General features: G+C 62.6%; 37 protein-coding genes (2 of these 37 only partly in view). 17 read left to right on the forward strand and 20 right to left on the reverse strand.

What is annotated here, in order from left to right; genetic code table 11:
* Positions 1-1,314 carry the 3' portion of a TonB-dependent receptor gene (locus IRI77_RS09550; protein ID WP_194451842.1) on the forward strand. 1,917 nt of this gene lie to the left of the window's left edge, so 1,314 of the gene's 3,231 nt are visible here — the last part of the coding sequence; its start codon lies beyond the left edge, outside the window; its stop codon occupies positions 1,312-1,314.
* A 2,083-nt stretch (positions 1,315-3,397) separates the two neighbouring features.
* Here IRI77_RS09550 and IRI77_RS09555 read toward each other — a convergent pair.
* From IRI77_RS09555 to IRI77_RS09580, 6 genes are read right to left on the reverse strand one after another with little or no spacing between them, the layout of a single operon-like run.
* The gene (locus IRI77_RS09555) at positions 3,398-4,114 is read right to left on the reverse strand and encodes a M48 family metallopeptidase (RefSeq protein WP_194451843.1); all 717 of its coding nucleotides are present in this window, start codon (positions 4,112-4,114) and stop codon (positions 3,398-3,400) included.
* Positions 4,111-7,326: a type I restriction endonuclease subunit R gene (locus IRI77_RS09560; RefSeq protein ID WP_194451844.1), complete on the reverse strand. Its 3,216-nt coding sequence runs from the start codon at positions 7,324-7,326 to the stop codon at positions 4,111-4,113. The genes IRI77_RS09555 and IRI77_RS09560 overlap by 4 nt, the downstream gene beginning before the upstream one ends.
* Entirely contained in the window at positions 7,323-8,564 is a 1,242-nt protein-coding gene (locus tag IRI77_RS09565; protein WP_194451845.1) for a restriction endonuclease subunit S, read from the reverse strand. The genes IRI77_RS09560 and IRI77_RS09565 overlap by 4 nt, the downstream gene beginning before the upstream one ends.
* Complete coding sequence (locus IRI77_RS09570; RefSeq protein WP_194451846.1) at positions 8,557-9,567, reverse strand: virulence RhuM family protein; 1,011 nt, start codon at positions 9,565-9,567, stop codon at positions 8,557-8,559. The genes IRI77_RS09565 and IRI77_RS09570 overlap by 8 nt, the downstream gene beginning before the upstream one ends.
* Positions 9,554-11,077: a type I restriction-modification system subunit M gene (locus tag IRI77_RS09575; RefSeq protein ID WP_194451847.1), complete on the reverse strand. Its 1,524-nt coding sequence runs from the start codon at positions 11,075-11,077 to the stop codon at positions 9,554-9,556. The genes IRI77_RS09570 and IRI77_RS09575 overlap by 14 nt, the downstream gene beginning before the upstream one ends.
* A complete protein-coding gene (locus tag IRI77_RS09580; RefSeq protein WP_194451848.1) occupies positions 11,074-11,679 on the reverse strand; it encodes a restriction endonuclease subunit S in 606 nt (201 codons plus the stop codon). Before IRI77_RS09580 ends, IRI77_RS09575 begins: the two co-directional genes overlap by 4 nt.
* Before the next feature lie 522 nt (positions 11,680-12,201).
* Between IRI77_RS09580 and IRI77_RS09585 the strand changes: the two genes are divergently transcribed.
* Positions 12,202-12,681 (forward strand): hypothetical protein, encoded by a 480-nt coding sequence (locus IRI77_RS09585; protein ID WP_194451849.1) that lies wholly within the window; start codon positions 12,202-12,204, stop codon positions 12,679-12,681.
* On the opposite strand, the gene IRI77_RS09590 is transcribed toward IRI77_RS09585, so the two are convergent.
* Entirely contained in the window at positions 12,649-13,266 is a 618-nt protein-coding gene (locus IRI77_RS09590) for a hypothetical protein (protein WP_194451850.1), read from the reverse strand. The genes IRI77_RS09585 and IRI77_RS09590 overlap by 33 nt on opposite strands.
* A gap of 247 nt (positions 13,267-13,513) precedes the next feature.
* Between IRI77_RS09590 and aqpZ the strand changes: the two genes are divergently transcribed.
* The 4 genes from aqpZ to IRI77_RS09610 all read left to right on the forward strand — a co-directional run bounded on the left by aqpZ (position 13,514) and on the right by IRI77_RS09610 (position 18,390).
* On the forward strand, positions 13,514-14,212 hold the full coding sequence (gene aqpZ, locus IRI77_RS09595) for an aquaporin Z (RefSeq protein WP_194451851.1): 699 nt from the start codon (positions 13,514-13,516) through the stop codon (positions 14,210-14,212).
* A gap of 146 nt (positions 14,213-14,358) precedes the next feature.
* Entirely contained in the window at positions 14,359-15,630 is a 1,272-nt protein-coding gene (locus IRI77_RS09600; protein WP_194451852.1) for a serine hydrolase domain-containing protein, read from the forward strand.
* 16 nt (positions 15,631-15,646) lie between these two features.
* Positions 15,647-16,639 (forward strand): WD40/YVTN/BNR-like repeat-containing protein, encoded by a 993-nt coding sequence (locus IRI77_RS09605; protein WP_194451853.1) that lies wholly within the window; start codon positions 15,647-15,649, stop codon positions 16,637-16,639.
* Positions 16,636-18,390 carry a hypothetical protein gene (locus tag IRI77_RS09610; RefSeq protein WP_194451854.1) on the forward strand — a complete coding sequence of 585 codons (1,755 nt, stop codon included), beginning with the start codon at positions 16,636-16,638 and terminating at the stop codon, positions 18,388-18,390. Before IRI77_RS09605 ends, IRI77_RS09610 begins: the two co-directional genes overlap by 4 nt.
* Before the next feature lie 9 nt (positions 18,391-18,399).
* Here IRI77_RS09610 and IRI77_RS09615 read toward each other — a convergent pair whose 3' ends face one another.
* From IRI77_RS09615 to IRI77_RS09635, 5 genes are all read right to left on the reverse strand, one after another.
* On the reverse strand, positions 18,400-18,723 hold the full coding sequence (locus tag IRI77_RS09615) for an L-rhamnose mutarotase (protein ID WP_194451855.1): 324 nt from the start codon (positions 18,721-18,723) through the stop codon (positions 18,400-18,402).
* Positions 18,724-18,736: 13 nt separating this feature from the next.
* A complete protein-coding gene (locus tag IRI77_RS09620; protein ID WP_194451856.1) occupies positions 18,737-19,906 on the reverse strand; it encodes a uroporphyrinogen decarboxylase family protein in 1,170 nt (389 codons plus the stop codon).
* A gap of 9 nt (positions 19,907-19,915) precedes the next feature.
* On the reverse strand, positions 19,916-21,238 hold the full coding sequence (locus IRI77_RS09625; RefSeq protein ID WP_194451857.1) for an alpha-L-fucosidase: 1,323 nt from the start codon (positions 21,236-21,238) through the stop codon (positions 19,916-19,918).
* Positions 21,239-21,349: 111 nt separating this feature from the next.
* Positions 21,350-24,616, reverse strand: coding sequence for a TonB-dependent receptor (locus tag IRI77_RS09630; RefSeq protein ID WP_194451858.1), 3,267 nt, complete (start codon positions 24,614-24,616; stop codon positions 21,350-21,352).
* Positions 24,617-24,759: 143 nt separating this feature from the next.
* Positions 24,760-26,064 carry a Gfo/Idh/MocA family protein gene (locus IRI77_RS09635; RefSeq protein ID WP_194451859.1) on the reverse strand — a complete coding sequence of 435 codons (1,305 nt, stop codon included), beginning with the start codon at positions 26,062-26,064 and terminating at the stop codon, positions 24,760-24,762.
* A 218-nt stretch (positions 26,065-26,282) separates the two neighbouring features.
* Here IRI77_RS09635 and IRI77_RS09640 point away from each other — a divergent pair, with 218 nt between their 5' ends.
* The 3 genes from IRI77_RS09640 to IRI77_RS09650 all read left to right on the forward strand — a co-directional run bounded on the left by IRI77_RS09640 (position 26,283) and on the right by IRI77_RS09650 (position 32,024).
* On the forward strand, positions 26,283-26,933 hold the full coding sequence (locus IRI77_RS09640; RefSeq protein ID WP_194451860.1) for a carbohydrate-binding family 9-like protein: 651 nt from the start codon (positions 26,283-26,285) through the stop codon (positions 26,931-26,933).
* Positions 26,934-27,015: 82 nt separating this feature from the next.
* Positions 27,016-29,040, forward strand: coding sequence for an alpha/beta hydrolase family protein (locus IRI77_RS09645; protein WP_194451861.1), 2,025 nt, complete (start codon positions 27,016-27,018; stop codon positions 29,038-29,040).
* Positions 29,037-32,024 carry a beta-galactosidase gene (locus IRI77_RS09650; protein WP_194451862.1) on the forward strand — a complete coding sequence of 996 codons (2,988 nt, stop codon included), beginning with the start codon at positions 29,037-29,039 and terminating at the stop codon, positions 32,022-32,024. Before IRI77_RS09645 ends, IRI77_RS09650 begins: the two co-directional genes overlap by 4 nt.
* A gap of 62 nt (positions 32,025-32,086) precedes the next feature.
* On the opposite strand, the gene IRI77_RS09655 is transcribed toward IRI77_RS09650, so the two are convergent.
* Genes IRI77_RS09655 through IRI77_RS09670 form a run of 4 tightly spaced genes read right to left on the reverse strand, consistent with a single transcriptional unit; the run spans position 32,087 to position 37,827 of the window.
* The gene (locus IRI77_RS09655; protein WP_194451863.1) at positions 32,087-33,325 is read right to left on the reverse strand and encodes an ROK family transcriptional regulator; all 1,239 of its coding nucleotides are present in this window, start codon (positions 33,323-33,325) and stop codon (positions 32,087-32,089) included.
* Between the two features lie 38 nt (positions 33,326-33,363).
* On the reverse strand, positions 33,364-34,713 hold the full coding sequence (locus IRI77_RS09660) for an APC family permease (RefSeq protein ID WP_194451864.1): 1,350 nt from the start codon (positions 34,711-34,713) through the stop codon (positions 33,364-33,366).
* Entirely contained in the window at positions 34,710-36,050 is a 1,341-nt protein-coding gene (locus IRI77_RS09665) for a M20/M25/M40 family metallo-hydrolase (RefSeq protein ID WP_194451865.1), read from the reverse strand. Before IRI77_RS09665 ends, IRI77_RS09660 begins: the two co-directional genes overlap by 4 nt.
* Before the next feature lie 37 nt (positions 36,051-36,087).
* The gene (locus IRI77_RS09670) at positions 36,088-37,827 is read right to left on the reverse strand and encodes a DUF4091 domain-containing protein (RefSeq protein WP_194451866.1); all 1,740 of its coding nucleotides are present in this window, start codon (positions 37,825-37,827) and stop codon (positions 36,088-36,090) included.
* A 136-nt stretch (positions 37,828-37,963) separates the two neighbouring features.
* On the opposite strand from IRI77_RS09670, the gene IRI77_RS09675 reads away from it, so the two are divergent.
* Positions 37,964-39,010 (forward strand): LacI family DNA-binding transcriptional regulator, encoded by a 1,047-nt coding sequence (locus IRI77_RS09675; RefSeq protein ID WP_194451867.1) that lies wholly within the window; start codon positions 37,964-37,966, stop codon positions 39,008-39,010.
* A 43-nt stretch (positions 39,011-39,053) separates the two neighbouring features.
* Here IRI77_RS09675 and IRI77_RS09680 read toward each other — a convergent pair whose 3' ends face one another.
* Positions 39,054-40,601, reverse strand: coding sequence for a malectin domain-containing carbohydrate-binding protein (locus IRI77_RS09680; RefSeq protein WP_194451868.1), 1,548 nt, complete (start codon positions 40,599-40,601; stop codon positions 39,054-39,056).
* Between the two features lie 299 nt (positions 40,602-40,900).
* On the opposite strand from IRI77_RS09680, the gene IRI77_RS09685 reads away from it, so the two are divergent.
* Genes IRI77_RS09685 through IRI77_RS09710 form a run of 6 tightly spaced genes read left to right on the forward strand, consistent with a single transcriptional unit; the run spans position 40,901 to position 50,845 of the window.
* Positions 40,901-42,136, forward strand: coding sequence for an alpha/beta hydrolase-fold protein (locus tag IRI77_RS09685; protein WP_194451869.1), 1,236 nt, complete (start codon positions 40,901-40,903; stop codon positions 42,134-42,136).
* Between the two features lie 30 nt (positions 42,137-42,166).
* Entirely contained in the window at positions 42,167-43,354 is a 1,188-nt protein-coding gene (locus IRI77_RS09690; protein ID WP_194451870.1) for an alpha/beta hydrolase, read from the forward strand.
* 16 nt (positions 43,355-43,370) lie between these two features.
* Positions 43,371-44,954, forward strand: a complete 1,584-nt coding sequence (locus IRI77_RS09695; protein ID WP_194451871.1) for a carboxylesterase/lipase family protein — start codon at positions 43,371-43,373, stop codon at positions 44,952-44,954.
* Between the two features lie 42 nt (positions 44,955-44,996).
* Positions 44,997-47,537: a glycoside hydrolase family 9 protein gene (locus IRI77_RS09700; RefSeq protein WP_228486663.1), complete on the forward strand. Its 2,541-nt coding sequence runs from the start codon at positions 44,997-44,999 to the stop codon at positions 47,535-47,537.
* A 45-nt stretch (positions 47,538-47,582) separates the two neighbouring features.
* Positions 47,583-48,650: an alpha/beta hydrolase gene (locus IRI77_RS09705; protein ID WP_194451872.1), complete on the forward strand. Its 1,068-nt coding sequence runs from the start codon at positions 47,583-47,585 to the stop codon at positions 48,648-48,650.
* Between the two features lie 47 nt (positions 48,651-48,697).
* On the forward strand, positions 48,698-50,845 hold the full coding sequence (locus tag IRI77_RS09710; protein WP_194451873.1) for an alpha-N-arabinofuranosidase: 2,148 nt from the start codon (positions 48,698-48,700) through the stop codon (positions 50,843-50,845).
* A gap of 118 nt (positions 50,846-50,963) precedes the next feature.
* Here the strand turns inward: IRI77_RS09710 and IRI77_RS09715 are convergent, their stop codons facing one another.
* A complete protein-coding gene (locus IRI77_RS09715; protein WP_194451874.1) occupies positions 50,964-54,266 on the reverse strand; it encodes a TonB-dependent receptor in 3,303 nt (1,100 codons plus the stop codon).
* A gap of 192 nt (positions 54,267-54,458) precedes the next feature.
* Here IRI77_RS09715 and IRI77_RS09720 point away from each other — a divergent pair, with 192 nt between their 5' ends.
* Positions 54,459-55,694, forward strand: a complete 1,236-nt coding sequence (locus IRI77_RS09720; RefSeq protein WP_194451875.1) for a hypothetical protein — start codon at positions 54,459-54,461, stop codon at positions 55,692-55,694.
* Positions 55,695-55,779: 85 nt separating this feature from the next.
* Here the strand turns inward: IRI77_RS09720 and bla are convergent, their stop codons facing one another.
* Positions 55,780-56,634, reverse strand: a complete 855-nt coding sequence (bla, locus tag IRI77_RS09725) for a subclass B3 metallo-beta-lactamase (RefSeq protein WP_194451876.1) — start codon at positions 56,632-56,634, stop codon at positions 55,780-55,782.
* Between the two features lie 10 nt (positions 56,635-56,644).
* On the reverse strand, positions 56,645-57,671 hold the 3' end of the coding sequence (locus IRI77_RS09730; protein WP_194451877.1) for a TonB-dependent receptor. The gene runs 2,339 nt beyond the window's last position; 1,027 of the gene's 3,366 nt are visible here — the last part of the coding sequence; its start codon lies off the right edge, out of view; the stop codon is at positions 56,645-56,647.

A 57,671-nucleotide genomic window follows, 5' to 3' on the forward strand; every position in this document is an offset into this window, starting at 1 on the left:
TATCCCGGCGATCCCGGAGTGCCGGCCACCATCGCCCCCACCTTCCGCAAGGGCCTGATGCCGCGCCTCGGCCTCGCCTGGGACGTCACCGGCCGCGGCTCCACCCTCCTGCGCGCCGGCTACGCCATCTTTTACGATGCCCTCGTCAACGGCGTCGGCGGCCCGCTCCGCGTCGCCACCCAATCCCTCCCCTGGGTCACCGTCCGCCAGGTCACCGGCAGCGTCAACTTCCAGCAGCCCCTCGGCCCCGGCCCCTTCACCTCCGGAGTCTTCGCCCTGCCCATGAGCCTCTTCACCATCGCCGGGGACCTCCGCCCGCCCTACGCGCAGGACTGGAACTTTGCCCTCCAGCAAACCCTCGGCAACCAGGTGATCGACCTCCGCTATGTCGGCACCAAGGGCACGCGCCTGCCGCGCTTCATCGACGGCAACCCGGCCGTCAACACCCCCTCAGCCACCGCCGCCAACGCCAACCGCCGCCGCCAGTACGCCGGCTGCACCAGCCTCACCCAGCCCTGCACCCTCGGCTATGCCGCCCTCGTCACCGGAGGCGAAAACTCCACTTACCACTCGGCCCAGGCCGGCATCACGCGCCGCCTGCAAAGCGGTGTCGCCTTCGCGGCGTCCTACACCTTCTCCAAAACCCTGGACGGCGTCTCCAGCCTCCACATCGCCGGCCCGGCCCCCATCCTTGTTTCAGGCGAAATGGACCTCGCCCAGAATCCCTTCAACCTCAGCGCCGAGCACGGCCCCTCCCTCTTCGACGCCCGGCACCGCCTCGTCATGCACGGCACCTACGAGGTCCCCACCCTCCACGCCGCGAATCGCCTGGTTCAGTCACTCCTCCGCAACTGGCAGCTCAACGGCATTTCCACGCTCGCCAGCGGCACGCCCTTCACGGTCTACGACTCGCGCAACGTCTCCCTGCAGGCGCCCATCCCGCCGGTAGCCGGCACCTTCGCCAGCCGGCCCGATCTGATAGCGAACCCCAACGCCGGCCCCCACACCATCCAGCAATGGGTATCGCCTGCGGCGTTCCGCCGCCTGAACGCCGTCACCGAGGCCGGCCAATTCGGCAACGAAGGCCGCAATGTCGTCAGAGGCCCGGGCCTCGCCAACCTGGATCTCTCGTTGATGCGAACCTTCAAAGCCACGGAACGCCTCGACCTCCAGTTCCGGGCCGAATCCTTCAACGCCCTGAACCACCCCAACTTCGGCCTCCCGGTCAACGACCTGGTCTCCCCCAACTTCGGCCGCATCGTCGAATCCGGCCCCCCGCGCCTCCTCCAGTTCGCCCTGAAGTTGCTCTTCTGAGAGGCGCAGCATCAGCCGGAAGCGCCACCGGAAGCGGCGGCACGCCGCAAGCAGAGGATCACGGTGCGTCCCCCATGGCCCCAAGGGCCGCCAAAGCGGAGGAAGCCGCGAACGGAGCCGCGAATGTAAATGAGCGGATAGCCACCGAAATGCCGCACACCGGCAGTCTCACGACCCTTCGCCAGCGCGCCTTCAACGGAGAGGGCCACGGACGCCAGCGCGCCTGCAATCGAGCTCCGCCCCCCGCGACACCCCAAACCAGTCCGAGCCGCCCGCCCGTCCCCCGCTGTCCCCCAGTCTCTGAGGAGGAAAGCTCCGCTGGACCGGAACAAGTAGGACGGCGGACCCCCTGGTCGGCGGGCGACCCCCTGGTCGACCACTCGGACGCGCATCGCCACCCATCCGCCTGACTTTCAACGGAGTTCCGCATGGCCCTCCGGTCCGCCAAATCGCACGACGCCCCAACGAACCCCGACCGTAAGGGACGAGTCCCCACCCCGTTGCGAACCGCGACTGGCAAGGAGCGGGCCACGGACACCTGCGCGTCTTCAATGGAGCTCCGCCCCCCGCGACACCCCAAAACCAGTCCGAGCCGCCCGCCCGTCCCCCACCATCCGCCACTCCCGGAACGCAAGTGACGGGCAACCAACGCATCTCCATCGAAAGCCCCAAACCCGAAATGGATCTCCAAATCGAAGAAATGTCCAGTCATCTCTCTTCCGTGGGGTATGTCTCTTCCGTGGGGTATGCCTCCAGACTTGCGGGCCGGCATTCGTGCCGGCCTTCTGCTCGATACGGGCAACGAGGCACCCCCGTCATCCGCGCCAGAAGCGCCCCCCGGACGCCCACTCGGGCAACCTCTGGCAGGGCAGCCTTCTTCACGGGGGGGCATTCATGCCGCGCGGAGCTTCAGCTCCGCCTCGTCAACACGAGGAAGATCAGCCCCCAGGTCGACGCGAACTCGAAGACGCAACCCCGTCCAGCTCAAATCGCCCACCCCGGTCTGTTTCCGAGTCTTCACAAAGCATCGAGGCATCCCAGGTCCGCACGGATATCTCCGCTCAGCGACCGTGCCATCCACGAGCGTTCTCGAGTTTGGCCTTTGCAAAGGACTGATTGGCCGCCAGTCAGGCCCGGCCCACCCCCCAAACCTGAATCAGGTGGCTCTTCGCGAACCCGGAAACTCCAGACAGTCAGACGGGTGCCTTGCCCATCGCGGCAAGGCCAATTCCGCTCAGGGACCGGCTTGATCCTGGAAGGCCTGGACCACCAGACCTCAGGACAAGAATGCCCCCGAATACCCACTACGCCCGCGCGCAATTACGTCCAGCGAAGTGGCCAACGCGTCCCTTGCAGAGCCTCTTCGGAGACGAAAGCCTTATGGCAAACGTCGCAGAACAACGCATGGATGAACTGTTCGAGAGGCGGGGCCGGGACAAACTCCTCGCGAAGGTCGTCAACCCGGATGTCCGCAAAATAGAAAAGTCGGCAATCTCTCTCCGGAGCGGGCCTCCAAGCTTCGTCGACGAGCACGAGTTTAGGCCGTACGGCAGAGGCGGCTCCACAGAACGGACAGGCAGCCGGGCATTCCATCTCCAACATTCTCCCCCACTGTCCTGCCCGGAGGGGCGAGATCCTCTAAGTCCTTCCGCCGGACGCGTTGGACCGCGCGTCGCCAGCGCCGGCCTCCGGATGGGGCATGGCAAGCAGACGTCCAAATGGATCTCGGCCATTTCTCCTGCACGGGCATCGGCAGCACCTTTAGCGTGCTTTCGGTCCCACTACTGGAAGTCAGGCTGTACAGGAGCGCACATTCCAGCGTGAGCACGGACTCGTCCTATAGCTCCGGAAGAGCCTCGCGCCCGGCCTTCCCGCCAACGCTCCACTCAAATGGGCAGGCCGCTTCGGCCCGCGGACAGCCGCCCGGCCACCCACCGGGGAGGCGCAGGCCAATTCGCGGCAAACTCTAGGTCAAGCTCGGAGCACGCCAGCGTCACGTCCATTCACGCGGCCTCGGTGATGCCGGACGTCGCAATTCCCTTCCCTGTCAAGAGCTACTGACAATCGCGAAACTAGCCTCTTTCTATGCAAGGATTTGCTCGAGCCTCTCTTTTCGTTTCTCCCAGTCGTTCATTGCGCGCTTGAGAATTCGAAAATACCTTGGGCTGTGACTTGGCTCAATCCGATGGCAGAGTTCGTGAGTAATGACATAATCAATTGCATACACGGGAGCTTGAATCAGACGCAGATTCAGCGACAGGCGGCCGCTTCCTGACATCGATCCCCATCGCTTCGGCATGAAGCGGAGCGCCAAACTCTTTGGGGTGACGGTCTCAGGCCGAGAGAACCTCACCAAGCAAGCCTCAATCCGTTCTAGGAACTTCGTCCGCGCCTTCGCTCTGTACCACTTGTCCAGCATAACCTTTGTCTCTTCGCGGCTATCTGGGTGACAGCTTTGAATCTCGATGATCCCACGCATCAGCTTTACGAAGTTGTCCTGCGAACTCGTCACCCTGAGCCTATACTGGCGCCCGAGATACAGATGGGTTTCACCAGCGACGTATCGTCTCGCTGGAGTACGCGGATTGAACTGGTCGAAGTATCGTTGCTGTGCCAGAATCCAAGGTGCGCGCTTGCGCACTTTCGCTGCAATACTCTCAGCGCTCGCGGATATTGGCGCGGCAATCGATACCGTCGAATCGGGCTCGACGGCGATCTCAAGTGTTTTCCGCACCCTCCTTACTACGGTGTAGCTGATGGAGTACCTCCCATAATCGATGCTGTACTGCTCAAGCTTCATCCAGGGAACCTCGCGCGCGCCAGGCTCATGATCTGTTCGTCGAGATCGTCAAGTTTCTCAACGGGCACGTCGATCTGCTTTTGATCGCGCAGCACATCAAAGAAATAGTCGTCCACCGCGTTGCGCATGTTGTTCTGGGCAACATCGTTGCGCCAGACATCGACGATGTGGTGCTCTTTGATGATCTCGATGATGGCCAGCGCGATTTGTGCGATCTCATCCTTGTCGACCGGAGTCCCGGAAGAGTCGACGAGTATGCCATTCAAAATGCCGTAGAATGCCTGGCCATCCTCGTCCCCTTTGATCCTCTCGGGGACATCCCGGCCACGATCCTTCCGCGCAACCTTCGCGGCAACATCGATGACCTTCTTCAAGTAGTCCTTCTCCGAGATCCGTCTCGCCCGGTAATCGCGAATGGTCTCCTCAAGCAACTCCGAGAACCGCTTGTAGAAGCTCGGGTCTGCCTCCATCTTTTCGTGGATTACCTTTCGCGTTGCGCTGGCGATCCGATCCGCCTTTGAAGCCACCGAAACGCCGGCTTCTTTGACTACCGCCTCGAGCGCATCCGGGTCGTTGATGTTCACTGGCTCGACTACCACCTGCGCGGGCATAGCCACGACGTGATCGTCGAGTAGCTTCTGTATTTTTGGCTCAAACTCCTTCAGATCTACCGTCTCCTGATAACGAAGCTGCACCGAGCGCTTCAGTTCGGAGAATTGCTTCCAGTCCCGCTTCATGCGGTCTACTTCGGCATCGGTGTACACATCAAGCAGCTTGTCCGAAGAAAGCGCGATGTGCAGGCAACGGCTGAAAGCCCGGAGGCGCGCATAGAAATCCTGCCGCGTCGGCTCGTCCGCGAGGAACTGCTCGTACTGCTCCATGTCTTTCTTGTTCTTGATGGACTTGAAGAGGTCGAGCAACTGATCGTGCAATCCGCGGAGTTTCCCGATTTCGCCGCGAACATCATGCACGGTTCCATCGACATCATCGTCGTCATAATCCTGGAAGGCGCTGTACTCAGTCAGCGCGCTATCCAATTCGCCCAGTAGCCCTTCATAGTCAAGGATGAAGCCAAACTGCTTCTCTTTGCCGTCTTCTTCATACAGGCGATTGACGCGAGCGATTGCCTGAAGCAGATTATGCTCGCGCAACTGCTTGCAGATGTAGAGCACAGTGTTGCGAGGTGCATCGAACCCGGTCAGGAGTTTCGATACGACAATCAGGATTTCGGGATCGCCTGAACCTTTGAACGCATCGATGATTTGCCGATTGTACTCATCCTCCGTCTTGTAGCGCTTCATCATCTGCTCCCAGAACTTGCGGACCAGATCCTTCGACTGCTTGTCTACCTCTTCATTGCCCTCGTTGTCGTCCGGCGGAGAAATGACGACTTCGCTCGCGACATGGCCGATCTCGTCAAGGACATCCTTGAAGCGCACGGCCGCAGCCTTCGAAGGTGCAACCAGTTGCGCCTTGAAGGGCGTTCCCTGCCAATGCATCCTGTAGTGTTCAGAGATGTCGAAAGCCTTCGCGCGAATCGCCTGCGTGGTTTTCGCCAAAGCCGTCATTCGCGAGAATTTCCGCTTCAGGTCGGCCCTCTGCTGCCCGGTGAGACCTTTGCTGATCTTGTCGAACCACACGTCGATGGCGCCGGCGCTGATCTGCTGCTCCACCATCCGCCCCTCGTACAACAAGGGAACCACAGCCTCGTCGGCTACCGCTTCGTCGATCTTGTAGGAGTGAATCAGGCCGCCAAAACTGACGAGCGTCCTTCTCTCGCCCCGCAAGAGAGGCGTCCCAGTGAAGCCCAGGTAGCAAGCCTTGGGCAACAGCCGGCGCATCTTCATGGCAAACAGCCCGTGACCGCCATGCTTGCCTGCCTGCGTGCGATGGCTCTCATCCACCAGCACAAAGACGTTTGTGTCCGTGTCGGGCTGTTGTGAGGATCGCGACGCCGTATCGAACTTGTTCACGATCGTGGTGATCAACGGCGTCTTGTTCTCGATCAACTGTAAGAGATGCGACCCGCTGGTGGCGCGCACCGGCGTCAACTCGCAGGCCTTGAAGGTATCCTTGATTTGCTTGTCGAGATCATCGCGGTCGGTGACGATCACGATGCGAGGGTTAGAAATCCCCCGGTCCATGGCTAGCGCCTTGCCCAGCATCACCATGGTCAGCGACTTGCCCGAGCCTTGCGTGTGCCAGATGACACCACCCTTGCGCCGGCCCTCCATGTCATACTGCTTCAGACGCTCGATGGCTCTCAGGATGCCGAAGTACTGCTGATGCCTCGCCACCTTCCGCACGCCGCCGTCGAAGACCGTAAAGCGGCGGACCAGATCTAGCAATCGCCCCGAGCGGCAGAGTGCGTAGATTGTCCGGTCCTGGACAGTCACGCTGCGTTCCCCCTCCGCGACCATTGCTTCAAAGTAGGGCCGTGCCAGGGCAAAATCGCCACTGAAAACCGCCTCCTTCTCACCCTCGGTCAATGGACGATTGGCGTATGTGGAAATCTCTTCGTCCTTATCGGCAGCGTCGCGCCATCCCTGCCAGAACTTCGCAGGTGTTCCCACCGTTGCGTAGCGGGCCTCCTGGCGGTTCATGGTGAGCAAGACCTGGGCAAAGTGGAACAGCTGCGGGACGTCGTCGTCGCTCTGGTAGCCGATCAGTTGGCTCGTCGCCTTCTTCAGCGTCTCAGTCGGGCGCTTGTTCTCGATCACCAGGAAGGGAATGCCATTGACAAAGCAGACAATGTCGCAACGCTTGGTCTGCGTCGAGCTGGTTCGCTCTATCGAGACCTCGGCTGCCACGTGGAGCTGATTGTTCCGGGGGTTCTCCCAATCGACATAGCGGAAGGAATAGCTCTTGCTATCGCCGTTAATGGTTTTGGTGATCGTGGTGCCGAGGAGGAGGGTGTCGTAGACGTCCTCATTGGTAGCAACGAGGCCCTTGATGCGATCCGGCGTGGGCTTCAGACGGCGCATAGCCTCGTGCGCGTCCTCGAGGTCAAAGCTGTACTCCCGACCCCTGTAGGTGTAGCGATTGATCTTAAGCAGTTGATCGGCCAATACCTCGTCAAGTACAACTGAGCGCAGGCGTCCGCCGCGCAGACGCAATAACTCGGCTTGGCTCAATGGCTTGTAACCAAGGGCTACTAGCATCTGAATGGCCGGAATCTGGGATTGAATCTTCTCGGCGGCGTCGAAGATCATGTTCTTGCCTTGCCCCGCGCTACACCCTTCTTGGACATTTCCCCTCGTAGCGGCATTACACGCCATTGGCCGGTCAACAGTTTCTGCATCAGGCCGCGCTTCTGCTGGTTGAGTGCAGCGATTTGCGCCTCAATCAACTCGATCTCGCGTTTTGCTAAATTGAGGCAGTCTGCAATCTGTTTCTGCTTCTCAAAAGGTGGAATGACAACGCGCAACGCGGCAAGATCCGCATAGTAGATTCGCTGACGCACGCTGCCCGATCCGGATTCATTGATGTGGTGCTTCCACCAATGCGTATTGCAGAGGTGGTCAAAGTAGTCCGGATCGAGCACGTCTTTTTTGCACGCAAAGAGCACATAGTCCGGACTGGCCAAAACATCGGAGTCCAAGCGCGACATCGCTATCGAGCCGACATTAATACGCATCGGATTATAGGCGAACGCCCTCGGCGGAAGTATCTTGTACCGCGAAAGATCGCTTCCGATCGTTTGCTCCCGCATCGGAACGATTCCGTTTGCGTTACTTACGCCCATTACGAGATCACGCCCCAATACGTTTGCTGAATTGCGTGCGGTTAGCTCATGCGTGAAGAGTAAAAGAGGCCTCGCCGACTTCTTGCGATAGGAATGCAGCTTCAATGTTGGTCCGACTAGAAGCGTCTCGACCAGGCAGGAGTAAAGTCTTGTCTTGATTCCCAGAATGCGAGATTTTTTGTCGATAGCGTCATCCCAGGTCTGCAAGAGGGCTGCAATCCTTTGCTGTTCTTCAAAAGGCGGAAGGTTAATCGGAAGACCGAGCAGCTTATCTGGTGAAGTGTGCTTGACTTTCGTCCCCGCGGATTCTTTGGCAATCTGCTGCCTCACAGATGCTGATGAAAAGTAGTAATGAAGGTATTCCGCATTCAGCGTATCGCGATCTTTGACAATTACGAGGCCTAAGCGTTGATTGTGAAGATAGGCTTTCCCTTTTGGGACAAGAAACGTCGATCCGAGTAGCCCGGGAGCCTGCTCGGTCATCGCGATTAGCATCTGCCCAGGAGACAATACATACTCTTCTGGAACGTCGCCCGCGTAGTATTTCTGCTTTTCGCCTAGCCATCGAAAGCCCCCTTGTTCCAGAAAATTTCCCGGAGTTAGGAGGACATAGTCTCCCGAATCGGAGTAGAATTCACTCGAGAACGCAAACCCGTGCTTAATGTTAATGTACTTACGGAGTGCTTGCGGCTTCTTCTTACTCATCGTTGCTCCCGAGGATGCGCTTCTTGGGATGCCGGGCGATTCTCTCCAGCTCCGCGATGTCGCTGTCGTCCCCCGCGGCAAGCTGCTCCCGGCGCCTAGCGTCGAAGGCCTCATATCGTTCGAATGCAGCCTTCTCGGCTTGCGCGGCGGAGACGCTTCCGGCATTGGTCAGCAGAGGCAGTTCATTCGAGCGCAAGAAGCCATCAAGAACCACTTCCCAATCGGCCAGCCTCATCGTGTGTCGGCGCCTGGCGCGCAGATCGGCGGTGTCGAGGAACATGGTGACGATCAGGTTGAGGTCGCTGATCTCCTTCTCCGCCAGATAGTTCTTGGCCGTGGCAACGTCGCCTTTGCGTACGCGCGAACCCTTCCATGCCGTAAGTCCCATGTTGGGCAGGCCCGCATTGGCGCGGGCGGTGATCAATTCGGCCGCCGTGTGACCGGTAACGGCGTGCAGCATCTTGTTCTGAATGATGGCGTAGAAGACCTGCGCCGCCTGGGACTTCGGATCGTAGTCCTCGCTGAGCGAGAGGATCTCGCGCACCTTCTGGTAGAACCGCGCCTCGGAAGCACGAATCTCCCGAATGCGTTCGAGCAGTTCATCGAAGTAGTCCCACGCCGGGTCTTTGAGACGCTGGGTATCGAGGACGAAGCCCTTGACGAGGTATTCTTTGAGCGTGGTCGAAGCCCACCGGCGGAACTCGATGCCGCGCTGCGAACGAACCCGGTAGCCGATGGCGAGAATCATCTCGAGGCTGTAATAGTCCACCTGGTAGGTCTTGCCATCGGCGGCAGTTGTTGCATAGCGCGCAACAACTGAATCGGAGACCAGCTCACCTTCCTCGAAAATCGCCTTGATGTGCCGTGAAATCACCGACTTATCTCTTCCGAACAGGTCCGCGATCTGGGCCAGTGAAAGCCATACCGTTCCTCCCTCGGCGCGCAGTTGAATCCTGGCCGCACCGTCCTCAGAGGTGTAGAGAATCAGCTCACCGTTTGACATGGATGCCCAACTCCTTGAGGTAGCCAGCCATCTGGCCGCGCACTCCGACCAGTTCGTCCTCCAGCCGGTTGATCTCCTTCTGCAGCGCGGCCACATCGATCTCTTCTTCGGGCTCGAAGGTGTCCACGTAGCGAGGAATGTTGAGGTTGTACTCGTTCTCCCGGATCTCCTCAGGGGAGGCGAGGTGCGAGTACTTGTCGAGTTCGGCTCGCGTGCGATACGTGTCGATGACCTTTTGAGTGTGCTCATCGGTCATCAGATTCTGCGTCTTGCCCGGTGCGAACTCCTTACTGGCGTCGATGAAGAGGATGTCCTTGCGGTCCTCGTTCGTGCCGCCCTGCTCACGGGAGCGATCGAAGACCAGAATGGCGACCGGGATGCCCGTCGTCGTGAAGAGATTGGCAGGTAGGCCGACAACGGCGTCGAGTAGGTTCTCCTCGATGAACGCCTGACGGATTCTGCCTTCGCTGCCGCCACGGAAGAGAACGCCATGCGGAACGATGACGGCAACGCGGCCGCTGCGCGGGCGCGCAATCTCGACCATATGCGAGATGAAAGCGTAGTCGCCTTTTGACTTCGGTGGAATACCACGCCAGAAGCGTTTGTGCTTGTCCTTTTCAGCGCTTTCCGCGCCCCACTTATCGAGCGAAAAGGGTGGATTGGCTACGACGATATCGAACTTCATCAACCGGTCGTCTTCGATCAGGGCCGGACTGTTGAGCGTGTCACACCACTCGATGCGCGCGGCATCCTTGGAGTGGAGGAACATGTTCATGCGGGCAAGCGCCCACGTTGCGCCATTGACCTCCTGACCGTAGAGCGCGTAGTTGTCCGAACCCACCTCTTCTGCGGCGCGAATCAACAACGAACCGGAACCACAGGCTGGGTCGCAGATGGTGTTACCCGGCGCCGGGCCCGCCAGCCGGGCCAGCAGACGCGAGACAGCAGCCGGCGTATAGAATTCACCAGCCTTCTTGCCCGCATCGGAGGCGAAGCGCGAAATCAGATAGATGTAGCACTCGCCGATGATATCCTCATTGACTCGCGAGGGGCTGAGATCAAGTGCGGGTTTGGCGAAGTCTTCAAGCACGTTCTTGAGGCGGCGGTTCCGGTCTTTCACGCGGCCTAGATTCGACTCGGAGTTGAAGTCGATGTTGCGAAAGACGCCTTCGAGCTTGATGCGGTTCTTGTCTTCGATCTTTTCGAGCACCATATTGATGAGTTCGCCAATGTTCGCTTCACTCCGCTGCGCGTGGAGATCATAGAAGCTGCATCCCTCGGGAAGAATGAAGCGCTCACGCTCAAGGCGGCGGCGCATCCGCACATCGTCGTTTCCGTACTGACGGCGATAGTTCGCGACGTGGTCGTTCCAGTGGTCGGAGATGTACTTGAGGAACAGCATCACCAGGATGTAGTCCTTGTACTGCGCCGGGTCCACAGCCCCGCGGAATGTGTCACATGCCGTCCATGCTGCTTGATTTACCTGGTTCTGGGTGAGTTGATCGGTCATTTCGTCATCCTTTCCATTCCGCTGGCTCTAGTGCGTTTTCTGGCGCGTTCGACCAGAAGACGGCGTATCAGTTCGTGCTGCTTACGCGTGAGTTGCTCTGCGAGGTCGCGCTCCCGCTCGGCTAGAGCATCGAGCTGCAAGATTCTCTGCTGCGTCTCAAGGCTGGGAACTGAGATCTTCAGGTCCTCAAGGCTGGAGCGCGAGACCATGCGGAGGCTGGTTCCCTGCGCACTCTCCTCGAAGTGACGCTGTGCGGGCTCCTGATTGATAGCCCAGGCCAGATAGGCGCCGGAGAGCACTTGCGGATCGGGCCGAAGAATCATGAGCGGAAGCACTGCCAGGGCCGGCGCCGGGAACGAAGCGTCAATCACGGCCGCCGTGGTGCGCTCGCCACGGGAGCGAAATACGACATCCCCACTACGCAAGAGGTATTTTTCAGGTATGTGGTCAAGGTGAAGGCACGTCAAGTTATTGAAAACAATAATTCCATTCGGCGTTACATCCCGAAGCTGAAGTGCCAGGACATTGCCGTTCTCAGCGTGATCCAGGCGTCCGCGGGCAGTGAAGCCGGTTTGTATCGCGCACATCCGGGCTAGCGTCATAATAAACTCAGTAGGACCACGTACAGAGTGTATTTCGAAAGGGGATCTTACGTCAACAGAAAAATTGTCTGTAGCAGCACCTACAGATGCATGTCGGTTGATGTGTACCGAAGACCTCGAAATTGCCCTTACCCGCTCCGAATGTCTCGGGAGGTTTTCGATGCGTTCGGATTCAGACTCCTGCAGGGGGGTAGTCGGACCTGGAATGCTGCGCAAGCGGTAGGAAAAATGAGTGATGGTGGATACTCATTCCCGTTTGGAGAACGGGGACAGGCCAAGCCGCGAGAATGAGCATTACAGGAAGCGGGAGTAAAAACTCCGGAGTTTAGCCCCCGTCGGCTACCCGCAGTCCGCCCATTCCCCCGTTCCGAAGTCCGCCGCTGCCCCATTTCCCCGCCTTAACCTTCCTTCATCACCAAACAATCAAAAATTTCTTCTCCCCTGCAATCAACCAATTACAGACATCCCTCTCCTAAATTCTTGGTCCATGCCCCCTAAGAATGGGTATAGAGGACATTTTCCATGTACATCAACGAACCAACTGACTGCGCCTTCCCCGACATCGACCTCCTCACCCGCCACACCGAGGTCGAAGAAGACGGCATCCTCACCGGCCCCAAAGCCACCGGGGCCCTCACCTTCTGCGAACGCAAGGCCTACTACAAGAAACTTCGTGCCGCCGTCCACGAACAGTACAAACCCACCAACGTCTACCAGCACATCCTCGCCGACCGCATGGCCGACTGCATCTGGCGCGCCGAACGCTACGCCTTCTTCGAAGCCGCTGCTCTGAACTTCCAGATCCAGCGCCAGTGGGACAACACCAATGACCTCGTCCCCAAAGCCAGCCCGGGCGTCCACGCCCTGCAGGGCTGGCTTACCATGGACCCCGCCCAGCGCAAATCCCTCCAGGAAGCCCTCAAACTCGAGGAACGCTACTGGCGCCGCCACCGCACCCTCGCCGCCGAACTACGCCTCGTCCAGCGCCTCTATCCCAACTGAGAGCCCACCCGGCCCCAAACGCAGAGCAGAAAGGACCATCCCATGCCAGCAGCCCACATCTCGGAAAAGCGCCTTGCCGCCAATCGCGCCAACGCCCGCAAATCCACCGGCCCCCGCACCCTCGCCGGCAAAGCCGCCTCCTCCGGCAACGCCCGCCGCACCGGAGCCTACTCCGCCAACCACCAGATGCCTGCTCGCATCGAAGCCCACTTCCGAGCCATCGCCGAAGCCGCCACCCGCGATATCGCCAACCCGCAACGCCGCGCCCTCACCTTCGAACTCCACATGCTCCAGGGCCACGCACGCCTCCACGAAAGCCGCGAGCGTGCCCTCTTCAACGCCGGCATCGAGTACGGCTGCGGCGACGAAGCCGTCGCCACCCAATGGGTCCTCCGCCAGGTCGGCTTCATCCAGGCCCTCAACCGCTACGCCGGCTGGATCGAGGCCAACACCCGCCGCGTCCAACGCGCCCTCGACGCTCTGCCCGTCGAACTCGTCCCAGCCGCCCCGCCCGCCAAACCCACTCCCATTTTTGAGGGAACAAACCCACCTCAGGACAACCGCGAAACCGCCGCCGCCACCCAACCCCCGACGCTCCCCTCCGCCGAAACGGCCTCCCCGGCAAAGCCAGCGAATTTTGAGGGAACGAACCCACCGCGGACGCCCCCAACCACCGAGAATGCCGCAGCCCAACCCACAGCCAACCGCCCCCTCCCCGCCGCCCCGGCCTGCCCTGCCCCACAGCCCGCATCGCCCCTACCCGCGTGCCCGGAATTAAGGTACACTAACCGAACGCTTTGGTCGCTCCTTAGGGGCCGAAAGGATGTCGTTTATGTCAATCGGCAAGAGAGCCACGGCCGAATTCTTCGGTACGTTCTGGCTGGTTTTCGGAGGATGCGGCAGCGCTGTGCTGGCCGCGGCCTTTCCCGGCGTCGGCATTGGACTACTGGGAGTGAGTCTGGCCTTTGGCCTCACGGTTCTCACCATGGCCTTCGCCATCGGTCACATCTCCGGCTGTCACCTCAACCCCGCCGTCTCCGTCGGGCTGCTCGTCGGCAAACGCTTCAGCGGCAAGGATCTGCCCGCCTACGTCGTGGCGCAGTGCGCCGGGGCCGTCTGCGGAGCGGGCGTCCTGCGCATCATCGCCAGCGGCAAAGCGGGCTTCGATATCGCCGCCGGCTTCGCCTCCAATGGCTTCGGCGAACACTCGCCCGGCGGCTACTCGCTGCTGGCCTGCTTCACCGCCGAAACCGTCCTCACCTTCTTCTTCCTGATGGTGATCCTCGGAGCCACCGATGCGCGCGCCCCCAAGGGCTTCGCCCCCATCGCCATCGGCCTCTGCCTCACTCTCATCCACCTCATCGGCATCCCCGTCACCAACCTGTCCGTCAACCCCGCCCGCAGCCTCGGACCGGCCGTCTATGTCGGCGACTGGGCTGTCCAACAACTCTGGCTCTTCTGGATCGCCCCCATCATCGGTGCGGCCCTCGCCGGAGTCATCTATCCCTGGCTGGCTTCGGAAGAGAAGTAACCGCCCGTTTTCAGGGACGCCGCGGACCATCCGCCTGCTCTTCCGCGGCGTCCCTCTCTCCTGACCTCACGCCCCTCCGCCGCGACCCGCCAACCCGGCCCGTTCCCCCACGTTCTACCTGTGCCGATTGTGATGAAATAGCCGGCATGGCATCGCACCGCAGACGCTTCCTGCAATACGGAGCCGGCCCTCTTCTCTACCCCCTGCTCGGCCATAGTTCGGCCGCCCCCACCGCCGCCGGCGATCTCTACTTTCCGCCCCCGGACGCGCATGGCGGATGGCGGACCCTCTCCGGCGCGGACCACATCCGCAGGACCGCCGGCATGGACCTCGACCGGCTCCATCAGGCCTTCCGCTACACCGCCACCACCAGCCAGCACGGCGGCCTGCTCGTCGTCCGCAAAGGCTGGCTGCTCTACGAACGCTACTTCGGCCGCGCCGCTCGCGACGTCACCCCCAACATGTACTCCGTGGGCAAAACCGTCACCAGCCTCTGCTGCGGCATCCTGCTCGACGAGCACCGCGACCGCCTCCCCAAGGGCCTGGACCAGGAGGTCTTCACCGAAACCTACCTCCCTGAGTCCTTCCCCCTGGCCGACCCGCGCCAGGCCGGCATCAAACTCGGCCACCTCCTCACCATGACCTCCGGCATGCGCGAGGGCAACTCCGGCATCGTCCGCGGAGAGGTCGTCAAACTGGATCCCCAGCCGCCCGCCGCCAAACTCGACCAGGATCAGGCCGCCCTCCGCGCGCCCATGTGGACCCATCCGGGCGGCGGCTACAGCTACTCCTCCCAGGGCGTCCACGTCGTCTCCATCCTCATGCGCCGCATCCTCGGCATGGAACTCCAGGCCTACTTCGACCAGAAGATCGCCAGGCCCCTCGGCTTCGGCGGCTGGGGCTACGCCCAGAACACCCCCGCCGGCCGCCTGCCCCACACACCCGGCGGAGCCGGCCTGGCTCTCCGCGCCACCGATGCCCTCCGCTACGGCTACCTCCTGCTCCGCCAGGGCAACTGGCTCGGCAAACAACTCATCCCCCGCGCCTACATGGACCTCTGCCGCCAGCCCTCCCCCTACAACCCCCACTCGCCCTATAGCCTCCAGTTCGAGGTGAACGCCGACGGCCACGTCTTCGGAGCCCCGCCCGATACCTTCTTCAAGTCAGGAGCCGGCGGCTTCTGCCTCTATGCCGTCCCGTCGCTCGACCTGGTCGTCTACAAACTCGCCTCCGTCACCCGGCCCGGCGCCAACCCCATGCCCTACGACCTGGGCTTCGGAGGCAACACCGCAAAGACCGACGAGACCCGCGACCACTGGCAGCCCGGCCCCGGAGACCAGTTCCACGACGGCCCCATCAATGGCGACGCCGCCACACGCCGCACCCTGGAGATGGTCATCGCCGCCATCGTCGGCTGATCCGCCATACACCTCAATGCCCTCCGCAAAATGGATCCCCCTGTTGGCGATGCTCCCCTGCGCCATCGCCGCCCAATACACCCTCTACACCTGCATGGTCACGTCGAAAGGCTATGTCGTCGGAGCCAAACTCCCGCCCAGCGGCATCTTCCGCAAAGCCCCCAACGGTGGGTGGCGGCACGCCGGCTACAACCACCCCTTCCTCAGCGCCCTCGACTTCGATCCGCGGAACCCGTCGGTCCTCTACGTCGCCGCCGGCAACGGCCTCATCCAGGTCACCGGCCAGGGCGAACATTGGAAGATCCTCACCGGCAGCGATGTCACCGAGCTGATGGATGTCTCGGTCGACCGCAATGCCCCCGCCGACATCTACTTCAGCCACACCCGCGGCATTCGCGTCACCCACGACGGCGGCGCCACCTGGCACGACGCCAGTGCCGGTCTGCATCGTAAGTACACCATGGCCGTCCGCGTCGACCGGCAGCGCAAGGGCGTCCTCCTCGCCGGCAACGAGGAAGGCATCTTCCGCAGCGAGGATGGCGGCCAGTCCTGGAAGCTCGCCGGAGCCGCCGGCTACCAGGCCCTCCACCTGGAACAGTCTCCGCACGACCCCTGCCGCTGGCTCGCCTCCACCCAGGGCGGAGGCCTCTTCGCCTCCACTGACTGCGGCGTCACCTTCGAAAGCAACGGCAGCCTCGCCGTCGACCGCAACCTCTCTGACATCGCCTTCGACCCCGCCTCGCCCAACCGCATCGCCGTCGCCGGCTGGGGTCTCGGCGTCATGCTCTCTGAGGACGCAGGCAAGACCTGGCAGGGCCGCAACACGGGCCTGCCCACCACCAGCGTCTGGAGCGTCTCCTTCGACCCCTCCACGCCCGGCCGCCTCTACGCCGGAGTCCACGAAGAGGCCCTCTACGTCTCCCAGAACTACGGCCGCACCTGGACCAAGGACGGCCTCGAAGGCAGCCGCGTCTTCCGCCTGCGCTTCGTTCCGGAGGTGCAGCCGTGACGCTCCGCCTCGCCGCCCTCCTCCTGCTCGGCCTGCAACTGCACGCCGCTGCCCCGCCCTTCCCCCAGCGGGTCCGGCAGATCATCAACGCCTTCGCGCACCCCGCCACCCCCGCGCCCCTCAGCTACTCCAACATCGCGGCGAAGCTCAAGCTCCATGAGAGTCCGGCCGAATGCTCCAGCCGCCTCCAGGAACTGCTCGCGGAAGGCCCGTCCGGCGACATGTTCTGGATGTTCCCTGTCACCGCCATCGCCTACCTCGATCAGGGTCAGCTCTCCGAGCCCGCCCGCCAGGCCATGCGCCAGTCCCTGAAGACCTACATGCCTTATCGCGGCGATACCGAGAACCATTGGCTGCTCTACTACACCTGCCTCTATCTCATGGCCCAGCAGTGGCCGGACCTCACCGCCGATCAGTGGTTCACCGGCAAGTCTTCTCAGGAGAACCTGCGCGAGGCCGCCGGCTGGATCGAATCGTGGGTTAAGCTCACCACCACGCGCGGCCAGGGCGAGTACGACAGCCCCCACTACATGGGCGTCTACCTGCTCCCCATGTCCTATCTCGCCGAATGGGCCCACGACCCCGCCATGAAGCGGCGCGCCACCATGATGCTCGACTACCTCATCGCCGACTACGCGGCCGAAAGCCTCGACGGCGTCTACGTCGGAGCCCACTCACGCGTGTACGACAACGGCGCCGTGGAGAAGTGGAACAACGTCTCCAGCGACTTCGGCTGGCTCTGGTTCGGCCAGGGCTACCCGCTCCCCTCGCCCAGCAGCTTCCTCCTCTTCTATACGCTGGCCAACGCTTACGAGCCCCCGGCTATCCTCCAACAGATCGCCACCGACCGCAGCCAGCCCTACACCCACTACGAACGCAAGCGCACCCGGAACCGCTGGCGCTTCTACGACGAACTCCACGGGCCGGTCTACAAGACCACCTACATGCGCCGCGAGTACGCCGTCAGCTCCGACCAGGGTGGCACCCTGCAGCCCATCCAGGAGCACTCCTGGGACGTCACCTGGCACGTGCCCGATCCGCGCGGCGTCCAGAACACCCTCTTCTCCCTGCACCCCTATTCGTCACTCCGGGAACTGCAGACCTACTTCACCTTCCCACCCGACCAGGGCGTCGCCGAAGTAGTCAGCTCCAAGAAGAGCTACGACTCGCCGGACAAGTTCGTCGGCGGCTCGCCCTATGAGCAGATCTTCCAGGACCAGGACTCCGTCATCGTCCTCTACGACATCCCGCCCGGCACGCGCTTCCCTCACATCAACGGCTTCTTCTCCAAGGATCTGGCCGAGGTGCGCGAAGACCCGTCAGGCTGGATCTTCGCCCGCGGCGGCGACGCCCTCATCGCCTGCCGTCCCTTGCAGCCCTACGCCTGGAGGTCCATCGAAGGTGGTGGCCGCCGCCTCTTCAGCCCGCACCTCCGGAACGGCATGGTGGTCCAGGTCGCCGCGCGCTCCGAGTTCAAGGATATGGACGCGTTCCGGCAGGCTATCCTCGCCCTGCGCTTGGAATTCAAACTCGACCCCGTTCCGACAGCCCGCTTCCGATCCCTGCGCGGCAAGACCCTGCAATGCACTTACGGCCAGCCGCCCAGCGTCAACGGCGCTCCGGTCGACTATGGGAAATGGCCCCTCTTCGGCGGGCCCTTCCTGGAGGCCCCGGTCGACTCGCAGCAGCTCCTGCTCAAGCACGGCGCCGCGCGCCGCAAGCTGGACTTCCGCACGCTCACCGTTCAGTGACGCGCGCCGTCAGTCGAGGTGGAAGACCTCCTCCATTTCGGCCCACCAGGCCCCGTCCTTCCGGCCCGGCAGCGGGCTCTGCATCGGCATCATCAGCGCCCACCATCTCTGTGTGGCCGGGTCCGCCGCCATCCGCGCCATATCGGCGTCGAAGTCCGTGCCGTCGTATTCGAAGTAGCTGAACAGCGTGCAGTCGCGCAGGTAGATCGAGTAGTTGCGGATGTGGCACAGCTGGATCATCTCGAGCACCTCCGGCCACACCGCCGCATGCTGCTTCCGGTACTCCAACTCCGCCTCAGGCTTCAGCCCGATCGCCATCCCGTAGCGTGTCATCTCGTCTCCGTCCTCAATGCACATCCTCCAGGTCGTACTCGCCCAGTTGCAGCGGGTACACCCCATGCTTGCGCACCAACTGGACGACGTAGTCGTAGCTCTCACCCGGCACGTTCGACGGTACCGAATGGTCCGACTGGAAGATGAAGCCGCCGCCCTTGGCCGCATTCAGCTTCCTCAGCACGGCGGCCCGCAACTCGTGCCGGTCGCCCGCCGCCCAAAGCTGCACGTCCATATTCCCGCAGAAGCCGATGCCGTGACCGTACTTGCGCCGCAGGTCCACGACATCGAGCCCCGCCTTCGCTTCCAGCGGATTGTAGGCGTCCACCCCAATCTCGATGAAGTCCTCGAAGATCCGGCTGACGTTGCCGCAGCCGTGGTAGATCACCGGCAGCCCGTGGCTGTGGCACTCGTCGATCATCGCCTTCACGCCCGGCTTGAAGTGGTCCCGCCAGAACGCCGGCGAGAACAGCATGCCCTTCTTATAGGCAACGTCGCCCCAGATCACGACGCCCGCCAGCCGACCCTGTGCCGCCTGCATCTGCCCTCGCAGCAGCCCGAGATTGAACTCGTGCAACCGGTCCACGAACTGCGCGATGGCATCCGGGAACTGCCCCATCCAAAGCATCACGTTTTCCGGGCCGATGATGCGCCACAGCATCTCGTGCGCCTCGCAGACTGAGCCGAAGACCGGGAAGTCCTCATACACCGCGCCCACGCGCTCGACAAAGGCAGCGACGTTCCGCTCGAACCCGTCCCCCACACCGTTGATCTGGTCATCCCCCGCGGCGAAGTACCGCCGTTCGTCGAACGGGTCGTCAAACTCGAAGTCCTCCAGGTGCTTGACGGTGGTCGCCTCAAACGCCAGAAAGGCCGGCATCGCCTGGTCGAACTTCTTGCGGATCGTGGCCCCGAAACCCGTGCGCACCGTCACCTCATTCGCACAGTCTCGCAGGATCTCGAACGGCCGGATGTGCGGATCCATATTCGGACTCACCACCTGCCAGTCGAGATCGTAGTAGCGGTAGATATCGGCATCGGCGGCCAAACCAAGTTCCGCTCGCCAGCGTGACAGGAAGCCGCCCCAGAAGAAGTCGCTCACCGGAACACGATCCGGTTCCTGGTGCCGCAGAGCCTTGTTCATGCGGTCGAGCTTCAGCAGGCAATTCTGGGTTCGCTGCATGGACCACCTCTATCGGGGAGAGAGGGAACCGGCGTCGCCGTCGAGTTCGAGCTTGACGATGGTGTCCACCGCCCCGCGTTGAGCAGCAGGCACACTGACGCGAATCCCTGTCGCGGTCTGCTTCACTTCCGCCTGGCCCGTTCCCGAAAGCAGGCTGTGCCGCACGATCTTCAGGGGAATTGCGGGTAGTTCAATGCTCTCCGCCGGCCAGCGCAGAATGTGCAGGTAGATGGCGTTGCCTTTGTGCGTGCTGCCGCCCCACCACGCGCCTTCCGCCAATGCGAAACCTTCCGCGTGAGCCGGCCGCTTCTTCTCATCCGGAGCCACGAACGGTCCGCCGCGAGTGGCGTAGATGCTCTCGCCATACTTCTTCAGGAACTCGCCCATCTCCCGCAACCGCGCCGCATGCGTAGGTTCGATGAGTCCATCCGGTCTCGGCCCCACATTGAACAGCAGATTGCCGTCGCCGATCGCGCAGCACACTAGGCCACGCAAACACTCCTCTGTGGAACGCAGCTTGTCGTTCGGGTTGTAAGCCCACTGCTGGCCCACCGTGGCGCAAGTCTCCCAAGGACGGTTGTTCTGGAACATTCCGATGCGCTGCTCCGGAGTGTCGTTATCCGCGGGCAAGCCGGCGCGATTGTTGATGATCAGTTCCGGCTCCAGCTCCCGCATCATCTTCAACAGGCGCGGAGCATCCCAATCGGCAGCCTTCCCGCCCAACCCGTCAAAGAACCACATCTTTGTCGGCCCGTACCCTGTGAGCAGTTCGCGAACCTGTCCATGCAGATACTCGATGTACTTCGCATGAGCCGCCCCATTGCGGTAATCCGGATGATGCCAGTCAGGCTGCGAATAGTAAACGCCCCAATCGAGTCCACCGCGCCGGCAGGCGTCGGAGAGCATCCGCACAATATCCTTCCCGTAAGCGCACCGAGGACTGGTGATCTTGTAGTCAGTCAGCGTAGAATTGAAGTTGCAGAAGCCGTCGTGGTGCTTCGTGGTGAACACCAGATACTTCATGCCCGAGTCCTTCGCCAATTGGACCCACTCATCCGGGTCGAATTTGACGGGATCGAACATTCGGTAGAGATTGTCGTAAACTTCAACCGGAACATTTCCAGTTTTAGTTTCTGTTCGTCCTCTCCGTTCACCGCCGCGCGACCATCCGATCTCCGTGCCCACAATACTCACGGGACCCCAGTGAATAAACATCCCGAAGCGGTGGTCCTTCCAGCGCTCCACCGCGGCCCGGGGGGCGCCCGGGTCAGGGCCCTCCTGGGCGGGCAACGTCAGGACCAACGGGAAAGTACAGAATGTTCGGCGTTTCATCGATAAGCGCGATGAGCTTATCCCACCCGTCCAGCGCAGTCAACCGCAACAGACGAGAAGGGAGGCTGCCGGGCAGCCTCCCTTCTCGCCTTCGGGTTGTGGGGTCTATCTTTAGAACTCGAAGCGGGAGCTGATCTGCACGCGCCGGCCGGACGAGGCGCCCGTCACCAGCCCAAAGCTGGAACTGGAGATGTTTGTGCTAGGAGTGCTGAAGTTCGGGTGGTTGAAGGCGTTGTAGAGCTCGCAGCGGAGCTGGGCCCGGACGCGTTCCGCGAAGAGGTAGACATTCTTAGCGGCGACCAGGTTCCAGTTGACGGAGCCAGGTCCGATCAGGACGGAGCGGGCGGAATTGCCGTAGTAACCACGCCCCGCCGCCGGGATGACGAACGCCCCCCGGTTGAAGATCACCTGGTGGCTTTCGATGCGATCCTTCAACGATCCGCCGATGTTGCCCTCGCCGATCCGGTCCGGCCGGCCGCCGAACTGGTTGGTGTTCGTCGGGTCCACGCCGGAGAAGCTGGGCGAACGGAACGGCCCGGATTGCATCAGCGTCGTGCCGGCCACCTGCCACCCGGAGACGATCTTGTCGAAGAGGCCGGAGGCATTGCCCAGCAGGGCTTTGCCGTGACCGACCGGGAGTTCGTAGGTGTAGAAGAAGATCAGCGTGTGGCGGCGGATGGCGGGATCGTCGCCGCGCTCCAGCCGCCGGTTGTACTGGTTCTGCGCCGCGGCATTCAGGTAGCCGTTGAGGCCGACTTCGTCGAGGGCCTTGGCCAGCGTGTAGTTGATGTTGAAGGTGAGACCGCGGCTAACGCGGCGTTCCGCCTTCACAGTCAGGCCGTGGTAGATCGAGGAAGATCCTGTCTGGTTATAGCCCACGCTGCTGAACAGCGGGTAAGGCTGGTTGCTCGGATTGAACGGTGTGGTGCTGGGGCGCAGCAGGTTGAGGTTGTCGTAGAAGGGGAGGTTCTTCGCCTTGGTCCCGACATAAGCGACATCGATGCCGGTCTTCAGGAACTGGCGGCCGACCGAAGCGTTCCACTGCTGGGTGCGCTCGTGCGGGAAGTCGGAGTTGATGGCGTTGATGCTCTGCACCCCGGAGAAGCCCTGGACAGTGGATTGGAAGGGATTCGGGAACGAGATGCTGGGAGTGTTGTTCACGATGTACCAGCTCTGATCCGAGCGCCAGGGTCCGCCGGTGGCGCCGAGCCCCAACTGTCCGGGCCACATCGAAGTGAAGACGCCATAGCCCATGCGGAAGACTGTTCTGTCATCGCCGAAGGGCCGATAGGCCAAACCGAAGCGGGGGCTCCAGTTGGCGGTGTCGTTCTTCATCAGGCTGCGCGTGGGCAGGCCGGCGGCGGCGGCGGTGACGATGGGCAACTGCGCGGCGACGGCGAGCACCAGATCGGTCGGGATGGTGGTACCGGCGGTGACGACGCTGCCGGTCTTGAGGGTGAAGGACGTCAGGCGATCGAACTTCTCGACCCACGGGGACTGGTACTCATAGCGGATCCCGTAGGTGAGGGTCAGGCGCCGGTTCACTTTGAACTCGTCCTGGATGTAGAAGCCCTGCTGCGTGCTGCGGATGTAGGCGTTGGGACGGGCCACGGCCAGGCTCACGTTCGAGGGAAGGCCCAGCAGAAAGTTGGCATAGGCGAAGCCGCTGAGCTGGTCGTCAAAGGCGATGGAACCGGTGACGTTCTGGGGTTTGTTCTGGTCGTTCACCTGGTAGCGGCGGATGTCGATGCCGGCCTTGATGCTGTGGCGTCCGCGGCTCCAGGAGAGATTGTCGATGAGCTGATAGGTGTTCTGCGTTTGTGAACTGTACCCGGTGGAGGAGGTGCCCTGGAAGCCGTTGGCTCCGTTGATCTGGAGATCTGGCATGCCGGCGAGGGAAGGATCGTTGCTGGGATTCTTGATCCCCTGCAGGCCGATCCGGCTGACGGCGTCGGCGAGCGGGTTGACGCCCCAATAGTCGAAGCTCGTGCTGGAGTAACCCACTTTCGCCTCGTTCACGAGACCGGGGGTGAGGATATGCGTGTCGGAGACGACGACGCTGCGACCGGGGTCGTTGTCGCCAGTGCCGCCGTAGCCGCCGAGTAGCGGGCCCGGGTTGGCGTCCTGGTTATGGATGGTCAGGCCGACGCGGGCAAAGAAGTAGTTGCGGTCGGAGAACTTGTGGTCGATGCGGGTGGAGACGTTGTCGGCATTGAACTGCGCGCCGGGGTCCGTGTAATAGTTATTGACCAGTCCGAGATCGCCCTGGCCCGCCAGGTTGGGACGGGGATAGATGAGAGTTTGCCACGCGTTCGCGACGGAACTTATGCGGCTGGAGGGAATCTTATTGCCGGGGAATGGCTGGCCGGTGAGAGGGTCGAGAATCGGAATGGAGCCGGTGAGTGAGGAGAAATCGCCGTTGCGGAAGGCGTCGGGCGGGACGCTGGTGTTGTAGCGGGCGCCGGTGCGGTAGCGCGCGCCGCCGTAGGTAAAGAAGTAGAAGGTGCGGTTCCGGCCGTCGTAGATTTTGGGGATGTAGACGGGGCCGCCGTTCATAGCCGTGAACTGGTTGAAGTTCTCAAAGGATGGGCCCGTCTGGTCCTGCCACGCGCGCGCGCCGGTGGCCGAGTTGTAGTTGCCCCAGAAAAGTCCGCCGTGGACGGTGTTCTCGCCCGACTTGGAAACGGCTGCGAACTGGGCGACCTGCGCGTATTCGGCGGAGTTGTTGGCGGTGGAGACCTTCATTTCCTGGAAGGCTTCGATATCGCCCGAGAAGCCGTTGGGGGTTTGGCGGCTGCTGACGATGTCGTTGGACGAAATGCCGTCCGAGGAGAAGTTGTTGGCGTTATCGCGGGCTCCGTTCACTTCGAGGCCGCTGCTGGATTGCACGCCGGCGGCCACTTTGGCGACGTTGATCCAAGCCCGTCCATAGACGCTCATGGGGAGTTCGGCGAAGTCGCGGGCCGTGGAGACATTCGAGAGGGTGGCGGTTTCCGTATCGACGTGGGCGGCGGCGACACCTTCGACGGTGATCATCGAGCTGACGTCGCCGACTTCCAGGGCGGCGTCGACGCGGCGGATCTGGCTGACGTCCAGAGTAACTCCGCGGGTTGTGTGCGATTTGAAGCCCGCCGCTTCCACCGAAACGCGATAGCGTCCGTTGAGAAGGCCGGAGAAGCGATAGTCGCCCGCCGTATCGGTGAGCTGGACGCGCTCGTCGTTGGAACCCTCGTTGACGAGGATGACCTTCGCACCAGGGACGACCGCGCCACCGGAATCGCGGATGTTGCCGAGAATGCTGCTTTGCGTGGACTGCGCGAAAACTGCAGCGAGTCCGCTAAGCAACAGAAAGACCACCCTACCAATCGAAACTCTCACGTGCGTTACTCCTTTCGAGTGCGCCCCTGATTTGGGATTGCCAGCGGAGACGGTTTCCCGTGCCCGATTGCATTTGTTTAGTTACTAACAGATCTTATAAGGTGCACTACACACCTTGTCAAGACAAAAACGAAGCGAGGCCTTCAGAACGACTCCGGCCAGGTGTAGGGAGCGCGGTTTTGGCGGCTCATGAGGCTGTTGGCCTCCGAATCGCCGCACCACTTGTGCTGCGCAGCGTCCCAGTTGAGCTTCCTGCCGACCCTGTAACTGATATTGGCGAAGTGGCAGAGATCGGCGGACGCTCCGCTGATGGCGATGTCGGCGCGCAGGGATTTGTAGTCGCGGCTCTTCACGGCATCCAGGAAGTTCTGGATGTGCGGAGCCGTCTCTGATTTGGTCTGGTCGCGGCCCTCGCGGATGAGTCGATGGTCTTCGCCCTGATAGACGCGGTAGGCGGAGTCGTCCAGTTCGAGCCAGCCGTCGGCGCCATAGAATATGTTGCCGATGCAATTGCCGCGCGGTGAGCCGAGGCCGCCCACCCGCTCGGCCACCAAGCCGCGCACTTCAAATGTGAGCTGCCGGCCCTCAAATTCGAAGGTCGACATCAGGGTATTGGGTGTCTCCTGATCGTCCTGGTAGACGAGTTTCCCTCCGGACGCGGCGACGCTGCGCAGGGTGCCGTGATTGTCGGGCAGGCCCAGGCCCCAACGCGCGACGTCCATCTGGTGGACACCCTGGTTGCCGAGGTCCCCGTTGCCGGTGTCCCAGAACCAGTGCCAGTTGTACTTGAAGCGCAACTCATTGAACGGCCGGAAGGGCGCGGGCCCGAGAAACGCATCCCAATCGACGCCTTTCGGCGCAGCCGAGTCCGCTTTGTGACCGATCGACTTTCGCCGTTTATAGCAGATCCCTTTCGCGGCGTAGACTTCTCCGATCACCCCCGACCGGAGCAATTCCACCGCTTCCATCTTGTGGGGCAGACTGCGGCTCTGCGTACCGATCTGAAGCATGCGGCCGTGCCGGCGAGCGGCTTCGAGCATGATGCGGCTTTCCGTGGGATCGTGGCTGGCCGGCTTCTCGCAGTAGACGTCCTTGCCGGCGCGCATGGCCCACACCGCGCCCAGGGCGTGCCAGTGATTCGGCGTCGCCATGGAGACGGCGTGGACGCCGGCCAGATCAAAGACGCGCCGCATGTCGCTGAACTGGCGCGCCGCGGGCCGGCCAGCGGCGACGATGCTCCCCTGTGCCTTCTCGATGGAGACGGGATCAACGTCGCAGATCGCCGAGATCTCCACTCCGCCCATATTCAGAAACTCGGTGAGGTGATCGTTGCCACGGCCGCCGAGGCCGATGATGGCGACATTCACACGATCGTTGGCGCCGAGAATCCGCTGAGCCCCCAGGGAGAGGGCAGCGGCGGCGACGGGGATGAACTGGCGTCTTTGCATAGGGTGCTTTGCATCAATCGAGTTTAGGTTAGTTTTAAATTTACTTACTGCACTTGTCAACAAGTATCTTCGCTCCAGGACGGCAGATTTACGGGACTTCGTTGGTCACGCGACCCCTTGCGGCCTCTGCGCCGCCGGTTTAATTTCTTTTCTTACTGTTGACATGGGAATCGAGGCTGGGCTACGATCCAGTTCGAAAGATCCTCTGCCCAACCTGTATGGTGAGCGCACCCAACAACGCTTTCCGCAGCCTCTACGCACCGGGAGAAGCGCTGCTCCACCTGGATCCGCAGGATCCGTTCTGGCGGAAGGCTCCGGCGCTGCATGCCAACCGGGACCCATTCGGCAGGCTGTCGCCGAAGCTGGAGACTACTATTCGCTCCCGCTGGACGGGCGAGCACCTCTATGTTCTGTTCGAGTGCCCCTACCAGACTCTGCACCTGAAGCCGGAGCCGATCCTGCACGCGAAGACGTGGCTGCTCTGGAACTGGGACGTGGTGGAGCTATTTATTGGTGATGACTGGGAGCACATCGAACGCTATAAGGAGTTTGAGTTGTCGCCGCAGGGCGAATGGCTGGACCTCGCGATCGACCGCAATCCCCCGGAGATCGAGCGGCACCGGGCCTGGGCTTCCGGAATGAAGACGCGGGCACACGTGGATGAAGAGCGAAGACTGTGGCTCGGGGCGATGCGCATCCCGTTTGCTTCGATCACCGATGCAGCGGTGGGTCCGGGCAAGACGTTTCGCGCCAATCTGTATCGTATTGAAGGCGCTCCCGAGGAGCGGCGACTGGTGGCGTGGATGGCCACTGGCAGCGAGAGCTTCCATGTCCCCGCGGCCTTCGGGACGCTGGAGCTCGTCGTATGACCATGTGTTCACCAGCCGGATGAAGTGGAAACCGAAAATGAAGCACGGCCGGGACGGTGACAGGATGAGAGGAAACAGTCCAATGACTCGAAGAGATCTCCTTGCCGTCATGGCGAGTCTGCCGGCACAAACGCTGCCAGCCTCAGCCCTGGCCTTGCAAGCGGACCCTGCGGCCAACAAGCTGCACAAGCCCAAAGAGCTGGAGGGGATGTTCGAGCAGTATCTCCAGAAGAAGGCGGATGAGGTCACGGACAGTTCCTTGCGGGGCGTAGCTTCCCTGGCGGACTGGCAAGCGGCGCGGCCCGGCCTGCGGAAGCAGGTGCTGTCGATGCTCGGGCTGGACCCGATGCCGGAACGCACTCCGCTTCGTGCGCGGACGACGGGCGTGGTGGACCGCGAGGGCTACCGGGTGGAGAAGGTCGTCTTCGAGAGCATGCCCCACCTGTATGTGACGGCGAATCTCTACCTGCCAACGACCACCGAACGCACTCCGGTGGTCCTCTACCTGTGTGGGCACAACCCGTCACCGGCCGGCGCGAAGCATGGATACCAGCATCACGGGATCTGGCTGGCCCGGCATGGCTTCACGGCGCTGCTGGTGGACACGATCGAGTTCGCTGAGGTGCCTGGGATCCATCACGGTCTCTACAACCTGGAGATGTGGCACTGGTTGTCGCTCGGCTACACGCCGGCGGGTCCTGAGGTTTGGAACGGCATCCGCGCCATCGACTATCTGGCTACCCGGCCCGAGGTGGATATGACGAGGCTCGGAGTGACCGGGATCTCAGGTGGAGGAATCATCTCGTGGTATCTGCCCGCCGTGGACGAACGGGTCCAGGCGGTCGCGTCGGTGTGTGGAACGTGGACAGCCAAGACGCAATTGTCCCTCAATGCGGTCCGCGAGAATTGCGACTGCGTCTACCTGCCGAACCGGTTCCGCCTGGATCTTCCGGCCATCGGTGCGTTGATTGCGCCGCGCCCTTTCAAGATGCTGGGGGCGATGCGCGATGAGATGTTCCCGACTGCCGGATACCAGGACGCGTACCGGAGGGTGGGCGAGGTGTATGGATGGTACGGAGCCCGCGATCGTGTGGCGATTTACGAGCACAACGCTCCGCATCAGGACATTCCCGCATTTCGCAAGGAGGCCAACGAATGGCTGAACCTGTGGCTGCGCAAGGACCGGATGGCGTTTGACGAAGGCACGATCCAGAGGGAGACGCCGCAGGAACTGACGGTGCTCCCCAACTACCCAAAGGATGCTGTGAACGATCACCTGGACCGGGTGTTCATTCCTCGCAGAGCCGGGGTGGCCCATACGTCGCTGTCCGGGTGGGAGCGGCGCAAGTCCGTACTGGCCGAGACCCTGCGCAATGAGGCATTTGCCGCATTTCCAAAGACTGTCCCGCCGACGGAGGCGGTGAAGTCCGCAGTGCAGGAATGGACGTCACGGTACGCCGACGCATCCCGGATTGAATTCACGAGCGAGCCGGGACTGCGCCTCGCCGGACACCTCTACCTGCCTCGCAGGAAGAATGTCACGAGTGCCCTGATCTGGCTCGAAGGCGATGACGATCTGATCGATGCCATCAATCACGATCGCATCCTGCCGGCGCTGGGCCGTTGCAGCACGCTGGTGCTGCAGCCGCGCGGGGTCGGGTACGGGCTGGATCGCCAGCACCTCACGACGATCAAGCGGAGCGCTGCGATTCTGGGCGCGACGCTCGAGTCCATGCAGGTTTGGGACGTGCTGCGAGCGGTCGACTATCTGAAGGCGGTGGAGCCGTCGCAGGCGCAGTCGATCACCTTGTTCGCGCGGCAGGGCATGGGTGTGCAGGCGATCTACGCCGCCGCCCTGGATCCGCGCATCACTCGTGTCGTGCTGGAGGATCCGCCGGCCACACACTGGCATGGTCCGGCCATGATGAACGTGCTGCGGACTACCGACCTGGCCGAGGTGGCGGCGATGATCGCGCCGCGGCAACTGGTCTTCCTGACGCGACCGGCAGCAGAGTTCGAACAGACGCGAGCGATATACCGGCTCCACGGGAAGGAAGCGGCATTCCGGATCGCGGGTGGGCTCAGCGAGGCGCTGGAACTGCAATGAGGCGCATGATCCTTGCCGGCTGGGGTTTGCTGGCGGCCATGCCCGTTTTCGCCGCGGCGGGCAGGGTGGTGGTCCTCGACGATTTCGAAACGGCGGCGTCGGCCGGGCGCTGGGAGGGTCCGGTGGCGCTATCGCGCAGCCGGGCGGCGCATGGACAGGGGTCGGCCCAGGTTTCCTTCACGTCCGGGCATGCGCGGCTCAGTTCCCGCGTGCTAGGCCGGGACTGGTCAGGATTTGACCGCCTCGCCTTCGACCTCTACAGTGACTCGGAGGTGCCCAAGGCGATCTCCCTCAGCCTCTATGACGAAGTGGGCGGCGACGCGGGCAAGGCCGCGAAGTACGACTACTTTGACGCCAATCGCAAGCTGCTGCTGGTGCGAGGCTGGAATCACTTCCGGGTCGAACTACGCGGGCTGCGGGCTTCGAATACGGAGCGTGACATGGATCTGCGGCGGGTGGTCCGATTGGCCATTTCCGCAGGCCAGGACGTGATGCCGCTGACGGTGTATCTGGACAACGTGCGGCTTTTGGCAGGGGTGGAACTCCCGGCCACGGAATCGAGGACCCAGCCGGCTGACGCGTTGACTACGATTTCGGGCCGCTGGTTCTCGGTCCGGCAGGTGGCTGAACCAGGCGATGTACCGGAGTCGGCACAAGTAGCGGAGTGGAGGCGGAAGGGTGAACTCGAAGCGGAGGGGCTCCGCAACGCGATCCGGGCCGCGCAGATGCAGGGCCTGGATACGATCTACAGCGAACGGCGGCTGGTGGTGGCGGACCTGGGCCTGCATGTTCGTCCGCTACTCGCCTGGTTCAACAACGACGGCCAGAAGCTGCGGATGTTCCAGTATGTGGCCGCAGTGTGCAGGCAGGAACGACAAGCGCTGGCGCGCCAGCTCAACTCCACTACGAGACTGGAAGAGGTGGACGATACGCAGCCGCTGCCGCCGCCGGTGCCGAACCTGCCGCTGCTGCGAGGCGCGCCGTCGCTGGGCTGGTTCTTTCGCGATGCCGCGGGCAACCCCATGATGGTGATCTCGCTCCACTCCTCGAGCGTCCCCTTGCAGCGATTCTTCGCTTCGCCGCTGCAGCATATCGAGAGCTATTCGGTGGGCGGCGGTTCCCGTTGGACGATTGAAGATTCACCTGTGTATGAGGCGTTTCAGAAGCATGCCGAGGCGCACCGGGTAGGCTGGGATGGCTGGTGCGGGCACCTGGTGAAGGACCTGGATTCGATGGGAGGCGGGAAGCGCGAAAACGTCGTGATCTGCCTGGAGAGCCGCTACATCCGCGAGGCGCTGGAGGAGTACATCCGCATCAACATTCCGAAGCTGCGATCCAATCCCAACCTGTTGTACAACATCCTCGCCTACGAATTGACCTACATCTGCTATTGCGAGGAGAGCCGCCGGATGTTCGCGCGCTGGTTGCGTGAGAAGCACGGCAACGTCGAGCGCGCCAACGAGATTTGGGGCACCAGGTATCGCTCCTTTGAGGACGTGGTCCCGCCGCCCACCGCGAACAGCCGGCCACTGGCAGACACGAACCGGGCGCTCTGGTACGATTGGGCGCGCTTCAACCAGGACCGCTTCACTGCGCACCTGCTATGGGTACGGGATACCGTCCGCAAGTTTGATCCGTCCACTCCGCTGGCGGCGGGCGGCAGTTCCAGCATGCTGTCCGGCAGGGCGGGGGTCGCGGGCATCGACGAAGAGCGAATCGTCAATGAAGTGGACGACGTGATCATTCACGAAGGCGGCGGGTCGACGATGGGGCTGGACCTTCAGGTTGCCCTTTCGGAACGCGCGAAGCCAATTGCGGATCCGGAGATGAGCCTGGAATCGATCTCTAATCTGTGGCCGCACCTGCTGCACGGCAAGTCCGTAGTGCAACTGTTCCACTGGCCCGTGCAGCCGCCGAGCGAGTTCGTGAGCACCATTCGGAGTTCGCTGGCGCATAGCTGGGAGTACAGCCTGGAGAAGATCGACGAACTGCTGAAGGCGACCCTCGACGCCCGACGGCTGCGCCGGGAGATCGCCGCCTTCGTCGAGCGTCCGGCGCAGGTTGCCATTCTGTACTCGCAGACGTCGACGCTGCAGATTCCGCCTGCGATGTTCAGCTGGGAGCACACTCCCTATCTGTTCGAACTGGAGCGCGCTTATACCGCGAGCCGCTTCCTGGACGTCAAGACCACGTTTGTCACCGAGAGGCAGATCGCCCAGGGCCGGCTGGCCGGGTTCCCGGTGCTGCTGATTCCCTCGGCGCATTCCCTGCCCCCGGCGATTGTGGAGAGGATTCGCGAGTACGTCTCAGCCGGCGGGACGGTTTTCGCCTCTCCGGGTTCGCTGGCGGTGGACGAGTACAACCGTCCTCATGACTACCTGGCCGGCTTCGGGATCCGGCGAACGAGCGATGTTGCGGCACAGGCGGTGGCTTCGGGCGAGGTGGTGCAGCGCTACGACCAGACTTTCAGTGAGAGCGTGACGTTTGCAGTGGGTCCCCGAGTGAACACGACCCCTGCCGCGGGCAGCGCGCTGAGTTCGCTGCGTACGCTTGCCGTGGAGGGCAACCGCGAGCGCGTTGAATTGTCCGGCGAGGCAGCGCCCGCGTTTCGCTATCCCGATGGCGGGGTCGCGATGGTCCGGGTGCCCCACGGCAAAGGGGTGTTCTACTATGCCGCGGGACGCCTGGAGGAGCACGACTTTGCGCGGCTGCTGGACCGTCTGTTTGCGGACGGAGCGGTGAAACGTGAGATTCGGACGATGGTGGAGACGTCCGGGCAATGGAAAGTGGAGTCCCGCACGGCGACTCTGCGGGGGCGGCGGCTGCAGGCCGTGACCAATTACGGCGCGGTTCCAGTAACCTTCCACCTGGTGGACTCAGTTGGTCGAATCCAGCCCCTGAATGAACTGCGGCGTGAACAAGAATACCCTGATGGCCGGATATCCCTCGCCGCCGGCGAGACTGTGATCTGTGAACTTCAATAATCCGGCGCCTTTTCGTCCGGCTGCCTCCGATGACTGACGCTGGAAGGGCGGCGGGACCGCGATCAGGCTTCCTTCATCAGTACGGAGCGTTGCCGCCCTTTTTCGCCGCCATCTTCAAAGCTGTTGAAGAACCGGCTCAGCACCAGGGCGACAGCTCCGGCGAGTGGCGCGTCAGCGCGATGACGGGAGGGCAGGATGCGGATCTCGCTGAGATAGTAGGCCGGGACGCGGCTGCGGAGCACGCCCCACACCGTCTCCTCCATCAGATCCCACGCGTCGGCAAGGTAGTCGCCCACCACGATCAACTGCGGATTCAGGGCCATCACCAGGTTGACGAAGCCCAAGCCCACGTTGTGGGCTGTTTCGCGGAGCACCTCCGTGGCCACGGCGTCTCCGGCACGCACCTTCTCGATGATGGCTTCGGGCTCGAGTTCCTGATCCGGCGCAAGCTGGGCGCGCTCGCTGTAGAGGCGGGAAAGCGCGAAATCGGAAGCGTATTGCTCCCAGCAGCCGGTGTTGCCGCAGGAACACTTGCGTCCGCCTGGAAAGATGGGGATGTGCCCGAATTCAGAGGCGCCAAAGGTGGCGCCCTGGAGGATCTCGCCATTAATGATGACGCCGGTGCCGAGACCGCCGCGAGCGACGACGGAGACGAAGTCGCGGAGCGGCTTGCGCTGACCATCGGCGGACCACATCTCAGCGAGGGCGGACAGCTTCGCGGCGTTCTCGAAGTAGACGGGGATGTCGAGGTCGCGGCGCAGGGTCTCGCCTACCTCGACGCCGAACCATTGAACATTCTCGGCCGCGATGACCCGGCCGGTGGAGCGGTCAATGAAGCCGGGCAGCGCGACACCGATACCCAGTACCTGATCGGGCTCATACTGGCCGGCCAGTCCGAGAATTGCCTTGCGGACCTTATCGAGGAAGACACCGTGGTTGGCGTGCCAGGGCACGGTTTTGCGGGACACGATGGCGTCACTCAGGTCGGCAACCACGATGCGGCCGCCGGTCAGCCCGAGTTCCACACCGATGCCCACGCGAGCGTTGGCCCGCAGCCGGATGGCGGTGGGAAGACGCCCTACCTGCGACCAGTTTTCCGTCTTGAACTCGCAGATGATGTCATCCGCCTTGAGCCGCTTGACGATGAACGTGACCGAACTCGGTGAGAGCCCCGTGATGCGAACGATGTCGGCGCGGGACAACGAGGGGTTCTGCCGAATTGTGTTCAGCACCAGCCGCTCGTTCGCCTCGCGCAATGCGGACTTTTTGAGCGCACCGCTCGTAGTAAAGGTTACGGGCATCCGGTTTTCATCCTATCTCAACTCCCGGCATGTTCTGCTCAATCGCTGAAACTCGGGATGGGCACGTTGTTGCGGAAGCCGCGCGTCCGCAGGCCCATGTAGACGAGGCCCACCGTGACCCACACGCAGCCAATCACCGTCGCCGTCCTGGAGAGGTTGACGAAGATCAGCAGGCAGACGGCAAAGCCAACCGCGGGCAGCAGCAGGTTGCCGAAGAAGCTCCAGCCGGTGCGTTGGCGGTCACGAAAATAGAAGCGGCTGATCACGCTCAGATTCACGCACATGAAGCCGAGCAAGGCTCCGAAGTTGATGGCTTCGGCCGCCAGTTGGAACGACAGCAGGAAGCCGCAAACCAGTGTCACGGCGCCCATGAACAGCACGCCGTAGGTGGGAGTCGAGTACTTGGGGTGGATGTAGGCGAAGAGGCTGGGCAACAGGCGGTCGCGGCCCATGCCGTAGAGAAGCCGGGAGGCGCTGGCCTGCCCGGTGACGGCACTGGCGACTCCGGCGACCACCAGGGCAATGGAGACGAAGAGCATCAACTGATCGCCGCCGACACGCCGGGAGACGTCGAGGAAGGCGGTTTCGGTGTTGGGATAGCTGGTGAAGTCGGGCCACGCCAACTGACCGAGATAGGCCTGCAGAATGAAGAGGACTCCGCAGCAGAGACAGACGAGCACCGTCGCCCGGCCGATGTCGCGTTTGGGATCGCGGGCATCCTCGGCCAGTGTGCTGATGCCGTCGAACCCCAGGTAGCTATAGGCCGCGACGGAGGTGGCACTCATTACCTGCCCAAGCGAGAAGGTGGCGGGATCGTAGAAGGGACGGGTGGACAGCAGGACTCCGGCGCCGACTCCGGCGTGCAGGGCGTGAACGGCGGCGGCTACGAACCAGACTACGACGCCCAGCATGACGGCGGTCATGCCAAAATTTGCGCGATTGGCCACTTTCAGGCCAAACAGGTTCATGACTGTGATCGCCGAGGAGAACAGGATCAGCCAAACGGGCGGCGGCACGCTGGGGAAGAAGCGCTGGGCCGTGAGGCTCAGGTAGATCACGCTCATCAGCGGGATCAACACGTAGTCGAGCAGCATGACCCATCCGGCCAGAAAGCCCACCAGCGGATGAAGGGTTTGTTGGGCGTAGGTGTAAGCGGAGCCGGCAGTGGGGAAAACCGTCGCCATTTTGCCGTAGCTGTATGCCGTGAGGGACATGCAGACCATCGCCAGGGCATACGCCAGCGCCATGTGGCCCCGGGACATGCTGCTGACGATGCCGAACATGGGGAACGGCGCGGTGGGGCCCACGAAGGTCAGGCCGAACAGGACGAGCAGCCGCAGGTCCAGGATCCGTTTGAGATGCGCAGGCTCGGGGCCGGAGGCGGTCATCGGGAGGGCACCTCGACTCCGCACCAGCGCTGGACCATCTGCAGCAGGACCCGCGCCGCCTGCTCCAGCGATTCGACGTCGACGAATTCGTCGGCCTGGTGCGCATTCCCACCGGAGGGGCCCCACATCACCGCAGGCACCTGGAAGCAGCGCTGGAAGATGTACATGTCGCTTGGGGCATCGAGACCCTCCACGTGCGCTTCGTGCCCGAGGCTGCGGGCGGCCGATTGCAGTTCGGTCACCAGGGAGTGGCCGGAGTCGAGAGAGCATCCGGGCAGCCAGCGCATGGGGAAATGAAATGCCGGACGGGTGCGGAACAGATCCGGCCGGGCGTCGAGGGTCGCATCCCACCAGCGCTGAAAATCGGCGCGGGCTTCATCGCCCGTCTCGTCCGGCATGGTCTGGAAGTAGATCTCCATGCGGCACCGTTCGGCGATGGAGATGGGCTGGGTCCAGCCCCAGTTGCCGGTGGCAATGTTCGTGACCCAGGCGGCGAAGGGTTCCACGCAACCTGCGTAGTAAGGATGGATGGCGACGCGGCTCTCGCGCTCGCGGGCGAAAGCCGGAACCGCGGCGAGGATGTGCGCCAGTTGCTCTGTCACCCTGCCGGCAGGCTCGCCCGTGGAGAGGATGCCCCCACCGCCTCGCAGGTCCACGTGCACTACCTGGCCGCCGCGCTGGGCCGGGCAGATCTTGAGAAACGTTGGTTCGGTGATGATGGCTGCGTCGGCCGTATAGCCGCGCAATCTCGCGGCCAGAGTGCCGTTGACCCCACCGAACTCTTCGTCGACAACGGTCTCGAAGATGAGGTCGCCGTTCAGCGTCGCGCCCACGTCGTGGAGCACGCGCAGCACGGTGAGATTCATGGCGACCCCGGCCTTCATATCCCAGGCGCCGCGGCCATAGAGCCGCCCGTTCTCGATGACACCGCCGAAGGGAGGGTGGCTCCATTCGACGGGGGTGTCGGCGGGCACTGTGTCGATATGGCCGGAGAGAACCAGGGACCGGCCGCCCCGGCCACGCATCACGGCGTTGACATTGGGCCGGTTGGAATAGTCGCGATCGGGCCAGTATTCGGGATGCGACTGAAGTCCTTCCACGGAGCCGAGAAGGTAGACGTCCGGGGTGAGGCCGAGACTCTCCAGTTCACGAGCCACAAATTGCTGGCAGGCGCTCTCGTTGCCCCGGGGCGGTAGATTCTCAGAGGGAGTCCGCACCAGTTCCGCCAGCGTCTGGACCAGGTAAGTCCGCGCGCGCTCAAACGCGGCATCGAGCACGGCGCGCGCGTCCGGGGACCCATCTGTCGGCTTCAGGGCTTGTGACTTGAGATCAAGCATGCAATGGGCTCCATTATTTTCACATACTGAACAAAACTCAGCGGGCCCTGTGGCGCGACCGCGCAGAGCTCGAGTGCAGCCGCCGCAGCAGTTCCACGTGGGCCGCGGCGAAGTCTGAGGGATTCGTGTGGTAGGACTCGATACTGCCCGCCACCGAGACGGACAGTTGATCGGCTCTCGGCTTCTCGCCCTGTCCTGCGAGTAGCGACAGGAGTTCGCTATCCTCGAAGCCGTCGCGCAGGTTCTCGAACCGGATGGACGCCAGCGGCTCTCCGTTCTCGCCGGGATAGAGAAGCCAGCCGTCGCCCCAAGGCCACTTCGTGCGGCGCCACCGGGTTTTCGTTTCGCCGGACCGGAAGTTGGCCCACTCCCGATTGCCGGTGTTCTCGCCCCACTGATTCAGGCCCCAATACTCGAAGCCCGAGATCCCATAGCGGTAAGTCAGCCAGCCGATGGCCCGCGCGTCGACCGCGGGGTATTCGATGAAGAGGTTGGGGTGCTCGTGCGGCCACACGCATACGGCCCAGATCACCTGCTTGCCCGTCTTCCTGACCTCCTCCACTCCGGAGGAATCATACTGGCGAATGTAGACGTCCAAAATGTCGGCCGAAGACTGGAGCTGGCGGACGGCTTTGGGTTGGTTCAGGCACAGCCAGGTTTTCAGGTCGGGTGCGATGCTCTTCACCAGTTGGTGATTGTTCCGCACCGTATCCCACTGGTTCTCCGGCGGTTCATCCACGTTGTAAACGTAGGCGGCCTCCCAGGTGCCTCGCGCCTTGAGGTTCTCAGAGTAGGCCCGGATGAACCCGGCCAATTCAGCCTTCGCGGCCTCGGACTGCTGAGCCCAGGTAGTTTCCCGATCGAAGATGGCGATGGCGAACTGGCGCATCCCATACTCGCGGCCAAGGTCGCCGAGCGCATCGGTGTAGCGGAAGTCGTAGGCTCCATTGCGACCGAGGACAGGCCAGACGAGATGTCCGGGGGTGCGGCCCAGCAGCATATCGGAGGTTGGCCCGAGGGGGCCGGCGGTGATATCGGTGCGCACCTGGCCCTGATTCCAGCCCATCAGCATGTCAAACGTGGGACCAAGATGTTGCGAGAACGCCTCCCGCGCCCAGCGTTTGTAGAGCTCGAAAAACGCGGGACTTTCCATACCGCCGGCTGTCTGGTAGTGAGCAAACAGGTTGCCGGGCGGCATGAAAGCCGCATTCCGCAGTTGCTGCTTCCTGGGCAGCGTGACGTCATATACCCGCACCAGGTAGCGGAGTGTGGCCAGCCGCCGATTGCCTTGGCGGATGCGCAGTGATCCTTTATAGAGTCCGGGTGCGGCGCCGGGGGACGATTCGATGCGAATCCAAACGGGCTGGGTCTGCCCGGCGGCGATGTCGAAGGGCCGGATCGGCAGCAGAGGGTCCGGCCACCAGCCGATGTGCGTGGGGGGCTCCTGTTTCGCCCAGGGACGAGGATCGCCCTCGGCCGTGCGCACGTAGCCCACCAGGCTCAGCTTCGCGGCCAGGTGAGAGGTGCCGTCCAGCGAGTTCTCGACAGACAGAGCGTTGAGACTTTCACCGTCCGCATGAACGAGGAGCTGAAAGGATTCCTGCTCTCCGCGTGCCATCGAAACCGTCCAGGTGGACAGTGTCTGTGAGGGGGGCGGACCCTCCAGAAATACCTTGTCCATGGGCGACGCGAACGAGGCGCGAATCGCAGGGAGGGCCGGGCTGGCGGCGCCGACGAAGGCGGCCAGGCACGCTAGCTGCAGATGGATCCCATGCATCAATCGACATCATACTTCAAATAGTGCAGTAAATGCACTAATACAAATCAGGCGGGCAAGCCCACGTTGCGTATCCCAGGCCCCGCAAATGTCTCGGGCGTTCGTGCCAGAATGGCGGACAGAAGGAACAAGGCGAATGACTACCAGATCGCCCGTTCGGTTGAAGGACATCGCAAAAGATCTGAACCTTTCCGTGGTGACGGTTTCCAGGGCTCTCCAGAATCGGAGGGATATCAGCACTGAAACGAAAGAGCGCGTCATGCAAAGGGTTCGGGAGTTGAACTACGAGCCGAATCTTGCCGCCCGCACCCTGGCAACAGGCCGCACGTATTCGATCGGGTTGGTGGTTCCATCGTTTCTGCACGGCTTCTTTGCTGAAGTCGCAAAGGGCATCGTGGATGCGCTCCGGCCGAAGGGGTATGGATTGCTGATCGCCACTTCCAACGCGGATGCTGAACTCGAAAAGCGAGAAACCGAGCATCTTCTGGCCCGGCAGGTGGATGCGCTGATCCTGGCTTCCGTCCAGCACTCGCCGGAATTCTTTGAGGAGATTCAAGCACGAGGCTCAGCGTGCGTACTGGTCGACAGGAAATTGCCTGGCTTGCGGGCGAACCATGTGGGCACCGATGACGTCGAGATTGGGCAAATTGCGACGCAGCATCTGGCCGGGCAGGGTTGCCGGAGGATTGCACATATTCGCGGGCCGGAGATCAGCACCGCGGCCGGCCGGCTGGAAGGCTACCAGTCCACTCTCCGTAAGTTCGGCCTGCCGCTGGGCCCGGAACTGATCGCAACGGCCGCGGCGGAGGACAGCAGCGCGGAGGAGCGCGGACGGAGAGCGATGACCCAACTGCTGAGCCTGCGGCCCCGTCCTGACGGAGTTTTTGTCTTCAACGACGCATTTGCCGTGGGTGCGATGGGCGCGATCCTGGCAGCCGGACTGCGCATCCCGGCGGACATCGCGGTGGTTGGCTGCGGGAACGCACGCTGGACCCACCTGCTGCGGGTTCCGCTGACCACCGTAGATCAGGGCGCCATCAAGATTGGGGAGTTGGCGGCGAAGATGGCGATGAAACTAGTGGTCGAGGTAGCGTCTCCAAGTATCCGGGATACGTTCGTTCCCGTGAAACTGGTCGTCCGGGAATCAAGCCTCAGGACGCCGGCGGTGGCCAGCATCCACTGAGCATCCCGTGGGACATCAGGGTTCCTCGAAGGGGCGGCTCAGTTCAGTTGGCCTCTTCCAGGACTTCAATCCCATTTACGCAGGGCATGCCCTCCACCGGAACGAAGGTAAGGACAATCTTGCCCTGGGCGGTGGGGCGAACGCCCGTGAACGTCCGATCCAAAGGCCGGCCTTCCCCGCCCGCCTCCTTCATGATGTCGAAGTTCCTGAGCAGGGCGACTCCGTTGCAGTAGACGTCAAAGACACGGCTGCCCGGCCCGCCGACTCCGGTATTGCGCGGCCCGTAGTGGCCTTCGTTGAACTTCAAGCCGACGCGATAGCGGCCGGCCGCCACGGGTATGGAGTAGGAGAAGTGCCCCCACCGTTCGCTGGTGTAGAGGGCGACGTCGGGCTGGATGGAGTTGCCGGCCTGGGCCGGGTTCGTGTTGCGGACCAGGGCGTTTCCGCCCATGAAGTAGGAGTCGGCCTGCCACTGCTGTCCGGCGGAGTCCTGCCAGGAGGAGGTCCAGCCGGCCCGGATGCGGACGGGCCTTACCTTGCCGGGGGCGGCCGGCAGCAATTCGATGGCGCTGAGCATGGCCGTGCCCCGTTGCGGCGCGAAACTGAGGTGGAGCAAGCCGTCCGGCGCCGGCGCGACGTCTCGGAAGATGCGTTCGTCGGCGATATTGGCGCCCGCGGCGTCGGCCACCACGTCAAAGAAGTTGAGGATCCGGCTGCCGTTGGCGGACACCTGGAAGATGCGCTGCCCGTCCCCGCTGGACTCGGCGCTGATCAGGTCAGAGAGGCCGGTCTCGGCGAAATGAAGGTGAAGTTCATATTTGCCCGGGTCGAGGGGGATGTCGTACCGGAAGTCGCCCTGGCGCATGTGGCGGTAGATGTCGGGATCGAGCGTTCGAAGAACCTTTTCGGCGGGACGAACAAAGACCGTGCCACCAGAGAAGAAGCGGTCTGGCCCCCAGGTGCGGCCGCTGCGGTCGACGTACGCGCTATTGGAGCCGACAATGATCCTCACTGCGCCGCCGGCCGCGGCGACGGGGAAGGACGGGGACGAACTGGAGGCGGTCCGGTTATCGGGCGTGGAAGACTTGGCCGAGCGCCACTGCCAGAGGGCGACTCCTCCGGCAACCACCAGGAGGGCCAAGCCGCCGGCGATGGCCAGGCGGGGGAGAGGTTTCGGCGCGGCGGGGATCTCGGGCTCCGCCGACGGAGGTTCCCACCGGAACTCGGCCTTGTAGGAGCCCGGGGGTAGTTCGATCCTGACCGGATGGGCGGAGCCGTTTTCGGAATGGTACTGCTGGGCGAGTTTCTTGCGGATCTCGTTGGCGGTGACACGGACGACGGTGTGCTGGCTGGGGTCGAAGGCAGGCGGCAACTGGAAGAGGTCCACGCCGATGGAGCGTTCCTTCAGGGCGTCACCGGGGCCGGTGAGAGTCTGCTCGACCACATGCTTGAGGAAGTCCCGGCAGCGCTTGCTGGTTCGAAACGCAGGGCTCTCCAGCAGACGGCCGAGCTCCGTCCGGACGGCCTGCTGTTCCGACTCGCTGAATCCGATCCCTTCGCTTTCGCCCATGCTCTGGTCTGGGCGAATCATAACACAACCAGCCCACTGCGCTGTGAGGGTTGCTAACTGCCCTCCAGTAACCGTTAAACGGTTCACGGCCGCCCTCCGCCGGCATCCGCAACGTTCAGATTCCACAAGGATTGAACAGGAAATACAGTACCGAACCTAACCCTCGCCTAGATTTGCGTGATAGCATGCCTCCGGACTTCAAGTGGGGTGCCCTGCCTCTGGTCCAGCGCAGGGACAGCGACTCGGGAATGGCGTGGAAGCGGCATGTTACACGCTGGTTTTACGGTCGTGGACCGGTCGTTTGAGGGAGGTAGTTCACCATGCATGCACCGACGCGCGGGTTGTTGAGTTGCGCCGTGCTGATTGTCGCGGCGGGCCCGATGTTCGCCCAGGGAGGCGATGAGTGCCGGCCTTCCAGCCTGAATATTCCAGGCGCGCAGTACCCCTGCGTTTATGCGGACCATCGCGCCAGCTTCCGAGTCGTCGCTCCGGACGCGCAGAAGGTTCAGATCAAAGTGGGCAAGACCTACGACATGGTCAAGGGGGAGGACGGGGCTTGGACCGTCACTAGCGCGCCGCTGGTGGAAGGGTTCCACTACTACTCGGTGGTGGTGGATGGATCGACCGTCGCAGACCCGGCGACGCGCACGTTCTTCGGCTCCGGTTGGGACAATAGCGCCATCGAGATCCCCGAAGGGCCAGAGGTGGACTACTATCTGCCCAAGGAAGTGCCGCACGGTCAGGTGAGCCAGCGGTGGTACTTCTCAAAGGTCACCGGGAAATGGCGGCGGTGCTTCGTGTACACGCCTGCGGATTATGATGCCGGGAAGTCTCGCTACCCGGTGCTCTACCTGATGCACGGCTGGGGCGAGAACGAGCAGGGCTGGCATGCCCAGGGACATGCCGATTTCATCCTGGATAACCTGATCGCGGCGAACAAAGCCAAGCCGATGATCATCGTCATGGACAATCTCAACGCTGTCAAGGCGGGCGAAGATGGGTCGATCTTTACCTCACGCGGCCTTCGTCCCCCGCCCAGACCCGCTGCGGCAGCAGCGGCCGGAGGACCTTCGAACCCTCCTCCGGCCGCGCGCAGCGGCTTGGCGGCGTTCACGGGTGCGACCTTCACGGAGATGATGTTGAACGACCTGATCCCGATGATCGAGAAGACGTATCGGGTGCGTCCCGGGCGGGAGAACCGGGCGATGGCCGGTCTCTCGATGGGCGGCATGCAGACGTTCCTGACGACCCTGTCGAATCTGGATAGGTTTGCCTACATTGGCGGGTTCAGCGGCAGCACGGGCGGACGGGGCGGCACGTTCGACCCGAAGACGTCCAACAATGGGGTGTTCGCGGATGCGGCGGCGTTCAATAAGAAGGTGAAAGTGCTGTTCCTGGGGATCGGGTCAGTGGAAGGGCCTGGAGCCAAGACGTTCAGCGAGAACCTGAAGAAGGCGGGCGTGAACAACGTCTACTTCGAGTCGCCGGGTACGGCGCACGAGTGGCTGACGTGGCGCCGTTGCCTGAACGATTTCGCACCCCGGTTGTTCCGTTGATCGGAAGCGGCCCCGGTCATCGCTGTCAATATGGTCAAACAAGCGATCCTTCTCACTTCCCTGGCCTGCGGGCTGATTCTGGCGCAGCCGGCCGATGACTCCAGCCCAGCTTCGTCGAACGTGATGAATGCGCAGTATCCGCGCATCCATTCCGACCTTCGCGCCACGTTCCGGTTGAGCGCTCCGGATGCGCACAAGGTGCAGGTATCGATTGCGCATGGCCGGTATGACATGAGCCGGGGCGCGGATGGGCTGTGGTATGCGACGACCCCTCCGCTGGTGCCGGGGTTTCACTATTACTCGTTCAACGTGGACGGCGCGAGTGTCGCGGATCCTTCCAGCCATAGCTACTACGGCGGCAGCCGCGATTCCAGCGGGATCGAAGTCCCTGAGAAGGGTGTGGATTTCTACGAGGCCAAGAGCGTGCCGCACGGCGAAGTGCGCATCCGGTGGTACCTCTCGAAGGTCACGGGCCAGCACCGCCGATGCTTCGTGTACACGCCTCCCGGGTATGACACGAACACGCGCGGCCGCTATCCGGTGCTGTATTTGCAGCATGGTTCCGGTGAAGACGAAACGGGCTGGATCTTCCAGGGGCGCGCGAACCTGATTCTCGACAACCTGATCTCGGCGGGCAAGGCGAAACCGATGATCGTCGTCATGGAGAACGGGTATGCCAGCGTTGGCGGGCAGTCGAAGTTACCCGCGGCGGCGACGGATCTGGACAAGCCGGCGCCCAAAGTGGGCGGATATCCCGCGGACACGAGCGGGTTCAACGACGTGATGCTTCAGGATGTGATCCCGATGATCGATGGAGCCTACCGGACACTCGCGGATCGTGAGCACCGCGCGATGGCCGGGCTGTCGATGGGCGGCAACCAGACCTGCCAGCTGACGTTCCGCAACCTGGACAAGTTCGCCTGGATTGGGGCATTCAGCGGTACGGGCAATGGCCTGAGCACCGCTCCGATCGATGCGAAGACCTTCATTGGCGGAGTGTTCGCGGATGGGGCGGCGTTGAATGCGAAGTTAAGACTGCTGTGGATCGGGATGGGCACGGAAGAGCCCGATCCGTTTCCGGGCGCGATTGGTTCGTTCCGGAAGATGCTGGACCTGTCCGGGGTGAAGTACGTGTACTTCGTCTCTCCGGGCACGGCGCATGAGTGGCAGACCTGGCGCCGGGACTTGAACGATTTCGCCCCGAGGCTGTTCCGCTAAAGCGGTGGAGATAGGCATGAAGACTCTGTGTACCCTATTGATTCTGTTGAGTCCAGGCTTGTTGCCGGCGGCGCCGGCGCCCGTGAAGGTCGAGGGGGGCCTGGTGCAGGGGGTCGCCGACGGGAATCTGACCGTATATAAGGGTATTCCGTTCGCGGCACCGCCAGTGGGCGAACTGCGCTGGCGCGCTCCGCGTCCGGTGAGCGGATGGCAGGGGGTCCGCGACGCCACGCAATTTGCGCCCGGATGTATCCCGGGGATGGGTGGACCACCCGCCGGCGGCGTGAGCGAAGACTGCCTGTACCTGAACGTCTGGACGCCGGCCAAGTCGCCGAAGGACCGGGTTCCGGTCCTCGTCTGGATTTACGGCGGGGGCTTCAATGCCGGGGCCACCTCGGTGCCGGACTATAGCGGCGAGAAGCTGGCAAAACGGGGTGTAGTCCTGGTTAGCATCGCTTACCGGGTTGGCATTCTCGGCTTCTTTGCACATCCGGAGCTGAGCGCGGAGTCGCCGCAGCACGTCTCGGGCAACTACGGAATGTTGGACATGGTCGCCGGGTTGCAGTGGATCCAGAAGAACATCGCGGCCTTTGGCGGAGATCCGAAACGGGTCACGATCTTCGGGGAGTCGGCGGGTGGGATCGCAGTGAGCATGTTGAGCGCTTCTCCGCTGGCAAAGGGACTGTTTCACGGCGCGATCTCCCAAAGCGGCGGTTCCTTTGGCCCCTCCAGCCTGACGCCCGTGCCTGGCGAGAACATGCGGGTGCTGGCGGACGCGGAAGTGTCGGGCGCCGAGTTTGGAAAGTCGGCGAACGCGCCGTCGCTTCAGGCGCTGAGGGCGCTGAACACGACCCAACTGGCCGAAGCGGCGCGGCGGCAGCGAGGCATGGCCTGGCCGATTGTGGACGGCTGGGTGATTCCAGATGATCAGTACCGGCTCTACGAATCGGGCCAGTTCAACGACACGCCGATCCTGGTGGGTTACAACTCCGACGAAGGCGCGAGTTTCTCGCCGGCCCGCACTCCGGAAGATTACATCGCAGGGGTGAAGAAGCGCTATGGTCCGTTCGCGGACCGGCTGCTGCAGGCCTATCCGACAGAGGCAAGCTCGGTGCCGAAGACCGCCCGGGACCTGATGCGGGACTCCGCTTTCGGCTGGCAGACCTGGGCTTGGGCGAGGCTACACTCATCCCGCGGCAAAGGCAAGGCTTACTACTACTACTTCGACCAGCACCCCGAGTATCCGGCGGGTTCGCCGCAGGCAGGGCACGGTTCTCCACACGGCGCCGAGGTGGTTTATGTCTTCGAGCACCTGGAGAATGTGCGGCGGAAGGTGACCGACGAGGACCGGCAGATCTCGGATGCCATGGCGGCGTACTGGACGAACTTCGCCAAGCACCTGCGGCCGGACGGCGAGGGGCTCCCCTCGTGGCCCGCGTTCAGCGACAGGAATCCCGTGGTCATGTACTTCGCGGGCAAACCACATACGGGGCCGGTGCCCAGCGAGCAGTCGCTGCGGGTACTGGATGGCTACTTCGCGTGGAGAAGGAGTCCGGAGGGTGCGGTGACGAAACCGCCGGAGCGCAAAACCGCGCATTGAGAGTCCAACCTTACTTGAAAGTTGATTGAGTCAGGCAATTTTATGTTCCAGCAATTACGAGCAGCCCTAGGGGTCGCGCTGATCCTCTGCATTTCCCTGTCCGGCGCGGATTTCACCATGAAGGTGACCGAGAGCGGCTACCTGGATACCCAGGGCTTTAGCGTCATCCTTTATCAAAGTACGTTTCATCCGATCTTCCTCGACCAGAAGACCACCGCCATGGAGATGATTCTGCATGGCCAGCGGATTGCGACGAATGGGGATGTGCGGCTGCTAGCCACTCCTGAGCAGTGGGACCAGGTGGCGCAGTTGAAGGGGAAGCAGGCCGACAAGGAGAACAACCGGTTGACGGCTACCTTGTCCTATCCCGACTACCAACTGGATTACCGCGTGGAGGTGACCGCCGAGCCGGGCGGAGTGCGCGTGAGCGTGAATCTCGACAAGCCGCTGTCCGAGAAACTGGCGGGCCGGGCGGGGTTCAATCTCGAGTTCCTGCCCTCGGCGTATATCGGGAAGAGCTACGCCCTGGACGGCAAAACGTTCGGAGTGTTTCCGCGCAGTCCCGGGGATCCGATGGAGAAGGTGGCGACCTCGGCCGATGATCCAAAGCGGCTGCCCTATCAGCGGGAGTGGGACGAAGCAAGAGGGTATCTGCAGCCGCGGCCCATCGTCACCGGGCAGAGCATCACGATGGCCGTGGAGGATCCACTCTACAGGATTACCGTGCAGTCAGAGAACGGTCCATTGGGTCTGTACGATGGGCGCAATCGGGCCCAGAATGGCTGGTTTGTGCTGCGCTCGATGATTCCGGCAGGCAAGACCGAAGGCGCGGTGGTGTGGCACATCCGGCCGGACGTGATGCCGAACTGGACGCGCCCGCCGATGATCGCGCACAGCCAGGCCGGGTATCCTCCGAACTTTCCGAAGTCCGCCATCCTGGAACTGGATCCGAAGTTCAAGGGGCCGGGCACGGCCAAGGTGATGAGGCTGTCGGAAGACGGCACCTATAAGCAGGTGTTCGAAGGCCCGATCGCGGCGCGCGTTCCGTGGTTGCGCTACGAGTATGCAAAGTTCGACTTCTCGCCGGTGAAGGATCCCGGGCTGTATGTAATTGAGTACGGTGGCCAGCGAACCGAGTTGTTCCCTATCGGGAAAGACGTCTACAGCAAGTCCTGGCAGCCGAGCCTGGACACCTACCTGGCAGTGGCGATGGACCACGTTTCCGTGCGCGAAGGGTACCGGTTGTGGCACGGCGTCTCGCACCTGGACGATGCCCGGCAGGCGCCACCGAACCAGCAGCATTTCGACGGGTGGTCGATGGGTCCGAATCTCGACTCGCCGTATAAGCCCGGCGACCATATTCCGGGATTGAATGTCGGCGGATGGTATGACGCTGGGGACTTCGACATCCAGACCCGCAGCCAGTTCTCGGTGATCCAGGATCTGGCGCTGGCGCACCGGGAGTTTGGGCTGAAGTGGGATGAGCTGACTGTGGATTGGAAAGCACGTTCGGTGGAGTTGCACCGTCCGGATGGGGTTTCGGACACGGTGCAACAGGTGAAGCACGGCGTGCTGCAGGTGCTGGCTCAGATTAAGGCGGTGGGCCACACATTCCCAGTGATTGAAGAGCCGACCCTGCGTCAGTACACGCATCTCGGCGATGGCGCCTCGAAGACGGATGGACGGATCTATTCTGAGAAGCTCGGCCCGCATGAGGTGGACGGCAATTTCTCGGGCAATCCGGATGACCGGTGGGCATTCACCACGAAGTCGGCAGGAATGCAGTATGGCGCGGCGGCCTCCCTGGCGGCCGCGGCTCCGGTGCTGAGAGGGTTCGACGACGCCTTAGCCAAGGAGTGCCTGGATACCGCGGTGAAGATCTGGGAGGACGAGCATGCGAACCCGACGCCCAGCGTCAGCCGTCCCGGGTCCTTCACACCACCGGCCGCGATGCTGGCGGGCGAGGAGTGGAATGCGGCAGTGCAACTGCTGATTGCCACGAACGGGGGAGAAGCTTACAGGAAGCGGGTAATGGAGATGTTCCCGACCGTGTCGCAACGGTTCGGGTTTGGCGCCTGGTCCGCGGTGCACATCCTCCCGTTCATGGATGGCGAGTTTAAGAAGCAGTTCGAGGCAGCCACGAAGACCTACGTGGAGCAGTTGGACAAGGAACTGGCGGCGACGCCGTTCGGAGTGCCGCCGAGCCGGGGCACGTGGGGCGGTTCGGCCGCGGTGATCGATCTTGGCGTGCGGATGTACTTCCTGCACAAGGCGTTTCCGGAGATCGTGAGCAAGGACTATACGTTACGCGCCGCGAACTACATCCTGGGCACGCATCCGGTGTCGAGCACCTCCTATGTGTCGGCGGTCGGCACGAGTTCGAAGCTGAAGGCGTACGGCAACAACCGGGCCGACGGCTCGTTCATTCCCGGCGGCGTGATCCCGGGCTATATCGTCATCCGGCCGGATTTCCCGGAGTGTATCGACGACTTCGGCTTCCTGTGGTTTGAAAACGAGTACATTGTCGGCGTGGCCAGCAGGTGGATCCTGGCGGCCAATGCGGCGGACGCACTGGTCCGGTAGGCGCGATCAACGGTCCAATCAACAACCAAACTTATGAGGTTCAGCATGCAGAAGATTCTTTCCCGTGTTGCAATGATCGCGCTGGGGCTGGCGGTTTTGGCTCCGGCGCAGGTCAAAACAGAAGTGCCACCGGTGGAGCCCACCGCCAAACCGGTGACCGTCGAGCCGATCAAGATTCACGGCACGGCGTTGGAGGGCAATCTGGAGGCGAACGCGGTCGACCGCGATGTACTGGTCTTCCTGCCGCCCAGCTATGCAAAGGAGAAGAAACGGCGCTACCCGGTGGTGTATGCGCTGCACGGCTACAGCATCGGGGCCGAGCAGTGGTCGAAGGAGATTCACGTTCCGCAGACGATCGAGGGCGCGTTTGTTAAGGGGGCCCAGGAGATGATCGTGGTGCTGCCCGATTCGAAGACGGTCCACAACGGGTCGATGTACTCGAGTTCAGTGACTACGGGCGACTTTGAGCAGTTCATCGCGAAGGACGTGGTCGCCTACATCGACGCGCACTACCGGACGATTCCAAAGAGGACGAGCCGCGGCCTGGTGGGGCATTCGATGGGCGGATACGGCGCGAGCCGAATCGGCATGAAGCATTCCGACGTATTCGGCAGCCTGTATATCATGAGCCCGTGCTGCATGTCGCCGCGCGGCGGCGGACCGGCGAATCCGGCGATGGAGAAGGCCCTGGCGGCGGTGAAGTCACCGGCGGACTCGGCGACGCTGCCGTTCGGCTTGAGAGCGCAGCTCGCTACCGCCGCCGCATGGTCACCGAATCCGAAGAATCCTCCGCTGTACCTGGACCTGCCGACGAAAGACGGCGTGGCCCAGCCGGACGTGATGGCCCGTTGGACGGCGAATGCTCCGCTGGCGTTTGTGCACCAGTACATCGGGAACCTGAAGATGTACCGGGGGATTTCGATGGACGTGGGCGACCAGGATGGCCTGAAGAACGACGCGACCAAGCTGCACGAGGTGATGGATACGTACGGGATTGCGAACAGCTTCGAGATCTACTCCGGCACCCACACGAGCGCGGTGGCGGTACGGTTCCAGAATTACGTCATGCCGTTCTTCAGCAAGAACCTGTGCAGCGGAACGAGTTGCCAGTGACGCGGCGGGCCTATTGACAGGAAGTGCAGTTGAATTGGAGTTTTGACATGAAGTTCGTTTCCATCTGGTGTGCGGCGCCTGTGCTGTTTGCGGCTCTCGCCGGATCAGCGGCTGCCCAACCCGTGACTGTCCGGATAGATGCCACGCGCCCGGGGTCGCCCATCAGCAGGCTGGTGTTTGGCGGCTTCATGGAGCCCGCCACGACCCAGGTGTGGGCTGAGATGCTCGCCGACCGGAAGTTTTTCTACGAGGTCAACTCGAAACCGGAGCCCGCCGCTCCGGCTGGAGGGTTCGGCCGGCGTGGGCCGCGCCGGCGATGGCTGCCTGTCGGCGGGGATCAGTTCGTGGTGATGGACAGCAAGAGCCCCTACGTGGGGGAGTGGAGTCCGCTGATCCAGGTGGAGGCGGGAACACCGCGCGGCATCAGCCAGCCGGGGATTGCGCTCCGCGCCGGCCGGGCCTATGTGGGCCGAGTTGTATTGAGCGGCAGTCCGGGGATCAAAGTGGACGTGAGCCTGATCTGGGGACCGAATCCGGAGGACCGGCAGACGGTGAGCCTCGCAAAGCTGACAGGGGGCTATGCGAAGTACCCACTGAAGTTCACGGCTAAGGCTGACGCCACGCAGGGCCGTTTTGAGATCACGGGGAGCGGCGGCGGGTCGTTCCACATCGGGGCCGCGTCCTTGATGCCGGCTGATAATATCTCGGGGTTCAAAGCAGCCAGTGTGCGCCTGTTGAAGGAACAGGGGATCGAGATTGCCCGGTGGCCCGGCGGAAACTTTGTTTCGGCCTACGACTGGCGCGACGGGCTCGGCGACGCGGACAAGAGGCCGCCGCGGCGAGAATTGGCGTGGAACGGGATGGAAACGAACGACATGGGGCTCGACGACTTCATGACGTTCTGCCGTCTGCTGATGGCGGAACCTTACATTGCGGTGAATACGGGATTGGGCGACGATCACTCGGCCGCTGAAGAGGTCGAGTACGTGAACGGTCCGGCGACCAGCCCGATGGGCAAGCTGCGCGTGGCCAACGGGCATGCGACTCCCTATGGCGTGAAGATCTGGGGGATCGGCAACGAAATGTACGGTCCGTGGCAATGGGGCCACATGGATGTGACGCAGTACCCGGACAAGCACAATCTGTTCGTCAAGGCGATGCGGAAGGTCGACCCGACGATCAAAGTGATCGCTTCGAGCGCGACTCCGGAAGAGTTGTCCTGGACGTATATTGAAAACCGCCAGTTGGGCACTTTCCCGGAACGGGAGGCGGTGAACGACAAGGTGCCGTTCGCTTTCGGCACGAAGTACGACTGGACAGGGGCCCTGCTGGCGCATTCAGCGGAGTACATCGACTACCTCGGCGAGCATTTCTACGGCTACCCTCACCTGGCAATCGATGGCCCCGGGCAGCAGTTTGTCGAGGCGAACGACTCCACAGCGGATCGGGTGCGGCGCATGCCGAACAAGGTCCAGATGAAGTTCGAGGCGTGGGAAGAGTACCTGAAGCGGATGCCGTCGCTGAAGGGGAAGGACATCCGGTTCGCCTTCGACGAATGGGCGCCTAGGAACAGGCCGGTGAGTGCGTCGAGCACGGCTCCGGCCAGCAGCCTGATGTTGAATCCGATGACGAATGCGCTGGTGTATCACGAATTCTTCCGGCACTCGGACATGGTTGCCTTGGGCGTGGCCACGGGCGGGATGGGTACGCTGGCCCTGGATCCTTTCGGCGAGGCCATCGGCTTGCGGATGGAGGGACTGGTGATGAAGGTGCTGCACGACCGGTTTGCCGGCGCGCTGCCTGTCGCCGTCAGTGGGGATTCCCCGCAACGCACCATCAAGGGCACGGTATGGGTGGACCTGCCGGAACGTCCTTCGGGCAGCTCCACGTATCCTTTAGATGTGGTTGCGGCGCTGAGCGCCGATCGCAGGAAACTCGCAATCTCCGTTGTGAATCCGACGGAAACGACTCAGGAGTGTGACTTGAACCTCGCCGGAGTCAGGACGGGAGGATCTGTGAAACTCTGGCAGTTGACTGCGCCTCCAGGGAGTGCGCCGGCGCCCAGCGTTCCCGGACGCGGAGGGTTCAGCGGGCCTCCAGCGACGATGGCGGAGAGTTCGTTAGCTGAAGCACCACGCAAGCTGACGCTTGCACCCGCGAGCATCACCGTCTACGAGTTCGAACTGAGTCAGTAGCAGGCGCCCAGACGCGGAGACCGCCGCGGGCACGGCGAAACGCCAGAGAACCGGATGAGCCACGGCTCCGTTCAACTCAGCAAGTGAGTGAACGGAGCCGTGATTTGTTGAGAGTCCCTCAGAAGTAGAACTTCGCGCCGAGTTGGATCACCCGGGTGGTTTGGCCTTGCAGGCCGGAACCAACCTTGCCGAAGTTGACGGAGCGGATGCCGCGGTCGACTGAACCGGGCTGGATGTTGTAGTGGTTGAAGAGGTTGTAGAACTCCGTGCGGAGTTCGGCGCGGCGCGTTTCCCCGATGCGGAACTGCTTGTTCACCGAGAAATCCACGTTGATGAGGCCGGGCAGGCGGATGGCCCCGGTGCGGGCGGAGTTGCCGTAGCTGCCGAAGGCGGGTTCAGCGAAGGCCGCCGTGTTGAACCAGCGCTGGTAGCTGCGCTCGCCCGAGTCCAGGTTCGCCTTCTGGCCGGCGACCATGTCAGGACGGGAGCCGACGCCGGTGCCGGTGGTGTCGACGCCGAAGGAGACCTCGGCCGGGAAGCCGCTCTGGCCCACGATGATGGAGGACGCCTGCCAGCCGCCCAGCAGGGAGCGCATCACGGAAGGGGCGCCCGTGAAGAAGGGGATGTCGTACACAACCGACTGTACGAAGCGCTGGGTGACATCGAAACCGCAGAGCGAGTGTTCGCCACGCATGTCGTAGATGTTCTGGAGGGTGCCGATGAAGGAGCCGCCGCCGATGTCGGCGCCGATGTCGCTGGGGCCGGAGAGGCACTTGGACCAGGTGTAAGAGGTGAGCAGGTTGAGGCCGCGGCTCATGCGGCGGTCGGCGCGCACCTGGAGGGAATGGTAGTTGGAGTTGCCGATCGACTTGTCGCCCTGGATGGAGCGCTGGAAGGCCTGATTGGGGCGCCGGGCGTTGATGGAGGCGAGGCCGGGCGTGCGGGGATCCACCAGCACATCAGGCCGGTTCATCGACGGCAAGGTCACGCTGAGGCGCGTGCTCTTGGAGGCGACATAGCCGGTGTCCAGGACGAAGCCGCCGATGATCTTCTTCTGGAGGGTGAGGTTCCACTGCTGGATGTAGGCGTCGCGATAGTTGGGATCGTTGGACGGAACGGCATTCAGCTGGGGCGTGGGCGAGAGCGCGCTGGCGAACGGGTCGTTGAAGAAGACCGTCGGCTTGCCGGCCGGGGCTCCGTCGACCTGATAGCTACCCTTGGCCTGGGAGGATTCGGTCATGCCGAAGGGGGCGTTGGGGTGCACGTGATTGTAGTAGATGCCATAGCCGGCGCGGACGACGAAGTCCTTGACATAGGAGGGGCGCCAGGCGAGGCCTACGCGCGGGGCGAAGTTGTTCTTGTCGCCGCTGACCATGCGCGGGTAGCTGGCGGTGGCGGGCGTTACGAGTTTGGTGACGTAAACGCCGTTCTGCTCGATGTTGGCCATGCGGCCCTGGGAGTCGAAGAGGGGCTGGAGGTAGTCGTAGCGCAGGCCGAGGTTGACGGTGAGGTTGGGGGTGACCTTCCAGTCGTCCTGGACGAAGTAGCTCTGCCAGAGACCCTTCAGGTCGGTATTGGTGTGATCCGGATTGATTTCGGCGTACTTGACGTAGCCGAGCATGAAGTCGGCCAGGGAGGACCCGGTGTAGCTGCCGTCGAAGCGGAAGGTGCCGCGGGCGTTGCGGGCCTGCTCAAAGGTGAAGCCACGGCGGACGAAGTCGGCGCCGATCTTGATGAAGTGCTTGCCACGCTGCATGGAGACGATGTCGTTGAAGTTGTAGACAGCGTTGGCGCGGACGCGGGGCCCGATCTGGCGCTGGAGGTCGAAGACGCTATAGCCGCCGTCCAGGCCGTTGGCGATGGAGATGCTGGGCGGGCCGAAGTCGATGGGGAGGCGGGAGACGAGCGGGAGCTTCATGGCACCGGCGATATCGAAGGCCGGATTGTTGGTGGTGCCGAAGATCTCGTTCTCGGTCATGTCGTTCCAACCGAAGCGGGCTTCGTTGACGATGGAGGGGCTGAACATCCGCGTCCAAGTGCCGGCGAGGTTCTGGGTCTGGGCGTCGTTGTCGCGGACGTCATTGCCCCAGTAAGGAGTGCCCTTCTCCTTGGTGGAGTTCCGGACATAGCGGAAGGCCAGGGCGTCCTTCGAGGTGAGGTTATGGTCCAGGCGGTAGGTGTAGTTATCCTGGGTGGCAACGGCGCTCTGAGGGGTGTTGATGAAGTTCTGGGTGCCGACGGCGGTGTTGGCTTCGGGAGTGAACTTGAGGAACTCGACGGCCTGGGGGCTCAGCAACGACTTGGGAATCTGGTTGTTGACGATGCCGGCGGCCATGGGATCCTTCAGCGTCAGCGGCTGTCCGGTGCGGGCGTCGCGGAGGGCGCTGAAATCGCCATTCCGCATGGCAGTGGGCGGCACCAGGCGGTAGGAGGCGGTGGCGCCGGAAGCAAGGCGGCCACTTTCCCAGTTAAAGAAGAAGAAGGTCCTGTTTTTACCGTTGTAAATCTTGGGCAGCTCAACAGGACCACCGATGTTGGCTCCGAACTGATTGCGGTTGAGGCGGGGATTGGCGACAGAGGTCTTGGCGATGGCGTCGTAGGTCTGGGTGAGGGCATCGTTGCGGTTGAACTCCCAGAGAGTCCCTCGGAACTGATTGCCGCCCCGGCGCGTGAGGATGGAGACCTGGCCACCCGGGGAGCCGCCGTATTCCGCAGAGAACGTGGAGGTTTCGACACGGAACTCGGCGAGGGAGTCGACGGAGAGCGCGAAGGGGTAAGTGTAGGCGTCGTAGTCCATGAACTCGACGCCGTCCAGATAGAAGCGGTTGTTCGTATCACGGGCGCCGTTGGCCGACATGCCGGTACCGCCGAAGGCGGAGGAAGTTTCACCGATGGAGCCGCGGCCGCGCCGGACGGAGATGGAGCCAGGCGTGCCCGGATTCACGCCGGGGATCAACTGGGCGAGTTGGATGAAGTTGCGGCCGTTGAGCGGCAGGTCGACGATCTTCTCGGCATTGATTACCGCGCCGACAGAGGTGGATTCAGTTTGAAGCGCCGCGATGTTACCGGAGACGTTAAGGGTCTGGGTGACGTCGCCGATCTCGAGGCCGAGATCGAGGCGGGCGGTCTGGCCAACCTGCAGAACAAAGGAGTCGATCTGGAAGGTTCGGAAGCCCTTCGCAGTGGCCGTCAGGGAGTAAGAGGCGGCGGGCAGGAAGGGCAAGGAGAAGGCGCCGCTGGCTTCCGTGGTGGTTTCGCGAGCGACATTAGTCTGGAGATTGGTGACCTTGACCAGGACACCTGGAAGTCCCGCGCCACTCGGATCGGTGGCAATGCCAGTAACCGTACCTGTGATCTGTTGGGCGGAGAGGAGAGTGGAGAACAGTAACGCAAGCGAGACGAGTCTTGACGTCAGCATCATGGTGAGCCCCTTGTTCAGTAATCTTGACTCCAGGTATCATGGCCAGCCGGAACGCCGAGGAACAAGTGAATTCTCGCGAATTCTCCGCGAAGAGTTTCTGCAACTCATTCATATCCTTGAGGTGTTACTATTCCTCATATGCTGAGGGATGCACCATTCCGCGAGAAGTCCAGGTTCGCCTTGCCGGCGGAAATGGATGACCGCTGGGCGGTAGTGGAACGGGTGTGTAACTCGGCCCCCCTGCAGAGGTCAGCAAAGTTACGGGACCTGCTGATCTATCTGTGCCACCGCTGCTGGGTGGATGGAGTATTGGAGATCAGGGACCACGACATCGGCGTGGACGTATTCCAACGGACGGCGGACTACGACTCGGCGCAGGACACCCTGGTTCGCGTCCAGGCATCGCAGTTGAGGAAGCGGCTGGAACGTTACTTCAGCGACGAAGGCAGGGACGAACCCATGGTGCTGGAGATCGCCAAGGGGACTTACGAACCTATATTGCGGGAGCGGGCGGGCGCGGCCGTCTCGCCAGTCTCGGAATCCTCGACCACCGCCGAGGCGGCGCGCCCCCAGTGGACCGTCCGGCTGCTGGCCATGGCGTGCCTGATCCTCACCTGCCTGTGCGGGTGGCTGGCCATGCGCCACCCGGAGCCGGCCATCGAGGGGAACGTATTGCGGCGCTTCTGGACGGCATTTTCGCCTCCAGGGCAGGAGACCACTGTGGTCATCGCGGATTCCACATTCTCAGCCGTGCAGGACATCGTTCACCGGCCCATCCTGGTGAGCGAGTACATCAGCCGCGGCTATCGCGCGGAATTGGACCGGCCGGACTACACTGCCGAGAAAAAAGATATCCTGCGCTATTTGATGGAGAGGCGGTACACCTCCCTGGCCGACGTGATGTTGATGAAACGGCTGTGGGCCGCCGGCGTCCTTAATCCCGCGCATACGTCCGTACTCTATTCCCGCGACCTGAACCTGCGGAGTTTTCAGAAGGGCAACCACATCCTCGTGGGTTCCAGGAGGGCCGTGCCCTGGGTGGACCTGTTCGACGAATCGCTGGACTTCCACTTCGTCTACGACGAAAAGACCCGAAGTGTCAGAGTGGAGAACCGCCGGCCCGGAGCGGGCGAGCCGGCATCCTTCGCCCTGCCGGGATCCGGGAAGGGGCTAGAAGAGCGATTCTCCGTGGTGGCCTTCCTGCCGAACGCCAGCAAGACCGGTAATGTGCTGATTCTCTCGGGCCAGGAGATGTCGGGCACTGAAGCGGCGGCAAACCTGGTGACCACCGACCGCCTGTTCCAGGAGGTACTGGCGAAGCTGCCGGAAAGGTCCGGCGAACTTCCGCATTTTGAGGCGCTCCTGCGGGTGAAGCAGGTGGAGTACACGCTGCAGAGCTTCGAGATCCTCGCCGTACACGCACACTAACCCGGTGGGCTTGGCGGCAGAGTGGCTGGTCCGCACGCCGGCCTCCGCCAGCAGCGATGATGCCGCGTCCTCATCCCTGAAGTGATCACCGTTTCTGCCGCTGCCATTCGTGGAGGAAGGACTGCTCTCGCTCCGTTACGTATTTCGAGTAACCGGCGGGGTCGATGAAGACCTTGACACCCTGGGCCGGCAGACGGGCGAACTTGCCTTCGAGGCCGTAGTAGTCCCCGTGAGCACCCAGGAAGATGTCGCAATGCAGGGCTTTCAGAGTCGCGAAGGTCCGCTGGAAGTCCTGGGCGATCCCGGGATACAGAGAGTTCCTGACGAGTTGGAAGCCGGCGTTCACGTTGACGCTTCCGACGATGACTGCGTCATAGGTCCTGCCGGCTTCGGTCACCTGCATGGTCCAGGTGGTGCAGCCCTTGGTGTGGCCTGGCGTGAGATGGGCAGTGAGGACGGTTCCGCCAAGTTTCACCTGGTCTCCGTCCTGGAGGGCGCGGTCGACTTTGGCCGGGGGATAGAAAGATCGCGGCGAGTTCCGGTAGAAGAAGTCGGATCTGCCACCATCTTCGGTTACGGCGACGTCAGGCTCCATGACTTCGTACCGGGCGCCGGTGCGCTGCTTCACCAGCGCGCTGCCCGCGTTGTGGTCCCAGTGGGCGTGGCTGATCAGGAGGATCCTGACGTCGGCGAACCGGAAGCCGAGCTGCGTGATGCTCGACTCGATCAGGGGCACGGAGCTTTCCAATCCGCTGTTGATGAGGATGTGCCCTTCCGGCGTGGTGATCAGGTAGGAGGCGAGCCCCCGCGTGCCGACGTAGTAGAGATTGCCGGCAATGCGATGAGGTGGAAAGGGCTCGCTCCAGCTTTTGGCGTTCTGTGCCGCCGCTCCCGCCGCGAAGACCGCGGCGAGAAGGCATCGGATCGCGATGTTGAGCATCTGGTGTTCATCAGAAAACGTACTTCAACGCGAACTGCATCTGCCGCATGCTCACGGCGGTGGACGTGATGCGGCCGAAGTTGGCGCTGCTCAGATTCGAGGTCGGGAAACCCCAGACCGGGTGATTGAACAGGTTGTAGCACTCCCAGCGGAACTGGAGTTCGTGTCCTTCCAAGGGCAGGCGGAAGTTCTTCTGCACATTGGAGTCCAGCATGAAACCGGCAGGCCCGGGCACGGAGTTGCGCGCGGCATTTCCAAACTGGTAGACCGGCTGAAGGACGAAGGCGGCGGTATTGAACCAGCGCTCCGTGGTGGGTGTATCAAGATTGACCGGTTGGCCGGAAGCATCCGGGCGATCGGTGTTGATGTTGGTGTTGGCGCGGTTCACGCCGGCGCTGGGATTGATGTGGAATCCGGAGCGCCATGTGCTGATGCCACCTACCTGCCACCCTCCGGCCAGGGCATCCAGGAAGCCATTTCGAATCGCCATCTTGCGGCCCTTGCCGAATGGAACATCGTAGAGGCCGGAGACGACCAGGCGGTGCCGGTTGTCGAAGGCGGAAAGACCGCGATCACAGAGCATGCAACGGCCATCCTGCGAGAAGAGGGAGTCGCTATCGGAGGTGCGAATCCCACTGGTCGTATCGATCGACTTCGACCAGGTGTAGGAAACCAGCGCGGTGAGCCCGCTGGAGTAACGCTTGGTCAACTTGGTTCCCAATGAGTTGTAATTGGCGCGGCCGCCGTTCTCGACGAGCACGAGCAGCCCCCAATTCGGATAAGGCGACCGGCTGGCGTTTGAGCCGGGGCCAGGCACCGCCGCGCTGACTCCGCGGTAGGATTCCAGGTGTCGGCTGACCGAGCCGAGATAGCCAGCTTCGAAGGACAGATCCTTGCCGAGTTCACGCTGTACATTGAACAACCACTGCATGGAATAAGGTGTCCGGCGGTCGTACTTATTGGAGAACGCCTGGGGTGTAAGAATGTTTGCGACTGAGCCGCTCAAGGCCGCCGCTCCGGTAGCCCAGGTCACTGTT

Source organism: Paludibaculum fermentans, assembly GCF_015277775.1.
Classification (GTDB): Bacteria; Acidobacteriota; Terriglobia; order Bryobacterales; family Bryobacteraceae; genus Paludibaculum; species Paludibaculum fermentans.

Excerpts from the sequence above, each read along its gene's own strand:
- IRI77_RS09555 (WP_194451843.1), bottom strand. The coding sequence starts at position 4,114 with ATGAAGCTTGAGCAGTACAGCATCGATTATGGGAGGTACTCCATCAGC.
- IRI77_RS09560 (WP_194451844.1), bottom strand. The coding sequence starts at position 7,326 with ATGATCTTCGACGCCGCCGAGAAGATTCAATCCCAGATTCCGGCCATT.
- IRI77_RS09565 (WP_194451845.1), bottom strand. The coding sequence starts at position 8,564 with ATGAGTAAGAAGAAGCCGCAAGCACTCCGTAAGTACATTAACATTAAG.
- IRI77_RS09570 (WP_194451846.1), bottom strand. The coding sequence starts at position 9,567 with ATGTCAAACGGTGAGCTGATTCTCTACACCTCTGAGGACGGTGCGGCC.
- IRI77_RS09575 (WP_194451847.1), bottom strand. The coding sequence starts at position 11,077 with ATGACCGATCAACTCACCCAGAACCAGGTAAATCAAGCAGCATGGACG.
- IRI77_RS09580 (WP_194451848.1), bottom strand. The coding sequence starts at position 11,679 with ATGACGCTAGCCCGGATGTGCGCGATACAAACCGGCTTCACTGCCCGC.
- IRI77_RS09585 (WP_194451849.1), top strand. The coding sequence starts at position 12,202 with ATGTACATCAACGAACCAACTGACTGCGCCTTCCCCGACATCGACCTC.
- aqpZ (WP_194451851.1), top strand. The coding sequence starts at position 13,514 with ATGTCAATCGGCAAGAGAGCCACGGCCGAATTCTTCGGTACGTTCTGG.
- IRI77_RS09600 (WP_194451852.1), top strand. The coding sequence starts at position 14,359 with ATGGCATCGCACCGCAGACGCTTCCTGCAATACGGAGCCGGCCCTCTT.
- IRI77_RS09605 (WP_194451853.1), top strand. The coding sequence starts at position 15,647 with ATGCCCTCCGCAAAATGGATCCCCCTGTTGGCGATGCTCCCCTGCGCC.
- IRI77_RS09615 (WP_194451855.1), bottom strand. The coding sequence starts at position 18,723 with ATGACACGCTACGGGATGGCGATCGGGCTGAAGCCTGAGGCGGAGTTG.
- IRI77_RS09620 (WP_194451856.1), bottom strand. The coding sequence starts at position 19,906 with ATGCAGCGAACCCAGAATTGCCTGCTGAAGCTCGACCGCATGAACAAG.
- IRI77_RS09625 (WP_194451857.1), bottom strand. The coding sequence starts at position 21,238 with ATGAAACGCCGAACATTCTGTACTTTCCCGTTGGTCCTGACGTTGCCC.
- IRI77_RS09635 (WP_194451859.1), bottom strand. The coding sequence starts at position 26,064 with ATGCAAAGACGCCAGTTCATCCCCGTCGCCGCCGCTGCCCTCTCCCTG.
- IRI77_RS09640 (WP_194451860.1), top strand. The coding sequence starts at position 26,283 with ATGGTGAGCGCACCCAACAACGCTTTCCGCAGCCTCTACGCACCGGGA.
- IRI77_RS09645 (WP_194451861.1), top strand. The coding sequence starts at position 27,016 with ATGACTCGAAGAGATCTCCTTGCCGTCATGGCGAGTCTGCCGGCACAA.
- IRI77_RS09650 (WP_194451862.1), top strand. The coding sequence starts at position 29,037 with ATGAGGCGCATGATCCTTGCCGGCTGGGGTTTGCTGGCGGCCATGCCC.
- IRI77_RS09655 (WP_194451863.1), bottom strand. The coding sequence starts at position 33,325 with ATGCCCGTAACCTTTACTACGAGCGGTGCGCTCAAAAAGTCCGCATTG.
- IRI77_RS09660 (WP_194451864.1), bottom strand. The coding sequence starts at position 34,713 with ATGACCGCCTCCGGCCCCGAGCCTGCGCATCTCAAACGGATCCTGGAC.
- IRI77_RS09665 (WP_194451865.1), bottom strand. The coding sequence starts at position 36,050 with ATGCTTGATCTCAAGTCACAAGCCCTGAAGCCGACAGATGGGTCCCCG.
- IRI77_RS09670 (WP_194451866.1), bottom strand. The coding sequence starts at position 37,827 with ATGCATGGGATCCATCTGCAGCTAGCGTGCCTGGCCGCCTTCGTCGGC.
- IRI77_RS09675 (WP_194451867.1), top strand. The coding sequence starts at position 37,964 with ATGACTACCAGATCGCCCGTTCGGTTGAAGGACATCGCAAAAGATCTG.
- IRI77_RS09680 (WP_194451868.1), bottom strand. The coding sequence starts at position 40,601 with ATGATTCGCCCAGACCAGAGCATGGGCGAAAGCGAAGGGATCGGATTC.
- IRI77_RS09685 (WP_194451869.1), top strand. The coding sequence starts at position 40,901 with ATGCATGCACCGACGCGCGGGTTGTTGAGTTGCGCCGTGCTGATTGTC.
- IRI77_RS09690 (WP_194451870.1), top strand. The coding sequence starts at position 42,167 with ATGGTCAAACAAGCGATCCTTCTCACTTCCCTGGCCTGCGGGCTGATT.
- IRI77_RS09695 (WP_194451871.1), top strand. The coding sequence starts at position 43,371 with ATGAAGACTCTGTGTACCCTATTGATTCTGTTGAGTCCAGGCTTGTTG.
- IRI77_RS09700 (WP_228486663.1), top strand. The coding sequence starts at position 44,997 with ATGTTCCAGCAATTACGAGCAGCCCTAGGGGTCGCGCTGATCCTCTGC.
- IRI77_RS09705 (WP_194451872.1), top strand. The coding sequence starts at position 47,583 with ATGCAGAAGATTCTTTCCCGTGTTGCAATGATCGCGCTGGGGCTGGCG.
- IRI77_RS09710 (WP_194451873.1), top strand. The coding sequence starts at position 48,698 with ATGAAGTTCGTTTCCATCTGGTGTGCGGCGCCTGTGCTGTTTGCGGCT.
- IRI77_RS09715 (WP_194451874.1), bottom strand. The coding sequence starts at position 54,266 with ATGATGCTGACGTCAAGACTCGTCTCGCTTGCGTTACTGTTCTCCACT.
- IRI77_RS09720 (WP_194451875.1), top strand. The coding sequence starts at position 54,459 with ATGGATGACCGCTGGGCGGTAGTGGAACGGGTGTGTAACTCGGCCCCC.
- bla (WP_194451876.1), bottom strand. The coding sequence starts at position 56,634 with ATGCTCAACATCGCGATCCGATGCCTTCTCGCCGCGGTCTTCGCGGCG.